The sequence below is a fragment of the Nocardioides sp. R-C-SC26 genome (genome assembly GCF_021246465.1).
GTDB lineage: Bacteria > Actinomycetota > Actinomycetes > Propionibacteriales > Nocardioidaceae > Nocardioides.
Genome location: NZ_JAHRHK010000001.1, coordinates 1 through 57359, shown reverse-complemented (window position 1 = coordinate 57359; position 57359 = coordinate 1). Strand labels below are relative to the sequence as shown.

Genomic DNA, 57359 nt, shown 5'->3' with positions numbered 1-57359 from the left:
GGTGAGCGCTCCCTCGAACGCGCTGCGCACCGGATCGAGCACCAGCGCACCGGTCTCGGCGACACCTCCGCCCAGCACGATCACCGCCGGGTCGAGGACGGCGACGAGCGAGGCGATGCCCTCGCCGAGCCAGGTCGCGAGCTCGGCGACACGGGCCAGCGCGAAGGCATCGCCGTCGGCTGCCGCGGCCGTCACCATCGGACCATCGATCGCGGCGACGTCACCGCCGGCACGGGCCCGCAGGTCGCGCGCCGCGGGATCTTCTGCGAGTTCACGGGTACGCGCGACGAGAGCCGATCCGCTGGCGTACTGCTCGAGACAGCCGTCGTTCCCGCACGGGCACGGGCGACCGTCGGGAACGACGCGGAGGTGGCCGATCTCGGCCGCCGCGCCGAAGCCGCCACGGAACAGCGCCCCGCCGGCGATGATGCCGCCACCGACGCCGGTGCCGATGGTGACCATCAGCATGTCCTCGACGTCAGCTCCCGCTCCGAACGCGAACTCGCCCCACGCCGCGGCGTTCGCGTCGTTCTCGACGACGACGGGCAGATCGAGACGTCGCTCGACCTCGCCCCGCAGATCCTCATCGCGCCAGGCGATGTTGGGCGCGAACATCACCACCGAACGGGCCGCGTCGACGTAGCCCGCCGCGCCGATGCCGACCGCCGTCACGTCGTGCTGGGCGCGAAGCTCGTGAACCAGTCCCGCGATCGCCTCCTCGACGGCCTCGGCGTCGTCGGCAGGGGACTCCACCCGCCGCTCGACCAGGATCTGCCCGGCCGTGTCGACGACGGCGCCCGCGATCTTGGTGCCGCCCACGTCGATCCCGCAGGTCAGGCTCATCAGGGCCGGTCTCCCGGCGGCTCCGTGGTCGGCCAGTCGTCGTCCTCGAGGTCGATCCGCTCCACCCCCGAAGGCCGAGCGCCCTCACCGGGCGGCGGGGGCAGGGTCGCGAGGACGCCGACGACCGCCTGCAGGAAAGACGTCGCCGCGGACGTCAGGTGTGCCCGTACCTCCGGCGTGGTCTGACGCACGAGATGCACGGTGCGGCAGACCGGGCAGTACAGGCACTCCTCCGAGCCGGTGGCCACGTGGTCGTTGATCTCGCGGGCGGACGTCGCGGCATGACCGGCGAGCCCGCCCAGCCCCTGAGCCACGCCTGCGCCGAGGTCGTTGCCCTGTTGCCGCGACCAGTCGGCCAGGGCGCCGAAGAGCTTCGCTGCCTCTTCGCCCACGCTGCCGATCGGCTCGCCCGGCTGGTCCGCGCCGTCGGGCGGCGGATCGAAGTCCGTCACGGCGCTCCTCCTGTCCTCGTGGTCTCGATCGGACTCTGGTCGTCGGGGTCACGGAACCGGACCTTGAGCTCACCCTCCTCGACCCGGGCACCGGCGACGCGGAGCCGAGCGAGCCCGGCCGGCAGCGTCAGCAGACGACGGTAGGAGCCTACGGTGACGACGAGCTCGTCACCGTTGCGCGCCAAACCGACCTCGGTGCGGGACACGAACGGGAGCGCGAGATGCAGGACGGCACCGTCCCCCGTGCGATCCACCCGGAACGGGCCGGCTCCGGACGGCGTCGCGAGCGGGTCGTCGTCGCCGTAGACAGCGCGGGCCAGCGTGGCCAGGGAGTCGACGCCGACCGGCTCCTGGTCCCGATACACCGACCGCCAGATCGGCAGTCCGGCGAACGACTGGTCGACCTGGGCCAGCACGGTGTCCTGTGCGGCCACCCAACCGGCACGCCAGTCGTCGGAACCCCCCGCCGGGAAGATGCGGTTCGCCACCACGCCGTCGACGCGGTATCCGAAGAGGGAGAGGCTGGTGTAGCTGCGGCGGGCCTCGGCCAGCACCACGGTCTCGGGCGTCATCACGATCCGCACGCTGGCCTCGGGTCCGGTGAGCATCGCGTGCACCTCGTCCAGCTCACCGTGCAGACGTTCTATCGCGTCGAAGACGGTGCCACCCGGCATCGGTACCCCCGCAGCGCGGGTGAGCACCGGCCGCAGCGCCTTCATCACGCGCTGCTGGGTCGGGAAGACCCGCTGCATGTACCACCCCAGCGCCTCCGGGAGCGCGAGCAGTCGCAGCGTCTCCGCCGTCGGCGCGCAGTCGACGATGATCACGTCCCACTCCCCGGAGAGGACCTGGAGTCGCAGCTCGAGAAGCGCGAGAACCTCCTCGGCCCCCGGGATGACGGTGAGCTCCTCGGCAGCGACGGGGTCGAGACCGGCCACCTCCAGCACCGAGAGGAGGTAGCGCTGGATGTCGGCCCAGGACTGCTCGAAGCGCAGTTGGGCATCGACCTGCTGGACGAACAGCCCTGAGGCGACCTGCGTCGGCTCGGAGCCGACCGGGGAGCCGAAGGCGTCGCCGAGCGAGTGCGCGGCATCGGTGGAGAGGACCAGCGTGCGATGACCCGCGGCCGCCGAGAGCGCCGCCGTGCCGGCCGCGACGGTGGACTTGCCCACGCCCCCCTTGCCGGTGAACAGAACGATGCGCACGCCGACCTGCCTGCCGGCGATCAGCCCAGCGACTCGACGCGCTGCTTGAGCCCCTTGAGCGCGGTGTCGATGAGGATCTTCTCGCCCTTGCGCTTGATCATCCCGATCATCGGGATAGCGACGTCGAGCGCGAGCCGGTAGGTGACCTCGGTCGAACCGTCGCCGAGGTCGCGCAGCACGTAGGCGCCGTCGAGCGCGCGCAGCAGCTTCCCCTCGACGAGCGTCCAGGTGACCTGGGCGTCGCCGTCCCAGACGTAGGCCAACGTGTACTCATCACGGACCGGCGAGACGTCCAGCTCGAAGTAGACCTCGCGGGCACGCTCGCCGTGCTCGGCACCGAAGGACGACGTGACGCGCGCGACCTTCACGCCCTTGGCCCACACCGGGTAGGAGGCGAAGTCGGCGATCACGGCCATGACGTCGGCGGGCGCGGCCGCAACGACCAACGAGGACGTCGTCTGCTCTGCCACCGTGCGCCTCCAGTCGAGCTCGACACCTCAGGGAACCCGCGTCTCGGCCGAGGCCGTCCGGGCAGGGGGAGGCTACCGGATCGTCTGGATCCCTCCCGACGGCGGTAGCGTGCCCACGCCGGTGCGACCGGGCGATCGCACCGGCGGCCTCCACCCGAGGACGACCCGGCCGGCATCGGGGAGCGACCCGGTGGCGAGTCCGACCTGGACCCAGTGCGCGGGGTGGCGCGCACGGCTGATGAGTGAGGAGAACGCGGTGCGCGAGTACTCCACCCCGTTGACGACGTCGATCAGCTCGATCACCGGGAGCGGCAACCTCACCGACGACGTCGTCCGCAACGCCCGGCAGGCGCCGGACGCGGTCGTGCTCGCGCGACGCGAGGACGGGGCGTGGCTCGACGTCACCGCAGCGCAGTTCCACGAGCAGGTCGTCGCGGTCGCCGGCGGACTGATGGCGGCCGGCATCGAGCCCGGCGACCGCGTCGGGCTCATCTCGAGCACCCGGTACGAGTGGACGCTCCTGGACTACGCCATCTGGTTCGCCGGCGCGGTCACCGTGCCGGTCTACGAGACCTCCTCCGCCGACCAGATCGCGTGGATCCTGCGTGACTCCGGCGCCAAGGCGGCCGTGGTCGAGCACGACCTGCACCGCTCGCGGATCGAGGAGCACCGCGACGACCAGCCCGCCTTGGAGCATCTGTGGTGCATCGACGACGGCGCCGTCGACGACCTCGTCGCACTCGGTTCGAGAGGCGGCAGCGAGAGCGCCGGGCACCCGGTGACGGCGGACCAGGTCGAGGAGCGACGTCGTCGGGCCACGCCGGAGTCGCCGGCCACGATCATCTACACCTCAGGCACCACCGGACGCCCGAAGGGCTGTGTGCTGACGCACGGCAACTTCATGGTCGAGCTCGGCGTCGCGGTCCCCGAGCTCGCCGCGCTCTTCGGCACTCCGCCCGACGGCGTCGGGCGCGTGGCCGGATCGGCCGACGGCGGGGAGGAGCCCGCGACCCTGCTGTTCCTGCCGCTCGCCCACGTGTTCGCCCGGATCATCCAGATCGGGAGCATCAAGGCGCGGGTCCGGCTGGGGCACAGTTCCGACATCCGGACGCTGACCACGACCCTGGAGTCCTTCCAGCCCACCTTCGTGCTGGCGGTCCCCCGCGTGTTCGAGAAGCTCTTCAACACCGCCTCGCAGCGGGCCACGGCCGACGGCCGTGGCCGCCTCTTCGAGCGGGCCGCCGAGACCGCGATCTCCTACTCGAGAGCCAGCGAGCCCGGATCCAAGCGCGGTCGCCCCGGGGTGGCGTTGCGCGCCCAGCACGCGGTGTTCGACCGACTCGTCTACACGCGCCTGCGCGAGGTGCTCGGCGGCCGCTGCACCTACGCCATCTCCGGTGGTGCACCGCTCGGTGAACGACTCGGTCACTTCTATCGCGGCATCGGTGTCACCGTGCTGGAGGGCTACGGGCTGACCGAGACCACCGGGGCCCTCACGGTGAACCTGCCCGAGGCCCAGAAGGTCGGCACCGTCGGGCGCCCCCTCCCCGGCACCGCCGTGCGCATCGCCGACGACGGCGAGCTGCTCGTGCGCGGCGGTCAGGTGTTCAGCAGCTACTGGAACGACCCGGAGGCCACGGCCGAGGCGCTGACCGCCGGGTGGCTGCACACCGGGGACGTCGGCGAGATCGACGACGAGGGCTTCGTGCGCATCACCGGTCGCAAGAAGGAGATCCTGGTGACGGCGGGGGGCAAGAACGTGGCGCCGGCGGCGCTCGAGGATCGCCTGCGTGCGCACCCGCTCGTCAGCCAGGCACTCGTCGTGGGCGACCGCCGACCGTTCATCGCCGCTCTGCTGACCCTCGACGAGGACGCCTTCGACGCGTGGCGCGAGGGCCGCGGGAAGAAGGGCGGCATCGCCGACCTCGTGCGCGACCCCGACCTGCTCGCCGTCCTGCAGGAGGCCGTCGACGAGGCGAACTCGGCGGTCTCACGCGCCGAGGCGATCCGTCGGTTCGAGGTACTCCCCCGGGACTGGACCGAAGAGGACGGCCACCTCACGCCGAGCCTGAAGTTGAAGCGCAACGTGGTGCTGCGCGACTTCCGCGACGAGATCACCGCGCTCTACCTCTGAACCCGCGTCTGCGGTGCGATGCCGCAGAACTCTCCAGTAGGACGCATTTCTACCGATAGCCTCACTGCGCTCGCGTGGGCCCCTAGAGTTGGCCCGGGAGGGCGTAGTGCTCGCGCGTCGCGTGGGCTCGAACGGGAGGATGACAGTGGATCGTCGCAGGATTCTGTTGGTCGTGGCAGTGGTCGTCGCAGCGCTCGGGGCGACTCTGGTGTTCCTCTACGCGCAAGATGCGGAGGACCGCGCCGCCGAGAAGTACCAGTCCGTCAAGGTGCTCGTCGCCACCCAGCAGATCAATCCGGGCGAGTCGGCCTCCGACGCCTTCAACAGCGGCAAGATCCTCTCCCGCGACGTGCCTCAGAACGAGCTCCTCGAGGGATCGACCAACGACGGCGCGGTCTTCGTCGACCAGGTCGCGCTGACCACGCTCTACCCCGGCGAGCAGTTGGTCACCCAGAAGTTCGGCGGCGTGGGCGACATCGAGGCCGCCGCGACGCTGCCGCTTCCGGACGGCATGGTCGGCAAGGCCATCGTGCTGGACGACTCCTCGCGCATCAGCGGGTTCACCCGCCCCGGCACCAGGGTCGGGATGCTCATCACCGGCACCTTCCCGCCGGCTGCGCAGGCCGAGACCCGTCTCCTGCTGGGCAACGTCAGCATCCTCGCGACCGGTACGGTGACGCTCGGCCAGGTGACCAACCCCGACGGCACCACCACCACCGGCACGACCACCGACGGCGCCCCGCTGAGCCAGTACGTCCTCGCCCTGAAGCCGAAGGACGCCGCGCGCATCGACCTGGCGCAGACCCTCGGCAAGATCAGCCTGGTCCTGCTTCCGGCCGACAGCGACCTGAGGATCGGCGACCCCATCACCGCCGAGAACCTGTTCTCCGGCAACTGAACCGAGACTGTTGCTCCGCGCTACCGACATGAGTCAGCGAGTACCTGATGCCCGTCGTCGTTGAACCCGATGCCACCGCGGTGGAGTCGCTGCTGAAGGCGATGCCACCGGGTGCCCACGGGGTGCCCGACACCGGGCGCATGCTCGCGTGGCTCGACCAGCACCACGACGAGTACGTCGTGGTCTTCGGCCCCACCGTGCCGCTCGACGTCGCGGTGGAGGCGTGCGAGGCCCTGCGCACCACCCGCCCCACGGTGAGCGCCGTTCTCGCGGTCGAGTCGGTCGACACCGGTCTCCTCACCCGCGCCATCAAGGCGGGTGCACGCGACGTCGTCCCCGCCGACGACCCCGCGGCGCTGGCGGACGCCGTCCGGCAGGCACACCAGCTCTTCACGGCGTTGCGCGGCCCCAGCGGAGCTCGACACCTGGGGCGCGTGGTGACGGTCTTCTCCCCCAAGGGTGGGGTCGGCAAGACGACCGTGGCGGTCAATCTCGCGTTGGCACTCGCCGAACGTGGAGCGCGCAAGGTGTGCGTCGTCGACCTCGACCTCTCCTTCGGCGACGTCGCCATCACGATGCAGTTGTTCCCGACGCACTCCATCGAGCAGGCGGTGGGGTCCGAGGACACCCTCGACCTGACCCAGCTCGAGGGTTTGCTGACCCGACACCAGGACTCGCTGATGGTGCTCGCGGCGCCGTCACATCCCGACGTGCGCGACCGCATCTCGCCGGCCCTGGTGCAGCGGGTCCTGCGCACGCTGCGCGAGGGCTTCGACTATGTCGTGGTGGACACCGCTCCATCGTTCGAGGACCAGGTGCTCACCTCCCTCGACGAGACCGACGAGTGCGTCCTGGTGGCCACCCTCGACGTCCCGACCCTGAAGAACGTGAAGGTCGCGTTGGAGACCCTCGACATGCTCGACATCGCTCCCGGGCGCCGTCACCTGGTGCTCAATCGCGCCGACGACGCGGTCGGTCTCGGCAGTGACAAGGTCGAGGCGATCCTGGGCATGCCGGTCGCCGTCGAGATCTCGACCTCGATCGACATCGCGGCGTCCACGAATGCCGGTACACCGATCGTCGTCGCCCAGTCCCAGCATCCGTCCAGCCAGGCCATGATGGCGCTGGCATCGCGGATCGCCGGTGAGCCGGTTGCTCCCCCGGTCTCACTCACCCCGCGCGAGCAGTCCGTCGCTCCCGCGGTCGACGACAAGCGCCGCCTGTTCGGACGCAAGAAGGGAGCCTGAGGATGAGCAGTCTGTCCGATCGACTCGAGGCAGCGCGTCGCGCGGAAGCCGCACGGTCCGCAGGTGACGCACCGACGTCCGACGTGCCCGATATCGACAGCACCCGCGACCAGGACGCCGTCCCGCCGGGCCCGGGCAGCGATATCGCCGTGCCCCGCCATGCCGGTGAGGCTCGCACCGAGGGCAGCTCCCCGACCGGCTCGAGCACCGGCGCGACCGCCTCCGGAACCAGCGCGAACACCGCCTCCAGCACGCCCCCTCGCAGCGCCAAGCACGAGCCACGCAGCCGGCTCGGAGCTCAGCAGGACCGCATCGAGGAGCTCAAGAGCAGCGTGCACGTCGAGCTGCTCAAGCAGCTCGGGCCGCACCTCTACGACGTCGAGATGGACCAGAACGAGCTGGACCAGCGGGTCCGCGGCGTCCTGGCCGACGTGCTGAGCGCACAGGACCGTCCGCTGAGCACCAGCGACCGTGCGCGGGTCACCCAGGAGATCAGCGACGACATCCTGGGCTACGGCCCGATCGAGCCGTACCTGCGCGACCCCGACGTCTCCGAGGTCATGGTCAACGGCCACGACTCGATCTGGCTGGAGAAGTCCGGACGCCTGGTGGCTGCCGACGCCGTCTTCAGCGACGAGGCGCACCTCCGCCGCATCATCGACAAGATCGTCTCCCGTCTGGGACGCCGCGTCGACGAGTCGAGCCCGATGGTGGACGCCCGTCTCCCTGATGGCAGCCGTGTCAACGCGGTCATCCCGCCGTTGTCGATCGACGGTTCGGCCCTGACCATCCGCAAGTTCGCCGCCGACCCCCTGACGGTCGCCGACCTGGTTCGCTTCGGCTCCCTGAGCGAGCAGACCGCGGACTTCCTCGAGGCGTGCGTGCGCGGACGCCTGAACGTGATCGTCTCGGGCGGTACCGGCGCCGGGAAGACCACGACGTTGAACGTGCTCTCCTCCTTCATCCCCGACGACGAGCGCATCGTCACGATCGAGGACGCCGCCGAGCTGCAGCTCAAGCAGGACCACGTGGTGCGGTTGGAGTCGCGGCCGGCGAACATCGAGGGCAAGGGCGCGGTCACCATCCGCGACCTGGTGAAGAACAGCCTGCGTATGCGCCCCGACCGGATCGTCGTCGGCGAGGTCCGCGACGCCTCGGCGCTCGACATGCTCCAGGCGATGAACACCGGTCACGACGGCTCCATCTGCACGCTGCACTCCAACGGCCCCCGCGACACTCTCTCCCGGATGGAGACGATGGTGCTGATGGCGGGCATGGATCTGCCGATCCGCGCGATCCGCGAGCAGGTGGCCTCCGCGGTCGACCTGATCGTGCACCAGTCGCGCTTCAAGGACGGCTCGCGCCGGATCACCCACATCACCGAGGTCGAGCGCATGGAGGGCGACGTGATCACCCTCCAGGACGTCTTCGTCTGGGACGGATCCGCCGGGTTCGACGCCGAGGGCCGCTCGCTGGGCCGTCTGAGCCCGACCGGACTCCGGCCGAAGTTCCTGGAGAAGATGGCCGACGCCAACGTCAAGGTCGATCCCCTCATCTTCCACGCCGGGCGGTGACCATGTTCCGCAGAATCCTTGCCACGTGCGGTGTCGCCGCGGCACTCGTCGCGGCGACGACGACCGGCGCGGCGGCCCTCGACGGCCGTATCTCCCACGTCGAGCGTGCCGAGAACGGGGTGATCGTCGCGGTCGACGTACCGACGACGGTGGGTCCCGATCTCGAGAACATCACGGCCACCATCAACGGCGAGTCCTACCCAGCGACGGGGGCCCGTGCCGCAGACGGGGACGCCGTCCTGGAGCGCACCACGGTGATCGCCATCGACACGAGCCAGTCGATGGCCGGCACGCGCTTCCAAGCCGCCAAGGCCGCCGCGACCGAGTTCATCGACGCTGTGCCCGCTGACGTGGCGATCGGCATCGTCGGCTTCGACTCCACGGTGCAGACCCTCCTCGAGCCCACCACCGACCGTGCCGCTGCGAGCGCAGTCGTCGAGGGGCTGAGCCTGAGCCGGCAGACCTTGCTCTACGACGGTGTGATCGCCGCCGTCGACCTGGCCTCGCAGCAGGGTGGCCAGGGTCTCGTACTCGTGCTCTCCGACGGCGCCGACACCAGCAGCACGCCGCTGACCGACGTGACCGACATCGTCGAGAGCACCGGCATCCTGGTCGACGTCGTCGCACTCGAGCAGAACGCCCAGGCGCGCGCGGTGCTCAAGCAGATCGCCGGACCCAACGGAGCGGTGATCAGCGCCGACAGTGGCGATCTCGCCGCCATCTTCGAGGCGGAGGCCGCCCTCCTGGCCCGTCAGATCTCGGTGACCATCGACGCGCCGAGCGACGTCGTGGCCGGGCAGGTGTCGATCGAGGTGACCGTCCCGACCAGCGGCGGAGACGTCTCCGCCGCCACCACGGTCAACAGCGTCCCCGGCACCCGGGGGGCGGGGGGCGGCGGCCCCCTCCCCCCGGGCCCCCCCCCCCCCCCCCCCCCCGGCCCCGCCTCCCGCCGGTTCCACCTCCCCCGGGTGGGCGTCTTCGCGTTGGGTCTGCTGGCGGCCTTCGCGATGCTGCTACCCGGGAAGCCGATGCCGATGTCGGCGGCTGACCGCGTGTCGGTCTACACCCGTCGAACGAGCGGCGAGCCCGTGGAGGAGTCGCGACTCGACGCGCAGGCCACCCTGACCCAGGCCTCCGACGCCGTCCAGCAGATGCTGCAGCGCAACCAGTCGCTCGACCAGCGGATAGCCCGTCGCCTGGAGGCGGCCGGGAGCGACCTGAAGTCGTCGGAGTGGCTGCTGCTCCACGGCGCGATCTTCGTGCTCGCGACGCTGATCGGCCTGCTGCTCGGCGGGGGCAACATCGCCATCGGTCTGGTCTTCATGGTGATCGGCGCGGTCGCACCCTGGGTGTACCTCGGCATGCGCGCCTCGCGGCGGCGCAAGAAGTTCGACTCTCTGCTACCCGAAACCCTGCAGCTGATGTCGGGCTCGCTCTCCGCCGGCCTCTCCCTGATGCAGTCGGTCGACACCATCGTGCGCGAGGGCGCGGACCCGGTGAAGTCGGAGTTCAAGCGCGTGCTGGTCGAGACCCGCCTCGGCGTCTCGCTCGAGGACGCGCTCGAAGGCGTCGCCGAGCGCTTCGATAGCCGCGACTTCCGCTGGGTGGTCATGGCGATCAAGATCCAGCGCCAGGTCGGCGGCAACCTGGCCGAGCTCCTCAACACCGTCGCCGGAACGATGCGGGAGCGGGAGTACATCCGCCGCCAGGTCGGTGCGCTCGCTGCTGAGGGGAAGCTCTCGGCGGTCGTGCTCGGCGGGCTCCCCCCTGTGTTCCTGCTCTATCTGACGTTGGCTCAGCGCGACTACGTCGCTCCTCTCTTCAACGACGTCCGCGGCATCATCATGCTGGGCGGTGCAGCCCTGTGGCTCGGCGTCGGCATCTTCTGGATGAGCAAGCTCGTGAAGGTGGAGGTCTGACATGGTGCTGATGTTCGCGCTCGGCGCGATCCTGCTGGTCTTCGCCGTCGTGATCGTCGCTCAGGCCCTGCGCCCCGACGGCGACCGCGGCGTCGACCGCTCCCTCGCGGTGCTCGAGGCGATGACGTCGGCACCCGAGGAGCTCACCAAGGAGCTCGACCGACCGTTCGGCGAGCGGGTGATGGAGCCTCTCCAGGCCCGCGCACTCGCCATCGGACGTCGGCTGAGCGGCGCCGACTCCGCCGACCGCATCCGCCAGAAGCTCGACTACGCCGGCAATCCCCGCGACTGGTCGGCCGACCGCGTGGTCTCGGTCAAGGTGATCGGCGCCTTCGCGATGTTGGTCATCGGGCTCGCCCTGAGCCTGACGCTCGGGCTGAGCGCAGGCGTGGTGGTGCTCGGCGCCGTCGGCGGTCTCGTGCTGGGCTTCTTCCTGCCCGACCTCTACCTGTACCAGGCCGCCTACAACCGCTCCGAGCGCCTTCAGCGCGAGCTGCCCGACGCCATCGACCTGCTGACGATCAGCGTCGAGAGCGGGCTCGGCTTCGATGCCGCCTGCCAGCAGGTCTCGCGCAACACCGAAGGGCCGCTCGCCGAGGAGTTCTCCCGCATGCTGCGCGAGATGCAGATTGGCTCCAGCCGGTCCGAGGCACTGCGCGGGATGGCCGAGCGCACCACGGTCGAGGACGTGCGCGGCTTCGTCAGCGCCATGGTGCAGGCCGACTCCTTCGGCATCCCCGTCGGTCAGGTATTGCGCGTGCAGTCCAGCGAGATGCGGGTCAAGCGCCGGCAGCGCGCCGAGACCAAGGCCCAGCAGGTGCCCGTGAAGATCACCGTGCCCCTGATCTTCTGCATCCTGCCGTGCCTGTTCATCGCCGTGATGGGGCCGGCCGCCCTCTCGATCATGGACAACATGGGCTGAGACAGCCCGCCACTCCATGCCCACCGATCAGCTCCACCGGATCACCCTCGGGGCGCGGTTCTTCGCCCTCGTCGCACTCGTCGTCCCGGCGGTGATCTACCACCAACAGGTCGCCCTGCTCGGAGTGATCGCGGTCGGCGGACTGTGGGGTACGGCAGCGCTGGCCGAGCAGCGACGCGAACTCGCCACCGCGGTGCCGCTCCTCGAGGCGGGATTGATCGGGATCCTGGCCGGGGTGACGCTGGGCGCGGCACCGATCGTCAGCGCATCCCTCGCTGTCGCTCCGTTCTGCGCCGCCGTACTCCACGGTCTGCGACTCGCCGTCGTCGCCCTCAGCACCCAGTTGGCGCTGGCCGTGCCGACGGTGCTGATCTGGCGCGAGGGCGACATCACCGCCGACGCGACGGTCACGCTCTTCACTTGGAGCACCGTCGGCCTCGGACTCGCCTTCATCGGCAATTTCCTGCACGTGACCCTTCCTGCCCAGGCCGACGAGCTCACGCCGTACCGGCACGCGCAGGACCTGCTCCGCCAGCTCCTCACCATCTCCGACGACCTGCACACCGGTCTCGACGTCACCGTCACCGCGGGCGAGCTGCTGGACAGCGTCACCGACTCGCTCCCGAACCTCGCCGTCGGCGCCTACACGGTGCAGGGCGAGACTCTGCTCCCCCTCGCCACCCGAGCCACACACGTCGACGCGGCGTTCACCACGGTCGAGGACGTCGCGCTGGACGCGTGGCACCATCGCGCCCCCTTGGTCTACGAACGCACCTTCGGCTTCCCCGTCGGCCGTTCCGTCGTCGTCGCAGGGCGCTACTCCACCGAGATCCACTTCACCCAGCCCGAGGTGGAGCGGGTCATCCTGCGCCTGATCACCGATCTCGCCGGCCTCGGCGTGAAGCTCGAGACGGCCCTGCTGTTCGCCGACTTCCGTGCCTCCGCCTCCAGCGACGTGCGCACCCGGCTCGCGCGGGAGATGCACGACGGCATCGCTCAGGACATCGCCTCGCTGGGCTACCTCGTCGACGCGCTCGCGGCCCGACCGGCGGACGAGAAACAGGCCAAGCAGCTGGCGATGGTGCGTCAGCGGATCACCAAGATCGTGGCGGAGGTCCGCCAGTCGGTGCTGACCCTGCGCACGAGCATCGGCGAGTCGCAGAGCCTGGGCGAGGCGATCAGCAATGTGGCCAGACACCTGAGCGAGTCCTCCCAGATCCCGATCCAGGTGACGCTGGACGAGCACTCGTCGCGGCTGCGTCCCGAGGTGGAGTCCGAACTGTTCCGGATCGCCCAGGAGGCGATGAACAACGCGATCAAGCACGCCCAATGCACCACCATCGAGGTGACCTGCCAGGTACACGCCCCGCGCGCGAGGATCGTGGTGACCGACGACGGCCGTGGCATGCAACAGGCCCGGAGCGACTCCCACGGCATGAACATCATGCGCGAGCGAGCCAGGCTCGCCGGCGCCGACCTCACGATCGGTGCCAGCGCGAGCGGTGGACTCCGCGTCGAGGTGCTGGTCCACCCCGATGCCTCCTTCTCCCCCACCCCCGCACCTGCGAGAGTGGCCCCATGACCGACGCGACGGCTGCTCCCAGCGAACGCCAGCTCTCCATCCTGCTCATCGACGACCATGAGTTGATCCGTGAGGGGCTCGGCAGCGTCATCGACCTCGAGGACGACATGACGGTCGTCGGCACCGCCGGTTCGGTTCGCGACGGGTTGGACCGGTTCGGAGCCCTCGCGCCCGACGTCGTCATCACCGACCTGCAGTTGCCCGACGGCACCGGGCTCGACGTCGTGCGCACCATCCGCAAGACGTCGAACACCACCGGCGTCATCGTGCTGACCATGCACAGCGGCGACGACCAGATCTTCGCCGCGATGGAGGCCGGCGCCTCGGGCTTCGTCGGCAAGGACGCTCCGTCCACCGACGTCGTGCGCGCGGCGCGCCACGCCGCCGTCTCGCCGCGGGCGTTCGTGTGCGCCGGACTGGCGCAGGCGATGATGCGTCGCACCTCCGGGGAGTCCACGGCTCTGACGGAGCGGGAGCACGACGTCCTCCTGCTGCTCGCCGACGGACTCGGCGCCCAGCAGATCGGTGCGCAGCTGTACCTGAGCGAGTCGACCGCCAAGTCGCACATCGCCAAGATCTACCAGAAGCTCGGCGCCCAGAACCGCGCCCAGGCGCTGGTCACGGCGATGCGCATCGGGCTGCTCTCCAGCATCCAGCCGAACGAGCGCTGACGCGCACCCAAGCGGCGCCCCGCTGAGGTGCTCGGGTGCCTCACGGTGGTCGAGGAGCCCGCGAGGAACGAGCGGGGGTCACGCGCCCGCCCGCCGCCCACTCCCGACGAATAGTCACAAATGACTACCCGACACCGCACTCCTTCCCGATCCACGACGCCCTCGCCGCTGGCAGAGTTCTGGTCGTGAGGTTCTTCGCCTCACACCAAGGTGAAGAACTCCAGGCCCCCAACCTCTGAACTGTCAGGAGACAGAAATGATCGACTACCTGCGCATCCAGCTCAACGCCCGCTTCGCCAAGATGGAGGAGCGCGGAGCGTCCGCCGTCGAGTACGGCCTGCTCGTCGCCGGCATCGCCGCCGTCATCGTGCTCATCGTCGTTGCCCTCGGCGGCACCATCAAGGACGCGTTCTCCGACACCTGCAACGCGATCGACGGTTCTGCCGGTACCGCCAGCTGCGACTGATCCGCACTCTCCATCTCGGGTGGATAATGCCGTGATGCAGTTTGATGCACACCTTCCGAAGCCCCACGCTCGGATCGAGCGTGGGGCTTCGGCCGTCGAGTACGCACTTCTCGCTGCCGGGATCGCCGCCGTCATCGTCGTGATCCTCGTGGTCCTGGGTGGCGAGGTGTTCGGGTTGTTCGATGAGACCTGCGACGAACTCAGCAAGACCAGGCCCGGCTCCGCTGACTGCACGCCGTGAGCACGCCGGCCAGATCGGGACGATTTCGGCATCACGGCGCAAGCGCGACGAGCGCACCTCGCCACCGGCGGGTGAGTTCCGATTCCGTCGCTCCGATGCGAGCGAGCGCGGGCCCCAGACCGACGCCACGGCTGGCCCGACGGTAGAGCTGGACCAAGGCGACCTCCGAGCGCCATTCAGCGATCACCCGGCACGCCAGCCACGCGGACTCGTAGACCGCCCCGAGGTGCGCGGCGGTGGAGTCGAACTCAGCGGCACTCGGCAGACCTCGCGGCGCTCCGCTCTCACGGACCTGAGCGGCGATCTGCGCGGCCGTCGTCGCGAGCGGCGCACGCTCATCGCGCAGCGCCACGTAGTCGGCGAAGCCCTCGACCAACCACAGGGGGGCGCGACTGGCCGGCGCCCCGGTCGCGACATGTGCCGCCTCGTGCGCCAGGACGACCCGTCGTCCGAGCGCGTCCAGCGAGTCGAACTGCTCGGGATTGACGAAGACATGGAACGGCGCTGAGCGATCGACGGTTCCGTCCGGAGATCCCGTCACCGCCGCGATCTGCTGGTAGTCCCCCAGGGCCGCACCGACCGCGCGCTCCAGGTGGGCTGCTGAGGCCGGAGCCTCCACCACCAGGCCCCCGCGCCACGCCGGCAGCACACGACGGACAGTGCGCAGCGACCGCCCCGCCAACGCCGTGAGTCGATCGGCCGCGTCCTGGGTAGCGGCGAGCACCAGCACGCCGTCAGCGCGCCGGACGTGCATCGCGCCGGAGAGCCACACCGGGACACGTCCCTGCGACCCACCGATGCCGACGATCTGCGCGCGTCCCTCCACGGCACGGAGCCGGAAAGGCACCTCAGCACGCGAGGCTCGACGGTCGACGCCGTCGAAGCGCCAGGTCACGCTCGCGAGGGCCCCCCAGGCGCCGTCACTCTGCACGCCGGTGTCGCCCACGTAGCGGAAGTCGATCTCTCCGATGTCAGCAGCCCGCGCCGTCTCGACGACGCTCCGCAGCAGTGCGGCTGCCTCGGGCGTCGCGAGAGCCGTCGCGGCGGCTTCGTCGCGATCGCGGATGGCCGTCGTGAGATCGGCGAAGAGAGCGGAGGCCGCCCCTGCGTCGACGACGCCGACGACCTGGCCACCGGGAGCGGCTCGATAGGCGTCGTCCCGCTCGACCCACCACAGCGCCAGACCGCCGACGAGCAGAGCCGCGACGAGAACGGCGACCCAACCGCGGGGACGCCGGGACGGTGACTCGATCGGCCCGCTCAGGGTCAGCCCGGGCGCACCGCGCCGACGTACGGCATCGAGTAGAGGTCGGAGACACGGACGCCGGCGCTCGGGTTGGCCGCGTGCGCGATGAGGCCGTTGCCGATGTACATGCCGACGTGACTGATCGGGCTGTAGTAGAACACCAGGTCGCCCGGCTGAAGGTCGCTCGCAGCCACGTGGGTGCCGGTGCCGTACTGCGCGCTCGACGAGTGCGGCAGGCTCACGCCGGCCTGGGCCCAGGCCACCATCGTGAGACCCGAGCAGTCCCAGGCGCTGGGGCCGGCCGCGCCGTAGACGTAGGCGTCGCCGACCTGGGACAGCGCGAACTGCACGGCTGCGGCCGCGCGGCCCGAGACGGGCACATCGGACGGCGCCCGCAGTCCACCGCGGGAGAGGATCTGGTCGCGCTCCTCGGCCTCGAGCTTCTCCAACGCCTCTTGGGCGTCGGCGAGCTTGGCGTCGACAGTCGCCTTGTCCTCGGCGAGCTGCTCGCGTGCCTGGCCGAGCTGGTCGAGCCGGGCCTGGGTGGCCTTCTTCCGGAGGTTGAGCGCCTTCAGCGCCGCCTCGTACTCCTCGAAGATGCCGCGCTGGATGCGCTGGTAGTTCGACATGGTCGACATCTGGGAGAGGAACGCGCTCGGACTGCCGGAGTTGATGACCTGACCGACGACGCTCAGCGTGCCACCGGTGTACTGACGCAGCACCGACTCGCGGACCTCGCGCCGCACCCAGCCGAGCTGCCGGTCCTGGAACTCCTGGTCGGCCTTGAGCGAGGCCAGATCCTTCTTGAGGGTCGAAAGCTCGATCTTGGTCTCGTTGTACCGCTCCGAGGCCTGCTCGGCCTCGCGGTAGAGCCGATCGACCCGCGCCTGGACGTCTTCGATGTCGGGCTCGGCGCCAGCAGGCGATACCGGCACGAGGCCGATCGTCGCGGCGAGGGCGAGCCCGGAGATGGCGGTGGCGATGCGCTTCCGGCCAGAGGTCACGTGGTGGAGTCCTTCAAGATGTCGTACGCCTGCCGGGTGAGCTGACGGATTCGGGCACGACTCGCCCTACCGGTGCTCCACGACCCGTGGCTCGAGCCGCCTCGCACCGGATTCACCCCAGATTGTGATGGTTCCCCGGCTCCGATCCCGCCGTGACGGTCTCGGACTCAGCGCGGCACCCGCGTGGACTTCCCCCGTCCACTGCTACGGATGCCAGCTTGCACGGTAGTGCGCGGCGAGGACGCCGGCCAAACTTCCACGACATTGCGTGGGTCGTGTCGCGCACTCCCGCCTCAGGACGTGACAGATGTCACGTCCGTTTCGCGTCGGCCCTCAGGCGGACTCCGCATGAGGGGTGTCGACCGGGGTCACCAGGCGCAGTGGCGGAACCAGACCGCCTTCAGCGAGGGCGTCGAGGGCTCGACGCTCGTCGTCGGCGATCAGCAGCTCCGGTGGCGGGCCCAGCAGCACCGTCACCACGCAGTCGTGGCACGCGAGCCCCCGGACGAGGCAGGAGTCGCAGTCGATCATCGTCGTCATGGTTCGAGGCTGACAGGGACCTCCGACATTCCGGTCAAGACGACGAGCCCGGGCATCCGTCACGCCCAGCGACGGCGCCGCGCGCCGTCGCTGTCGGAGCGCGGAGCTAGCGTCACCCAGCATGACGCCCGACGCCGCGCGAGCCCGCTGGGAGGACCAGCGCGGGTTCCACGAGCTGGGCCGACCTCTGCGCGACGTCACCTTCTGCGTGGTCGATCTCGAGACCACGGGTGGCTCGCCGCTTCAGGGGGCTCGCATCACCGAGATCGGTGCCGTGAAGATCTGCGGCGGAGAGGTCGTCGGCGAGTTCCAGTCCCTGGTCGACCCGCAGACCGAGATCCCTCCGTTCATCGCCGTCCTGACCGGGATCACGCACGCGATGGTCGCCTCGTCTCCGCCGATCGAGGGGGTACTCCCCTCGTTCCTGGAGTTCGCCTCCGGGTCGGTGCTCGTCGCGCACAACGCCGGCTTCGACGTCGGCTTCCTCCGCCACGAGGCTCAGCGTCTCGGGTACCCGTGGCCCAGGTTCGAGGTCGTCGACACCGTGCAGGTCGCCCGCAAGGTCGTCACGAAGCGCGACGCCCCCAACCACAAGCTGGCGACCCTCGCCGGGCTCTTCGGCTCCACCACCACTCCCAACCACCGTGCACTGGCCGACGCCCGTGCGACCGTCGACGTCCTGCACGGTCTGATCGCCCTGGTCGGCAACCAGGGCGTGCACACCCTGGAGGAGTTGCGCGACTTCTCGGCCAAGGTGACCGACACTCAACGACGCAAGCGCCACCTCGCCGAGCACGTGCCGCAGGCACCGGGGGTCTACCTGTTCTGCGACGGCGAGCGGATCCTGTACGTCGGCACCTCGCGCGACCTGCGTCGGCGGGTCCGGTCCTACTTCACCGGCTCGGAGACCAGGTCGCGGATGGGCGAGATGATCGCGGCCGCGAGCCGTGTCGAGACCATCGTCTGCGCGACCCCCCTCGAAGCCCGGGTGCGCGAGCTGCGCCTGATCGCTCGCCACAAGCCGCCCTACAACCGACGTTCACGGCACCCCGAGAAGGCGTGCTTCCTCAAGCTGACCAACGAACCGTGGCCGCGGCTCTCGGTGGTTCGCGAGGTGCGCGACGACGGCGCCGACTATCTCGGGCCGTTCGGCTCACGGCGGGTCGCCGAGGAGGCCCTCCACGCGGTGCACGAGACCTTCCCGATCCGCCAGTGCCGTGACCGACTTCCGGTCACGCCGCAACGGGCGTGCTGCGTGCTCGCCGAGCTCGGGCGCTGTCTCTCGCCCTGCGACGGGTCGGTGGACACGATCACCTACGCCGCGGTCGTCCGACGCGTACGCGAGTCGCTGGCGACGTCGCCCGACGAGGTCGTCGACACGATCACGGCCCGGATGGCGGCGCTCTCCGACGGAGAACGATTCGAGGAGGCCGCCGTCCAGCGTGATCGTCTCGCGACGTTCGTGCGCGCCGCGGCCCGCGGACGCCGCCACTCCACGCTCGGCGCCTGCCCGGAGGTGGTGGCGGTGCGCCGTGAGGACGACGGCCGGTGGTCGGTGCATGTGGTGCGCCACGGGCGGCTCGCCGCAGCGGGCGTCATCCCGCCCGGAACCGACGCCCGTCTCTACGTCGACCACGTCCTGAGCACGGCCGCCACCGTCCTGGCACCACCCCCCGGCGCGACTGCGGCCACCGCCGAGGAGACCGAGGCCGTCTCGTCGTGGCTGGAGTCGAGCGGTGTCCGCCTCGTCGCGATCGACGGTGAGTGGACCTGCCCCATGAGACGAGACCCTCTCGGTGCCCGCACCGGGGCTCTCGCCCGCCTAGAGTGACGACGTGATCACCGCCATCGTCTTCGTCAACGCCGAGGTGGATCGGATTCCCGAGGTCGCCGAGGAGATCGCGTCGATCGGCGGAGTGTCGGAGGTGTACTCCGTCACCGGGACGATCGACCTGATCGCACTCGTCCGCGTCGGACATCACGACGAGATCGCGTCGGTGGTGGCGGACCGCCTCAACAAGGTCGACGGCGTGACGTCGACGGAGACCCACATCGCGTTCCGCGCCTACTCGCGTCACGACCTGGAGTCGGCGTTCTCCCTCGGACTGGACTGACCGTGTCCGTCCCCGCCCCCGACGATCGTCGGATCGGCACCTCACGTGGACCGCTGCTCCTCGTCCTCGGTCTGCTCTCGCTCCAGTTGGTGTGGCTCGTCGGCGTGCCCGCGTTCGCGGCCATGGACGAGTTCGACCATGTCTACCGGGCGAGCTCGGTGGCGCGCGGCGACTGGGCTGCGAGCACCCGCGAACCTGAAGACGGTCGTGGATTCCTCGTCCGGGTCCCGAAAGACGTCGTCGACGCCGCGACGGCCCGCTGCGAGTCTCTTCGCTACACACTCCCGAACAACTGTCGCCCTGCCTCGGCACCCGACGACGCGGGTCTCGTGGACGTCGCGAGTGCGGCCGCGGACTACTTCCCGCTCTGGTACGTCCTGGTCGGCACTCCCTCGCTCGTCTTCTCCGGCGCGGCGGTGGATCTCGCGGCGCGCTTGGCCAACGTTGTCCTGTGCGACCTTCTGCTGCTGTTCGCGTGCGTGATCATGCGACGCTCCGCCCGAACGGCGTGGCCCACCGTCGGGCTCGTTCTCGCGACGACGCCCGTGATCGTGTACGCGACGTCGGTCGCGGCCCCGAACGGGTGGGGGTTCAGCGGCGCGATCGTGATGTGGACGGCTCTCCTGGCCCTCGCCGCGGGTCGGCCTGCGGCGAGGCCGCTCGCGATCCTCGGGCTCTCGATCGGGGCGGCTGTCACCATGGCTGCTCACACGCTGGGACCTCTGTGGGTGGCGCTGACCGCGGTTGCCGTGACACCGCTACTACGCTCCATCCTCACCTCTCTCCGCGCGCACCGACGTCTCGCCGTCGCGGCAGCCCTTCTCCCCGGAGTCGTGGGACTCACGGTCGTGACGTTCGTCGCGCTGTCGGGGACCAACGACCCGACGCATGACGCGTCGCCCGACGGCTTCGGAAGCGCCCCGACGTCGACGATCTGGCGGGGCCCGTTCCTCTGGACCTTCCAGCAGATGGCGACGGGACTCTTCCGCAACGAGCCGGCGCCCCTCTCCGCCTACGCGGTCGCGCTGGCAACCTTCGGGGTCTTCGTCACCATCGGGCTCAGGCGCGCGACCTGGCGGCTCCTCGCCTGCCTCGGGCTCGTGGTGGCGCTCGGGTACGGCACGGCGCTTGCGTTGACCGTCGCGACCTACGACGAGATCGGGGCAGCCTGGCAGGGTCGCTACAGCCTGCCCCTGACGATGGGAGTCGTCTTCCTGCTTGCTGCCGCTCTCGACCAGCGCGGTGTGATCGCCCGCTCATGGCACCTGGTGTGCGGAGTCGCCGCGCTCGCGTGTGTCCATCTGGTGACCGTCCTGGCCGTTCTCCACCAGGCGCACCGCGACGAACTGTCGATCGCGGGGGTGGCGGCCGCCGCCACCGCGGTCCTGGCGTACGCCGCCCTCACGTCGGTCGCACTCATCGGCGAGATCAGCCGTCATCGAGCACGCGGCGCGGTACCGGCATGAGCGCCGTCGACCTCATCGGCTGGGGCGGCAGCGCGCTTCTGGTGTTCTCGCTGCTCCAGGCGCGGGTGCTGCGCTTCCGCACGATCAATCTGGTCGCGTGCGTGATCCTGGTCGTCTTCAACGCGATCGTGGGGGTCTGGCCGATGGCGGCCATGAACGTCGTCCTCGCCGTGATCAACGTGTGGTTCATCGTCCGCCTGCTGCGCGAACGTCACGACGCGACGGCGTTCGAGGTCATCGAGGTGGGCAATCACGACGCCTACCTGCGCCACGTGCTGGCCACCCACTCCGACGACATCGCGCGGCACCAGCCCGACCTGGAGTGGGATGCCGACGAACCGACCCACCACGCCTTCGTGATCGCCCGGGGAGACGAGACGGTCGGCGTGGTCCTCCTCCGGGCCGAGGGGACGACGGCGAATCTGCTGCTCGACTACGTCACCCCGCGCTTTCGCGACTTCTCACCCGGTGAGTTCGTCTGGCGCCACAGCACGCTGCTCCGCGGACGTGGGCTGAACCGGGTGGTCACTCCGGCAGGCATGGTCGGTGCCTACTACGACCGGATCGGCTTCCGTCGCCAGGGCGAGGTGTACGTCCTCGACGTGGCCGACACCCGCTGATCCGGTCCGGCGAACTCAGGACGCGGCCGAGATCCAGCGATCCAGGGTCCGTTCGGCGGCGCCCGAGTCGATCGACTCGCGCGCTCGCGCGATTCCGCCGGCCAACGCGTCGGCGACCGGCGCGCCGTCGCCGTCGTACACCGCGAGAGCGGCCCCCGCGTTGAGCAGGACGGCGTCGCGGATGGGACCCTCGTCACCGGCCAGAAGACGCCGCACCACACCGGCGTTGTGGACGGCGTCCCCACCGCGCAGATCCTCGGCGGTCGCGCGCGCGATGCCGAAGTAGGACGGATCGATCGAGGTGGCGACGACCTCGCCGCCGGCGACCGCCCAGACCTGGGACGTCGTCGTGGTGGTCAGCTCGTCGAGCCCGTCGTCGCCGCGGAACACCCAGGCGTCCACGCCGCGCCGAGCGAAGACTCCGGCCATCACCGGCGCCATCCGGACATCAGCACAGCCGACGGCCTGCGCGGCCGGGCGAACCGGATTCGCGAGCGGTCCCAGGAAGTTGAACGTCGTGCCGATACCGAGCTCGCGTCGCGGCACCGCCGCATGCCGCATCGCCGGGTGGAACGCCGCGGCGAAGACGAACGTGATACCGACGGTCTCGAGGTTGGCCGCCACCTGCTCCGCGGGCAGGTCCAGGCGGACGCCGAGCTGTTCGAGAACGTCCGCCGTGCCCGCTGCCGACGACGCCGAACGGTTGCCGTGCTTACACACCAGAGCGCCCGCACCAGCCGCGACGATCGCGGCCATCGTGGAGATGTTGACCGACATCGAGCGGTCGCCGCCTGTGCCGACGACGTCGAGGAGCCGCCCCGGGACCGCGAGTGGCTGAGCGACCGCGAGCATGCCGTCGGCGAGACCGCCGAGCTCGTCGACGGTCTCTCCCTTGGCGCGCAGCGCGACGGCGAAGCCGGCGATCTGCGCCGGTGTCGCCTCACCGGCGAGGATCTGCCCCATGGCCCACGAAGCCTGATCGGAGGTCAGGTCGCTGCCCGCGACCAGCGCGCCGAGCACCTCGGCCCAGCTCACAGCAGATCCCCGTCGAGATCTGTTCCGTCGAGCATGGTGAGGGCGATCAGGCCGTGCCGAGGGAAGGGGCGGGCGGCGCAGGTCCTCACGCGTCGGCAGGGACGCGCGCGCGGAGCAGACCGACCACGGCCTCCGCGAGCTGGATCGGGTCCAGCGGGTGCGGCACCGCGGCGTCAGCACGCGACCACGTCGCGAGCCAGGCGTCCTGCGGGCGACCGGTGAGCACCAGCAACGGCGGGCACTCGAAGATCTCGTCCTTGAGCTGCTTGGCGATGCCCATGCCGCCGGCGGGCACGGCCTCCCCGTCGAGGATGGCGAGGGCGATCTGCCCGGAATCCATGTTCTGGATGACCACGGGCTCGGTCGCGACCTCGACGTACTGGACCTCGGGCAGGTCCGGGTGCGGGCGACGGCCGAGCGCCAGGATGACCTGCTGCCGGACGTGCACGTCGTCGGAGTAGACGAGCACCTTGATCTGGGAAGCGCTGCTCACGGCGTCATCGTAACCACCGACGGAGGTCCTCGTGCGGCCTCGGGTGGATCGGGGGCGCCCTCGCGGCGGTGCCGGGGCAGGCGGGACTCAGCGGTCCCGCCGATAGGGGCGGCGTCCGGCTGACATCTGCCTGTCGGCAGAGCCCCCTACTCCGGTGCCGGCGGCACGTCGCCAGGCGATGCGGATGCTTCGCGCGCCGCCGTCGCGCGCTCGCGGGCCTCCAGCAGATCCAGGCGCCGATCCTCCCGCTTGGCTTCGCGCATGGAGGACCGCACCCATTGCACGAAGAGCACGCCGAAGAAACTGAGCCCGATCAGGTCGCCGCTGCCCCACAGGATGCCGCCGGCGAGGTGCTGATCGTCCAGAGGATCGGGCAACCACGACCCCATCGGCCCCTGGCGCAACGACGGGTACCAGTCGCCCCCGATCAGCGAGGTCTGTCCCATGATCGTGACGCCCAGGAAGGCGTGGAAGGGCAGCGTCATCATCGTCATGAGGACGCGGAACGGATAGCCCACCCGGCCCGGCAGCGGGTCGACACCGACCAGGGGCCAGAAGAAGAGCGCCCCGACCGCGACCAGGTGCACGTGCATCATCTCGTGGACGTAGACCGACTCCAGCGAGGCGCGGTACCAGCCGGAGTAGTAGAGCGCCCACGGCGAGACCACGTAGAGGCCGAAGGCGAGCGGCGGGAACGACAGCACCTTCGCCACTCGCGAGTGCAGGACGGCGAGCAGGACGCGGCGCGGCTGCGCCGACAGTGTCCGGAGCGCGAGGGTGATCGGCGCACCGAGAGCGAGCGCCAGCGGCACGATCATCGAGAGCACCATGTGCTGCACCATGTGGACGCTGAGGAGTGCCGAGTCGTAGGCAGCCAGTCCGGAGGACGTCGCGAGGTAGAACGCTCCCATGCCGACGACGACGAAGCTCAGGGTGCGGCCGAGGGGCCAGCGGTCGCCGCGTCGATGCAGAACGGCGACGCCGACGAGGTAGAAGCCCGCTCCCCACACGGTGAGGATGAGCGGGAGCGGCGCCAGGGACCACTCGGTGAAGAACGTCGACGGAGTGAGCCGCGGCAGTGCGACGTCGGTCGCGGACTGCGCCAGCGAACTCGCCGATTGAAGACGTTCCCACACGGGCAGAATCGTAGGTTGACGCGGGTGTCGAGGCTGGAGGCGACCCGCTCGAACCCGTCACCCGGGGGTCGTGGTGCCACCGCCGCGCGGGCAGGCCATAATGCTCCCGTGGCGACCACAGCGACGATCCCAGCCTCCCGTCTGCACGGGCACCACGACCGCCCGAGCATGGTTGCGGTCGGCACGATCATCTGGCTCTCGAGCGAGTTGATGTTCTTCGCGGCACTGTTCGCGGCCTACTTCACGATCCGGTCCGTGAGTCCGGAACTGTGGGCCGAGAACACCGAGCTGCTGAACATCCCCTTCGCCTCGGCCAACACCACGATCCTGGTGCTCTCCTCCTTGACCTGCCAGCTCGGCGTGTTCGCCGCCGAGCGCGGCCAGGTGGGCCGTTCCGGCTCGCTCCTGAACGTCAAGGGGTGGGGCCTGCGTGAGTGGTTCATCCTCACCTACATCATGGGCGCCATCTTCATCGGCGGCCAGGCCTTGGAGTACGCCGAGCTGATCCACGAGGGCGTCACGATCCCCGCCTCGGCCTACGGCACGATGTTCTACCTGACGACCGGGTTCCACGGGATCCATGTCACGGGCGGCCTGATCGCCTTCCTGTTCGTGCTCGGACGGACCTATATGGCGAAGAAGTTCACGCACGAACAGGCAGTGAGCGCGATCGTCGTGTCCTACTACTGGCACTTCGTCGACGTCGTGTGGATCGGTCTGTTCGCGACCATCTACCTGATCAAGTAGTCACCCGCCCGAATCCCGAACCCAGCAAGGGACTGATTGTGCGTTTCCTGAACCGCTCCGCCGGTCGCATCTCCCGCCACCGCCGGGCGCCGCTCGCGGGTGTCCTGGTCTTGATGTTCGGCCTGCTCATGACGGGCGGGCTCTACTCCGCGTTCTCGCCGAACGCACAGGCCGAGACCGCCGTGACGTCAGCCGAGGACATCCAGAAGGGCAAGGAGCTCTTCCTCGTCGGGTGTGCCTTCTGCCACGGTAAGAACGGTGAGGGCGTGCTCACCCAGCGCGGCACCCAGTACGGCCCCGCGCTCACCGACGTCGGCGCCGCCTCGGTGCACTTCCAGGTCGACACCGGCCGGATGCCCATGGCCCAGCCCGGCCAGCAGGCGATCCGCAAGCCGTCGGTCTACTCCGACGAGGAGATCCTCCAGCTGGCCGCCTTCGTCGACTCGCTCGGCACCGGTCCGGCCATCCCCTCGGAGCAGGCCTACACGCTGCCCGACGACATGACCGACGACGAGCGTCAGGAGGCCATCACCCGTGGTGGCCAGATCTTCTTGACCAACTGCACCGCCTGCCACAACTTCGACGGCTCCGGCGGTGCGATGCCGCGCGGCGGCTTCGCACCCACCATCCGCGGTGTCGACCCGATCCACATCTACGAAGCACTGCTGACCGGTCCGCAGTCGATGCCCTCCTTCTCCGACGGGAACCTGACGCCGGACGAGAAGCGCGACGTCATCGCGTACCTGCAGAACACCGAGTCCAAGCCGAACTACGGCGGTTTCGGACTCGGGGCGGGCGGGCCCGGGGGCCGGGGGGGGCTGTGCTGGGGGGTCGGCATCGGCGCGCTCGTCGGCTTCGCGATCTGGATCGCCGCACACACGACTCGAACCAACAGGACCAAGCCCGCTGCCGCGGGTACTGACCAGACGGGAGCCTCCGCGTGAGCGACCACCCCACGGGTGACCACCTCCCGGCGACGGTCGAAGAGCCGATCGCCAACCCGGGTCTGCCCGCGCACACCTGGCGTCCCACCGACGTCGACCCGAAGGCCGAGCGACGCGCCGAGCGTCAGGTCGCCTCACTCTTCGGTGCATCTGCGGTGTTCACCGTGCTCTTCGCTGTCTCCTACTTCACCTTCGAGGTGGGCGAGAACTGGGACACCTTCATGGGTCTCGGGGCGTCGAACGTCTTCCTGGGCCTGACGCTGGGACTCGCCCTGCTGTGCATCGGCGCCGGCATCATCCAGTGGGCCCGCAAGCTCATGGCCGACGAAGAGCTCGTGGAGTACCGCCACCCGGCACGTTCCTCCGACGAGGACCGTGAGGGCACCCTGCAGGCGCTCTCCGCCGGCCTGGAGGAGTCCGGCATCGGGCGACGTCCCCTGATCCGCAACTCCCTGCTCGGCGCCGTCGGCCTGCTCGGCGTGCCGGCCATCGTGCTGCTGCGCGACCTCGGCCCCCTGCCGCAGGACACCGCCAACGCGGCGACCGGCGGCGGACTGCGACACACACTCTGGGGCGTGCGTCCCAACGTACGGGTCGTCCGCGACGTCGTCGGTACGCCGATCCGTCCCTCCGACCTCATCATCGGCGACCTGGTCAACGCCGTCCCCGACGGCCTGTTCGACCTGCACGGTCGCGAGCTCCAGGTGGCGAAGTCCAAGGGCCCGGTCATCGTGGTCAAGATGGAGCCCCGGGAGATCAAGTCGGGCGGCAACTGGGCCGTCGAGGGCATCCTGGCCTTCTCCAAGATCTGCACCCACGTCGGTTGCCCGATCTCCCTCTACGAGCGCACCACGCACCACGTGCTGTGCCCGTGCCACCAGTCGACCTTCGACCTCGCCGACTCGGCCAAGGTCGTCTTCGGCCCGGCCCACCGCCCCCTCCCCCAGCTTCCGCTCGGGGTGGACGAAGAGGGCTTCCTCGTCGCGACGAGCGACTTCACCGAGCCTGTCGGCCCGAGCTTCTGGGAGCGTGAGCGATGAGCATCGACACCAGCAAGGTGGCCGACAGCAACCGCGGCACCGCCGCCACGACGGCCAAGCCGGCGAAGGTCGGCGCCGTGGCCAACTGGGCCGACGAGCGCCTCGGCCTCGGCACGGCGATGAAGAAGAACCTGCGCAAGGTCTTCCCCGACCACTGGTCCTTCATGCTCGGCGAGATCGCGCTGTGGAGCTTCGTCGTCCTGCTGCTCACCGGCGTCTTCCTGACGCTCTGGTTCGTGCCGAGCATGGGCGAGATCGAGTACCACGGCTCCTACGACCCGCTGCGCGGTGTCGGGATGTCCGAGGCGATGGCCTCGACGCTGCACCTCTCGTTCGACGTCCGCGGCGGCCTGCTGATGCGCCAGATGCACCACTGGGCGGCGATGATCTTCATCGCGTCGATGATGGTGCACATGATGCGCGTCTACTTCACGGGCGCCTTCCGCAAGCCGCGCGAGCTCAACTGGGTCATCGGCTGCCTGCTGCTGTTCCTGGGCACCGTCGAGGGCTTCACCGGCTACTCCCTGCCTGACGACCTGCTCTCGGGGACGGGCGTCCGCGCGGCGGACGGCTTCATGAAGGCCAGCCCCGTCGTCGGCAGCTATATGTCGTTCTTCCTGTTCGGCGGCGAGTTCCCCGGCGAGTCGATCATCCCGCGGCTCTACACGATCCACGTGCTGCTGATTCCCGGCCTGATCCTCGCGCTGATCGCGGCCCACATGCTGCTGCTCGTCTACCACAAGCACACGCAGTGGCCCGGTCCCGGACGCACGGAGGAGAACGTCGTCGGCTACCCGATGCTCCCGGTCTACATGGCCAAGGCCGGCGGCTTCTTCTTCATCGTCTTCGGTGTCATCGCCGTCATGGGCGGGTTGCTCACACTGAACCCGGTGTGGAAGTTCGGTCCCTACGACCCGACCAAGGTCACCGCGGGTTCCCAGCCCGACTGGTACATGGGCTGGCCCGACGGCCTGCTCCGCATCATCCCGGGCTGGGAGTCGGTGATCTTCGGCTACACGATCTCCTGGAACATCCTGCTCCCGGTGCTCGTGATGCCGATCGTCATGCTGATCGTGCTGATCCTGCTTCCGTTCATCGAGGCCTGGATCACCGGCGACAAGCGCGAGCACCACCTGCTCCAGCGCCCGCGCAACGCTCCGACCCGCACCGCGGTGATGGTCGCCCTGATGACGTTCTACGGCCTCTCCTGGATCGCCGGTGGCAACGACATCATCGCCATCAAGTTGCACCTGAGCATCAACCAGATCACCTACTTCCTCCGGGGAGCGGTGTTCATCGGTCCGATCATCGCCTTCATCATCACGCGGCGTTGGTGCATCTCGTTGCAGCGTCACGACCGGGAGAAGCTCCTCCACGGCTACGAGACCGGCATCATCATGCGTTCGCCAGAAGGTGCCTACTCCGAGCGGCACCTGCCGATCAGCGACACGGCGGCCTACACCCTCACCGCCCGGGAGCGCGAGACCGTCTACTCCCCCGAGAGCGACACCGACGCCAACGGCGTCGCCGCTCCCGGAACCCGGCTCAACCGCCTACGCAGCCGGCTCTCGACGTTGATGTACGCCGACAACGTCCAGAAGCCGACAGCAGCGGAGATCGAGGAGGCGCACCACCACGCCGAGCACGACGCTCCGGCACTGCCTGCGGGCAAGTCCGGCCACGGCACCAACGGTGAGGACTTCAAGGGCATCCACCACTGATCTCACCGCCTCGCGTTGACCCGTCTTCAGATGAAGACGGGTCAACCATCAGACGATGGTGCGGGCGTGCCGCGCCCGATGGTCGCGCCAGGCAGCCCTCAGCACGAACTCGGCGTCCTGCTGGCGTCCGTGCACGTTGACGCGACGCAACACCGGCAGGGTCCACCCGAGTACGTCCCGTATCCAGGCGAGACGGGTCTCGTCGTGGTGAGCCGTCGACTCATGATGGAACTCGGCACCGAAGTACTCGGCGCCGAACCTCTCACCCGGCAGCCCGACGTCGATGTAGTAGCTCCCGACCGGCGACTCGACCTCGACCTGGCACTCGGGCCGCGGCAGACCGGCGTCGTGCCATCTCAAGCGCATCACGCTCTCGCTCGGTGATCCCGAGCGACCGTCGACCACGGGAGCGAGCGCCCGCGCCTGGACGATCCCCCGATACCGCTTGAACCGACCGAGCTCTGCCTCGATGCGCCGTGCGCTCAAACCGGCGCACCCCGCGAGCATGTCCGTCACACCGAGCGCCTGGTCGCGATGCCCCTGGCGCAGCAGGTCGCAGGCGGTTCGCAACGGCGTGGTCACCTGAACACCACCGACGTGAACGACGTCCTCGGCCGCGAGGCGCCTCTCCCCACTCCTCGTCAGTCCGTTGCGCAGACGTCGTCCCGGCGGAGCGAACACGCAGACCAGCGGCGCCGCGTCCTGCTCGCCAGGCACGGCGGTCATCGGGGCCCCGTGGAGCCAGGCTGCGGTCCGATCCGTCACGACACAGTCGGCCGGCACGACGGTCCGAACGGCCGCCCACCGGGTCTCGAGCGAATCAGGCAACCCACGGACGGCGTACACGCCACGCAGCAGGGCTCGAAGTCGGCGCGCCTCGACCCACTCATGGACGCGGTGCGCGGGAACACCGACGTGCAGCGCCATCGCGGACGTGAAGGGACGATCGGTCGGAAGGCGCTCGAACAGCTCGTCGAGCGCGGTCTGGGTCCATGCACGTGCCATCCGGTGAGGATCGGCCAGAAGCCACCGCCGTCGCCGCGTCTCTCCACAGCACGGCGTTGACCCGTCTCTACCTGGAGACGGGTCAACGTCAACGGGACGGTTGAGCCGTCTTTACCTGGAGACGGGTCAACGCGAGACCAGCGCGGAGCCGCGGGCGTAGCGGGCGAAGGACATGTTCCAGTCGCCGTAGCCGTTGTCGAACTCCATCGGGCGATCCGTGCCGGTGTACTCGACGACGTCGCCGCGGCGACTCATCGCGTACAGCCAGCCGGCGTCGGCCGTGCTCATGCCGGTGCAGCCGTGGGAGACGTTGGCGCTTCCCTGGGAGCCGACCGACCACGGGGCGGCGTGGATGAACTCCCCGGAGTTCGTCAGCCGCATGGCCCACTGGACGTTGTCGATGTCGTAGGACTCCGAGCTGCCCGCAGGGATCCCGACCGTCTCGGAGTTCATCCGGCGCGACTCGAACTTCTCCATGATGACCTTCACGCCGGAGCGGGTCGTGAAGCCGGGCTTGCCGGTGGTGATCGGGAAGGTGCGCAGGAGCTTCCCGTTCTCGAACACCTTCATCTGGTGGGTCTCGGCGTTCACACGGTAGATGTGGGCCTTCCCGACGTCGAAGGAGATGTCGCGGTTCTCCTGGCCGTAGATGCCGTTCCCCGCGTCCAGCCCGTTGACGTCGATCGCGACGTCGACCTCGGTGCCGGGCTTCCAGTACGTCGCGGGGCGGTAGTGCGCCTCCGTGGCGCTCAGCCAGTGCCACGCGCCCTTCTGGGACGGCGTCGAGGTCACCGTCATCTGCTCCTCGAACGCGGCCTGGTCGCGCACGGGGAGGTCGAAGGTGACCACCACGGGCATGCCGATGCCGACCGTCTCCCCGTCGAGGGGAGCCACGGACGGGTACGTCTGCTCGTCGAGGGTCAGCGCCTGGGTCCAGAAGGTCGTCGTCGAGCGGGACGTGCCGGCGTCGCCCTCGGCGACGGTGCGCACCGTGTACTTCGTGCCGGGCTCGAGCCGGTCCCCGGCCGTCCACGACGACTCGTCGTCGGAGATCGCGCCTGCGAGATCGCCCTCCGGAGAGCTGACCTGCACGCTGCGCAGCGCTCCGCCGCTCGCGGCGACCTCCAGCACCGTGGACACGGGTACGTTGCGGCGCCTCTCGATGTTCAACGCCACCACGGTCTCGTCCGCCGCCGCGGAGTCGCTGTCATCGGGGGTGGCGATCACCCCGTCGCTCGATGTCGTACGGCCAGGGCCGTCACCCCCGTCCGAACCCGGGCCAGAGGAGCACGCACCCAACAGCGTCATCGAAACAGCGACGGCGAGCACGGCGGTCGTGCGGCGCACAGGCGAGCAGACGGACTTCACGGACACCCCCGGGATCGAAGCGCGTCGACGAGCCGCCGCTGAGGGGCGGAACGAGAGCTGCGCTGGTTGCTCCAGGGTAACCGGAGCAACCAGCGCAGCAAGGAATCGCGGACGCGGGGGCGTCAGTGAGCGTGCTCACCTCGGTAGTACTCGAACACCAGACCGCTCGTGGCGATGGCGCCGAGCACCGTGCCGATGATGAACATCCACCAAGCGCCCGCCGCGACGCCGAAGACCATCACGCCGAGCGTGAGCGCGCACCACAGCGGCCACCACGAGTACGGCGGGAAGAAGCCGAGCTCGCCGGCGCCGTCGACGATCTCGCCGTCGTTGCGGTCCTCGGGACGGTCGTCCATCCGCTTGGCCTGGAAACCCAGGTAGATGGTGACCATCAAGGTCAGCAGCCCGGTCATGACCAGGGCGGAGGTGCCCGTCCAGTCGCCGGTCGTGCCGTGGTCGTCGCTGTCGGTGACGAACCAGTACGCGGGGGTGACCAGCACGAGGAAGATCGTGCACACCCCGAACATCCAGGTCTCGGCCTTCATCAGGAGTCACCGTCCTTCTCAGTGTCGGTGGCCAGACGCTCCTTGATGAGCGTGTCGCGACCCTCCATGTCCGGAGCGTCGGCGAACCGCCCGTCGCGTGCCGCCGGGTTGTCGTCGAGCTCGATCGCGGCGATCTCGGGGTGGTGCAGGTCGAACGCCGGCGACTCCGAGCGGATACGCGGAAGGCGGTGGAAGTTGTGACGCGGCGGCGGGCAGGACGTGGCCCACTCCAGCGAGCGTCCCCAGCCCCACGGGTCGTCGACGGTCACAACGGGGTTCTTCCGCGAGACGTAGACGTTGTAGAAGAACGGGATCATCGACAGGCTCAGCAGGAACGCACCGACGGTCGAGATCTGGTTGAGCAGATCCCAGCCATCCGAGGCCAGGTAGTCGGCGTACCGACGCGGCATGCCCTCCACGCCGAGCCAGTGCTGGACCAGGAACGTGGTGTGGAAGCCGATGAACAGCAGCCAGAAGTGGACCTTGCCGAGCCGCTCGTCGAGCATCCGCCCGGTCATCTTCGGCCACCAGAAGTAGAACCCGGCGAACATGGCGAACACGACGGTTCCGAACACCACGTAGTGGAAGTGCGCCACCACGAAGTAGGAGTCGGAGACGGCGAAGTCGAGCGGGGGGCTGGCCAGGATGATGCCGGTCAGACCACCGAAGAGGAACGTGGTCAAGAAGCCGATCGACCACAGCATCGGTGTGTCGAACGATATGGACCCGCCCCACATGGTCCCGATCCAGTTGAAGAACTTCACGCCTGTCGGGACCGCGATCAGGAAGGTCATGCCCGAGAAGAACGGCAGGTTCACCGCGCCGGTGACGAACATGTGGTGGGCCCACACCGCCACCGAGAGGATCGCGATGCCGAGGGTCGCCCCGACCAGGCCGATGTAGCCGAAGATCGGCTTGCGGCTGAAGACCGGGAGGATCTCGGTCACGATGCCGAAGAACGGCAGGGCGATGATGTAGACCTCGGGGTGACCGAAGAACCAGAACAGGTGCTGCCACAGGATCGCGCCGCCGTGGGCGCTGTCGAAGACGTGGGCGCCGAGCTGGCGGTCGGCCTCGAGGGAGAGCAGCGCGCCGGCGAGGATCGGGAACGCCACGAGCACCAGGAGGCTGGTGATCAGCGTGTTCCACACGAACAGCGGCATCCGGAACATCGTCATGCCGGGCGCGCGCATGCAGATGATGGTGGTGATGAAGTTGACCGCACCCAGGATCGAGCCCAGTCCGGCCATCCACAGACCCATGATCCACAGGTCGCCACCGACGCCCGGGGAGTTCACCGCGTCGGAGAGCGGGACGTAGGCGAACCAGCCGAAGGAGGCCGCGCCGCCCGGGGTCAGGAAGCCCGAGGCGGCGATCAGACCACCGAACAGGAACAGCCAGTAACTGAACATGTTCAGACGCGGGAACGCGACGTCGGGAGCACCGATCTGCAACGGCATGATCACGTTGGCGAAGCCGAAGAACAACGGCGTCGCGAACAGCAGCAGCATGATCGTGCCGTGCATGGTGAAGAGCTGGTTGTAGAGCTCGTCGTTGACCACCTGGCTGCCCGGGAAGGCCAGCTCGGAGCGGATGACCAGAGCCATCAGACCGCCGACGAGGAACCAGGCGAACGAGGTGATCAGGTACAGCTTGCCGATCAGCTTGTGATCGGTCGTCGTCATCAACCGGACGACCTGCTCTCCGAGCGGCTTGCGACCCGGAACAGCGGTATCTGTGGCGGTGCTCGCGGCGTTCACTCGCAGACCTCCTCGACGTCGACGTCATCGGGATCCAGGCCGACCTGCGCCTCGGCGTAGGTCGGGCCGCAGATCGGCTTCTCGGAGGTGAACCCGGCGGCAGCCTGCCGCTCGAGGTAGGCCTCGTACTCCTCCTGCGTCACGACCGTGACGTTGAAGAGCATCCGCGAGTGGTAGGCGCCGCAGAGCTCGTAGCACTTGCCGGCGTAGGTACCCAGTTCCTTCGGCGTGACCTGGAAGTGGTTCGGCTGACCCGGCATCACGTCCATCTTGATGAGGAAGCCGGGCACACCGAAGTCGTGGATGACATCGGGGCTGCGCAGCTCGAACCGCGTGGTCTGGTCGACCGGGATCACCAAGGTGGGGATGTCGTTGCCTGCGCCGATGGCGAAGACGTTCTCACCATCGACGGCCTCGGGGTAGTTGAACGTCCACTGCCACTTCTGGCCCACGACGTAGACGGTGTTGTCCACCGCGACGTTCTCGTCGTTCAGCACCAGGTTCTGCACCCGGATCGTGTGGTCGAAGAAGACGATCACCATGATGATGGGGAAGACCGTGTAGAAGATCTCGAGCGGCAGGTTGTACCGCGTCTGGACCGGGATCTCGTCCTCGTGGCGACGGCGGAAGCGCCAGATCGCGTAGAAGATCAGGCCCCACACGATCACACCGGTGACGAGAGCGGCGATCCACGCGCCCTGCCACAGGTCGAGGGTGTGCTCGCCCTCGACGGTCACGGGCTTCGGCATACCGAGGCGCTCGAGCTCCGAGTCGGAGCCGCACGCACCTAGGACGATCAGGCTGGAGCCCAACGCGCTGGCCAGCATCAGGCGGCGCAGTCGCCGCGCCGCTCCAGCCGGGCGCTCGGGGAGTCGCAGACTCAAGGTTTGAGCCTTCCTCTCAGGCGGTCACATGTAGGCCGAACAGTAGCGGAGACGCGCCCCCGCATCGCGTCGGGGTGGGCCGCTGCTACCTCAGAGGATGCCCTCGCCGTACGGACGCCCCGGTGAAGTGATTCCGCGGGACGGGGCTGTGGAGGCGGCGTCGTCCCGGTGCACGCTCGGGCGCCGTCCGACATCGGCCCGATCGCGGATCACCGCATGGGTCAGTCAGTAGATTCCCACCGTGACCGCACGCGCGCACTACCTCGACGTCGCGTCGTCCGAGCCCCTCCACCCGGCCGCGCGAGAGATGTTCCTCGCCGCACTCGACCGCGGCTTCGCCGATCCCCGTCGGCTGCACGACGTCGCCCGTGACGCGCGGCTGATGCTCGACAACGCCCGGGCCGTGGTCGCCGAGTGCCTCGACGTGCGCGCCGACGAGATCTCCTTCGTCGCGTCCGGCACCGAGGCGGTGCACCGCGGACTGCTCGGGCTCGCCTCGGCCGCATCCAGCCCCCGACGTCGCATCGCCCTGACCTCGGTGGAGCATGCCGCCGTCCGCCATGCGGCGGACTGGTGGGGCGAGTCGGTCCTGCTCGGCGTCGACGCCCAGGGACGCATCGACGCCGAGGACGCGCTCGCGCGTGCTGTGGAGGAGGAGTGCACCGTGGTCGCCGTGCAGACGGCGAACCACGAGGTCGCGACCCTGCAACCGGTCGACGAACTGGACCTCCCCGACGACCTGCCGCTGTTCGTCGACGCGTGCGCCTCGATGGGACGCCTACCGCTCCCCCGGCGCTGGTCGGCCCTCGCCGGGTCCGCGCACAAATGGGGCGGGCCGGCCGGCGTCGGGGTCCTGGTGGTGCGTCACGGAGCGGCCTGGCAGTCGCCGTTCCCCACCGACGACCGCGTCGACCACCGCACGACCGGGTTCGAGAACGTGCCCGCCGCCCTCGCCGCAGCGGCGGCGTTGCAGGCCGTGTGCGCCGAACGCGAGGAGACCAATCGGCGCCAGCACGCCCAGATCGAGCGCATCCGCTCGGCCGCAGCCGCGCTCCCCGACAGCGAGGTGGTCGGCGACCCCGAGCTACGGCTGCCGCACCTGGCCACGTTCTCCTGCCTCTACGTCAACGGCGAGGCCATCGTGAGCGCCTTGAACCGCCGCGGTTTCGGTGTCGCCAGCGGGTCGGCGTGCACCACGTCGACGCTCGAGCCCTCGCACGTCCTCGCCGCCATGGGGGCCCTCACTCACGGGAACGTGCGGGTCTCGGTCGGTCGATCCACGACCGACGCGGACGTCGACCGGTTCTGCGCCGCCCTGCCCGAGGCGCTCGCCGAGGTGCGCTCGTGATCGAGCTCGACTGCCGGTCGATGGTCTGTCCCGCGCCGATCATCGCGTTGGCGCGCCACATCGGCGACGTCCCCGTCGGCGACGTGGTCGCCGTGGTGGCCGACGACGCTGCCGCGCGCTACGACGTGCCGGCGTGGTGTCGGATGAAGCAGCACGAGTACGTCGGCGAGGACGCGGCCGACGACGGCGTGCCGCGCTACCTCGTGCGACGTCTCGCCTGAGCGATGGGAGCGGCGTATCAGCGCAGGTGCTCGGCGACCTCGGCGGCCGCCTCCGCGCCGTAGGAGGCCTCGACCCGCGCGACGAACTGCGCGGCGGTGAAGGTGTACTCCTGGGTGCCCACGGTCTCGACCACGTAGGCGGCGAGCACGCAGCCGACCTGCGCGGCGCGCTCCAACGACTGTCCCCAGGCCAGCGAGGCCAGGAATCCGGCCCGGAAGGCGTCGCCGACGCCGGTGGGCTCGACCGCGGTGACGTCGCGGGCGGCCGCCACCTCGATCGGGTCCTCCCCCGCGCGCAGCACGCGCACGCCGTCCTTGCCGAGCGTGGTGACCTGGATGCCGACACGGTCCAGGACCTCCTCGGCCGACCACCCCGTCTTCTGCTCGATCATGTGGGACTCGTACTCGTTGGAGAAGAGGATCGAGGCGCCGTCGATCAGGTCGCGGATCAGGTCGCCGTCGCCGAAGGCGAGCTGCTGAGAGCAGTCGGCGATGAAGCGATAGCCGCGCTGGCGGCACTCCTGCGTGTGGCGACGCATCGCGTCGGGGTCGTCGGCACCGACCAGGACGTAGTCGGGCTCGCCGACGCGGGCCACGATCGGGCCCAGCTCGATCAGCCGCGCCTCGCTCATGGCGCCGGGGTAGAAGGACGCGAACTGCGCCATCGTCGCATCGGTGGTGCAGACGAAGCGCGCGGTGTGCTTGGAGTCGGAGATGTGCACCGACGCGCAGTCGACGCCGTGGCGCTCCAGCCAGGAGCGGTAGTCGCCGAAGTCCTCACCGGCCGCACCCACGAGCACCGGACGCAGCCCGAGACGCCCGAGCCCGAAGCACATGTTCGGGGCGACCCCGCCCCGACGGATCTCCAGGTCCTGCACCAGGAAGGACACCGAGAGCTTGTCGAGCTGGTCGACGACGAGGGAGTCGGCGAACCGCCCGTCGAAGGTCATCAGGTGGTCGGTGGCGATGGACCCGGCGATCAGCAGAGGCATGGCGCGCACCCTACTGACGGCGTCCGCGCTCGCCGATTCCCGGTCGACTCTCGGCACCCTCGGGTTACCCACCGGTAGTTCACCTGAGGACGCTGGGTCTACGCGTCAGTAGCCCTTAGCGTCGAGAGCATGACGCCGCACACCTCCGCCTACGACGACCTGGCGACGCCCGAGGAGATGCGCGCCGACTGCCGCTCGCTCGACGGCGCACTGCAGCGCGCGATCGAGCGGATCAGCACGGCCCCGCCGAGCCTGCACTTCGACGACCAGCCCGCGGAGCGCGGCAAGCCGACCATCCAGGTCAGTGCCGCGACAGCGCACCTCGTCGCGGCGATCTACGGCGACTGACCGGGTCCACCGAACCACCGGCTCACGCAGCCGGGCGATGACGAAGGGCCCCGCCATCGGCGGGGCCCTTCGTCATCGCTCTGGTGAGCTCGTCGGCTCAGGTGAACCGTCGGCCCATCGGGTTTCGACGCGCTTCGCGACGTCGTGCCTCGGCCTCGATCAGTGGAAGGAGTCACCGCACGCGCACGAACCCGTGGCGTTCGGGTTGTCGATGGTGAAGCCCTGCTTCTCGATGCTGTCGACGAAGTCGATCTCGGCACCGTTGAGGTACGGCACGCTCATCCGGTCGACGACGACGGCCACGCCGTCGAAGTCGGTGACGACGTCACCGTCGAGGGTGCGCTCGTCGAAGAACAGCTGGTAACGCAGACCGCTGCAGCCACCGGGCTGCACGGAGATGCGCAACTGGAGGTCGTCGCGACCCTCCTGCTCCAACAGGCTCTTGACCTTGGCTGCCGCCACCGGCGACAGGTTGATCTGGTCGGTGCGACGCTCGGTCGTGGTCTCGACCTGCTCAGTCATGGAGTGACTCCCAAAGTCAGCGGGGAAACGGAACGTATGAGTCTCAATCGTCGCACACGCGTGGGTATTCCGATGCCCGGCGAGTTCCGGATGAGCAGCACTGCCCGCCGACGTGTCGCGACACCGGAACGCCCCTACCTGGACCAGGTGCGTGCGGCGCGCTCGGCCAGTTCCGACAGGACGACGCCAGGTTCCGCGAACGCACGCTCGTGACCGGCGAGGTCGACCATCGCATAGGCCGATTCCACGCCGAGTGCACGCATCTCCCGGGATCCCACCAGCACCTGGCCGGCCAGAGCGATGCACGGGCGAACCGCCTGCGCCGCGACCTCGGCGACGCCGTAGGGCACCTTTCCGGAGCGGCTCGAGAAGTCGAAAGCGCCTTCGCCCGTGATGACCAGATCCGACGCCCGCGCACGCTCGACCAGCCCCACCGCCTCGGTCACCAGGCCGATGCCGGGCTCACGGCGCGCCCCGAGCGCCAGCAGCGCGAAGCCGAGCCCGCCGGCAGCACCGGCACCCTTCTCCAACGAGAGCCGTCGATCGACCACCGTGGCGTACTGCTCAAGGAGTGCGTCGACCTCGGCGATGCGCTCCTCGAGCAAGCCCTTCTGCGGGCCATAGGTCTTGGCGGCACCGAACAGCCCCGTGAGCGGATTGTCGACATCGCTCGCGATGACCACCTCGATGCCATCAAGGATCGCAGCAGCCGGTGCCAGGTCGACACGGGTAAGGCCTCGGAGGCCCTGCGCACCCGCCGTCAGGTCGCGATCGCCCTCGGCGCCGAGCCCTGCGAGCAGCCCCGCTCCACCGTCGGTGGTGCCGCTGCCTCCGAGGCCGACCACTACTCGTCGTGCGCCCGACTCGACGGCGTGGCGCAGCATCGAACCGACGCCCAACGTCGTCGCGGCGTCGGTCGGGGTGGAGCCGAGCAGGTGCAGGCCGCACGCCTGGGAGCTCTCGACGTAGGCGGTCTCCCCTACGAGCAGGAAGGACGCAGGCACACTCACCCCGTCCGGGCCGGCGACCGTCGCCACCTGGATCTCGCCGCCGAGGGCCGCGTGCAGCACGTCGACGAAGCCGGGTCCGCCGTCCGACATCGGAGCGAGATCGACGGTGTCGCCAGGGGCATGTCGGCGCCATCCGGCCGCGATCGCCTCAGCGGCCTCCACGGCGGTGAGCGTTCCGGCGAACTTGTCGGGGGCGACCAGGACTCGCATACGCCTATGGTGGCCGACCGGCACGATGGAGGCGTGAGCGAGGTCCGGATCCGCCCGATGACCACGGACGACGTGCCGGCGGCCGAGGAGATCACCGCTGATGCGTTCCTCGACGTCGACCACCGTTAGACGAAGGAACCCGCCTTCCGATCGCCCGAACGAGGCACCGAGACCCTCCAGCTCGCGGGCGAGGACGAGGCGCCGCCGCGCGGCTGCTCCTCGCGTGTCTCGCGCTGGCCGGGGAGGAGCCGTTCACGATCGGCCACGTCACCTCGGCCAACTGGTGGGCTGTCGATGTCGCGATGCGAGCCGGTCTGTCACTCGATGTCCAGAGAACACTCGCCGTAGGGGGAATGCCGGCGCCATCGCTCTACGTTCACCATGGTGCACTGCTGTGAGAACGGCGCGGGGCGCACCTCTGGCCCCGATAGCCGATCGAGACAGGTCCTGCGCACGCACCGGTCCTGCGACCCCGACGACGCGGAGAATACGATCCAGTCATGACGACCGTCGACCTTCCCCTCCTCCCCCTCGGGCGCGGCGTCGACCGCGCGTCGGAGCGTGGTGTCGACTGCCCCGGAGACCTGCCGGCGGCCTCCGACCCCGATCTCGTCGCCCGTGCGCGGGCCGCCAAGGACGCCCTCGGCGAGCGCGTGTTCGTGCTCGGGCACCACTACCAGCGCGACGAGGTCATCCAGTTCGCCGACGTCACCGGCGACTCCTTCAAGCTCGCCCGCGACGCCGCGGCACGGCCGGACGCCGAGTTCGTCGTGTTCTGCGGCGTGCACTTCATGGCCGAGTCGGCCGACATCCTCACCGGCCCTGATCAGCAGGTGATCCTGCCCGACCTCGCGGCGGGTTGCTCGATGGCCGACATGGCTCGCCTCTTCCAGGTCGAGAAGGCCTGGGCCGCACTCGCCGAAGCCGGGCTGCAGGACGTCGTGGTGCCCGTGACGTACATGAACTCCTCCGCCGACATCAAGGCGTTCTGCGGCCGCAACGGCGGCGCCGTGTGCACCTCCTCCAATGCCGAGGTCGCTCTGGAGTGGGCCTTCGAGCAGAAGGGACCCGACACCAAGGTGCTCTTCCTGCCCGACCAACACCTGGGGCGCAACACGGCGGTCCTGCAGCTGGGGTACTCCCTCGAGGACTGCGTGGTGTGGAACCCGCTGCTGCCCGGCGGAGGACTGACAGTCGAGGAGCTCCAGAACGCCCGGATGATCCTGTGGAAGGGCCACTGCTCGGTGCACGGGCGGTTCTCCCCTGACGTCGTCGACGAGCTCCGTGCCGCGACTCCCGAGATCAACATCCTGGTGCACCCCGAGTGCCAGCACGAGGTCGTGTTGAAGGCCGACTACGTGGGGTCCACGGAATTCATCATCAACACGATCGAGGCGGCAGAGCCCGGCAGCTCATGGGCGATCGGTACCGAGCTGAACCTGGTTCAGCGGCTGGCGACGGCGCACCCGGACAAGAGGATCGTCTTCCTCGACCGCGATGTCTGCTACTGCTCGACGATGAACCGCATCGACCTCCCGCACCTGGTCTGGGCGCTGGAGAGCCTGGTCGACGGCATCGTGGTGAACCGGATCGAGGTCGACCCCGACACCGAGCGCGAGGCGCTTGTGGCGCTCCAGCGGATGCTCGACCTACCGGGGAAGACCGCTCGCGACTGACGAGTCGGGCCCAGGTCAGGCGGGCAGGTCGAACCAGACCGTCGCCCCGCCGCCCGGCGTCTCGGTGACGCCGATGGCGCCGCCGTGCGCCTCGACGACACGGCGGACGGTGTCGAGTCCGATCCCGAGCCCGCGGGAGTCGTCGTGGAGGCGCACCCGCGGCTGGAAGACGCGGGCACGCGCCTCCACCGGGATGCCCGGGCCGTTGTCGGCGACGGTGATCCGCCAGGCCCCCTCGACCTTCTCGGCATCGATCCGCAGCGCCAGACGTCGGTCGCCGGCACCGTACTTGGCCGCGTTGTCGAGAAGGTTCTGCAGCACCGACCGCAGCTGCTGGGGGTCGCCCGTCACCTCGGGTAGGTAGCCGCGCGAGATCTCGGCGTCGCCGACCGAGCCGGCAACGTCGACCAGGACGTCGTCCACGATCGCGTCGAGATCGACCTGGGTCCGCGTCACGCGCCCACCGAGACTCGCGTAGGCCAGCGCGTCGTCGATGAGGTCGGCCATCCGGCGCGAGCCTCGGATGGCGCGCTCGACCAGGCTGGCGATCGCCGCTCCGTCGGGAACGTCGGCCAGCTGCTCCTGAAGCAGCTCCAACGACATCGAGATGCTGGTCAGCGGCGACTTCAGGTCGTGGCTGACTCTGCCTGCGAAGGTCGCCAGCCGCTCGTTGGAGGAGGCCAGCTCGTCGGAGGTCAGTGCCAGCTCCAAGACGTCGACGATGCGTTCGGCCAGCGTCGAGAGAGCCAGGACCTGGTCGTCGTCGAGCTCGCGCGGCTCGTCGGCGAACACGCACAGCGTGCCGATCACGACGTCGGTGGGCGTGACGAGACGATGCGAGGCATAGAACCGCACCTCGCCGATCTCGCCGGTGACGATCGGGTGGTCGTGGAAGCGCGAATCCAACGTGAGGTCGGGGATCACGACCGGTGAGTCCTCGTCGAGGACGTAGGAGCAGATCGAGTCCTCGCGTCGGCAGATCTCCGGCTCCATCCCGAACGCCGCGATGTGGTGCTGGTCGTGCTCGGTGTGCACTGTGATGACGGCCTTCGGCGTGTCGCACACCCGAGCGGCGAGTTCCACGATGGCGCTGAGCTCGGGCCGGGGCGGGCCTTCGAGCACGCCGTACCGGTCGATCCCCGCTCTGCGGCGGCGCGGTTCGGTGGTCGGGGTCATCGGTGCGCATCCTCCTCGTGCCTCTCGGCCGTGCCGATTGTGGCAGGCCGGCTCGACGTCCGGATCGGGTCGGTAGGCTGCGGTTCCGTCATCCGTCTGCACTACTCCCGATCGCCGAAAGCAGCGCCGCGTGTTCCGTCGCAACAAGTCCGAGTCCACCAGCAACGCCTCTGACATGCCGGCGAAGGAGGGCGGGAAAGGTCGCCCGACCCCCACACGCAAGGAGGCCGAGGCGGCAGCGAAGGCGCGCGCCAAGACTCCGCGCACCCGCAAGGAGCTCGCCGCCCGCCAGCGCGAACTGCGGTCGGAGCACAGCCGCAAGGTGCGCGACGCGATGAAGACCGGCGATGAGCGCTACCTGCTCCCCCGCGACAAGGGCCCGGCGCGGCGCTTCATCCGCGACTTCGTCGACAGCCGGTTCTCCTTCGCCGAGGTCGTCATTCCGCTGATGATCGTCTCGTTGTTCTTGCCGACCCTGGTGATCCCGCTCTTCGTGGTGCTGATCATCGATTTGGTCCTCATGCGCAGGCGCATGCGACGCCAGCTCGCGGAGCGCTTCCCCGATGAGCCGCTGAAGGGCACCACGTACTACGCGGTCACCCGGTCGATGCAGATGAAGTTCATGCGGCTGCCCAAGGCACGGGTCAAGATCGGCGAGGCCCTGCCCGACACCTACCGCTGAGCGCCCGCCCAGCGGTAGGTCCCGCGACCCTGCGATCAGTCGAACATCTCCGAGCGTCGCGGCGACTGGGTCTTGCCCGGGTCGTCGGTGACGACGCCGTCGAGCACCTCGTCGATGGCGGCGAGCAGATCCGCATCGAGCCGGACGCCGGCGGCCTTGACGTTGTCGCTGACCTGCTCGGGCCGCGAGGCGCCGATGATCGCCGAGGAGACGTTCGGGTTCTGCAGGGTCCAGGCGACCGCCAGCTGAGCCTGGGTCAGGCCCGCCTGCTTCGCGATCGGAGCGAGTCGCTGCACCCGCTCGAGAACGTCGTCCTTGAGCCACCGGGAGATCATGTCGGCCCCACCCTTGGCATCGGTGGCTCGCGAGCCCTCCGGGGGCGCCTGTCCGGGCAGGTACTTCCCGGTGAGGACGCCCTGGGCGATCGGCGACCAGACGATCTGACCGAGGCCGAGCTCCTCGCACGCGGGCACGACCTCAGACTCGATGACGCGCCAGAGCATGCTGTACTGCGGCTGGTTCGAGATCAACGGAACACGCAACTCCCGCGCCAGGGCCGCCGCCGCGCGGATCTCCTCCGCACGCCACTCCGAGACGCCGATGTAGAGCGCCTTGCCCGACCGCACGACGTCGGCGAAGGCGAGCATCGTCTCCTCCAGCGGCGTCTCGTGGTCGTAGCGGTGGGCCTGGTAGAGATCGACGTAGTCGGTGCCCAGACGCTTCAAGGAACCGTCGATCGACTCCATGATGTGCTTGCGGGAGAGGCCGTGGTCGTTGTGGTGGCCCGGGCCCGTGGGCCAAAAGACCTTGGTGAAGATCTCCAGCCCCTCGCGACGTTCTCCGGCCAGAGCCCGACCGAGCACGCTCTCGGCAGCCGTGTTCGCGTAGACGTCCGCGGTGTCGAACGTGGTGATGCCCTCGTCGAGTGCGCGGCGCACGCAGGCTGTGGCGGCGTCCTCCTCGACCTGGGAGCCGTGGGTGAGCCAGTTGCCGTATGAGATGGCCGAGACCCGGAGGCCGCTCGCGCCGAGGTTACGAAACTCCATGCCTACGACAGTAGTGTCCGGCCCATGAGCGCGAGGTCAGCAGCGTCCGGCGGCCCCACGGCCGACGTCTCGGTGCGGGTGGCATGGGCCGACGACGCCCCCGCGATCGCCGCCGTCCAGGTGCAGGCGTGGCGTCGTCAGTTCGCCGACGTGCTGCCCGCGTCGGCCCTACCCGACGACGTCGACGCGCTCGCCGCCACGTGGCAGACCTCGCTCACGCGCCCGGCAGATGCCCGCAACCGGGTGCTGGTCGCACTGGAGCGCAACCGGGTCGTCGGCTTCGCCGTCACGGTGCCGGCATCCGACCCCGACTGCGACCCGATCGCGGACGGCGAGCTGGCCGACCTGATGGTGCTCCCCGACGAGCAGGGCGCCGGACACGGCTCGCGTCTGCTGCAAGCGGTCGCCGACACCCTCGCGGCCGATCGCTTCACCCGGGCCGTGACCTGGGTACTCAGCGGCGACGACGCACGCCGTGCCTTCCTGACGGCGGCCGGATGGGGACCTGACGCCGCCCACCGCGAACTCGACCTCGACGGCACCGGGAGTACCCAGGTCAAGCAGGTGCGCCTGCACACCGCGCTCATCGATGCCTGAGGCTCGCGCCGCCGGCGACCCCTCGCCACTCGACAGCGTCGAGGCGCGGCGCGGCGTCGTGCGCGACAGCCTCGCCGTCGGCCTGGCCACCGGCGCCTACGGTGTCTCGTTCGGCGCCGTGGGCGTGGCGAGCGGACTGAACGTCGCCCAGACGTGCGCTCTGTCGCTGCTGATGTTCACCGGCGCCTCACAGTTCGCGATGGTCGGCGTGATCGCCTCGGGTGGAGCTCCGATCGCCGGTGCGTTCACCGCGTTGTTGCTCGGCACCCGCAACACCCTCTACGGACTGCGACTCGCTCCCCTGCTCGGCTGGCGGGGCCCTCGGAGGTGGGCCGCCGCCCACCTGGTGATCGATGAGTCCACGGCGATGACGGTCACCCGGCCCGACCGTGCGCTCGCCCGTACCGGCTTCCTCACGACCGGAATCTCGATCTTCGCTCTCTGGAATCTCGCGACACTGGTCGGCGCACTCGGCGGCGAGGCGCTCGGCGACCCTCGCGACTACGGCCTGGACGCCGCTGTCGGCGCGGCATTCCTCGCCCTGCTGTGGCCCCGGCTGGACCAGCCGCTCGCGCGTGTCGTCGCCGTGCTCGCGGCCGCTGTCGCCCTCGGCGTCGTTCCCTTCACGACCGCGGGCGTGCCGGTGCTGGTGGCCGGCGGGGTGGCACTGCTCGCGGGCGTGCTGGTCACGCCCCGCTCCTCCACCGAACAAGCCCGCAGGGACCCCGGATGACCACCCCACGACCTTCTTCGCCTCCCCCGCTCCGCTCCTCCACCGAACAAGCCCGCAGGGACCCCGGATGACCACCCCACGACCTTCTTCGCCTCCCCCGCTCCGCTCCTCCACCGAACAAGCCCGCAGGGACCCCGGATGAGCGTGTGGGCAGCGGTGCTGGCGGCGGGCCTGGGGTGCTACCTGCTGAAGCTGGCCGGGCTCTCGGTGCCGACGTCGGTACTGGACCGGCCCGTCGTCGCCCGCGTCGCCGACCTCATCCCCGTCGCCCTTCTCGCGGCACTCATCGCCGTTCAGGTCGTGGCGACCAGCCACGGCACGCTCACACTCGATGCCCGTGCCGCGGCGCTCGCGTTCGCCGTGCTCCTGCTCTGGCGTCGTGCGCCGTTCCTCGTGGTCGTCTTCGGCGCAGCGGGATTCGCGGCACTGCTGCGACTCCTGGGTTGAGCCGCACCCCTTGCGCGACGGTGCGACGAGACCCACACTGCGACAATGACGTACAGATCATTACTTCGATGGGTGCCCATCGTTGCGACTGCGGTCGCGACCTCCACGCTCGTCTCCTCCCCGAGCGCGACGGCCCACGCCGACGTGTCTGCGGCAACAGCCTCCGAGCGTCCGCCCGTGCTCGTGGTCAACGGAACGTTCGGCTCCCGTTCAGGCCTCGACGACCTCGCGTCATGGCTGCGAGCCCGGGGCCTCGACGTCAGCACTATGGCGCTCGACGGACTGCTCCTACCGGGAACGGCACCGATCGCGACATCGGCCGCCACGATCGCCACGCACGTAGAGGAGATCCAGGAGCGCACCGGCGCCGACCAGGTGATGTTGCTCGGCTATTCCCAGGGGGCCCTGGCGATGCGCCACTACATCAAGTACGGCGGCGGACTCGACGTCGTGCGCGTGGCCGTCTCGCTCGGCGGCCCCCACTACGGCGACAACACGGCGTACGTCTGCGCGATGTTCGCGGCCTGCCGGGACATGCTCTTCGGCTCCGCATTCCTGCGCCACCTCAATGACGGCGACGACACGCCAGGAGACCTCGACTGGGTGCACCTCTACAGCACCGATGAGACCTGGGGCGCCATCCCACTCGACGGCGCCCTGAACCTCGCGGTGCAGGAGCGATGCCCGGGTCGGGAGGTCAGCCACCTCGACGAACTGGACGACGCCGCGATGCGCGACCTGGTGCTGAGCGCATTCCGCGAGCAGCCTCTCCAGACGACCTGCCCCGACTACAACTAGCGCCGTCCGGGGCGAGCTCGCCGGCTGCTCGGAAGGCGCACCATGCTCAGCCGAGGTCGACGAGCTTCTCGAGACCGATGGTGAGCCCCGGGCGGCCGCCGATCGAACGGACCGCGGCGAGCACGCCGGGTGAGAACGAGGAGCGGTGGAGCGAGTCGTGGCGGATCGTGAGGGTCTCCCCCACTCCGCCGAGCACGACCTCCTGGTGGGCCACGAGACCGCGAATCCGCAGCGCGTGCACCGGAACACCGTCGACGTCGGCACCGCGAGCGCCGTCGATCAGCGTGGACGTCGCGTCCGGCGCGGGCGGAGTGCCCGCCGTCCGCCGCGCGGCGGCGATCAGTTCGGCTGTGCGACGCGCGGTACCGCTGGGGGCGTCGGCCTTGTCGGGGTGATGAAGCTCGATCACCTCGACGGAATCGAAGTGGGGCGCTGCGAGCTCGGCGAAGCGCATCATCAGGATCGCACCGATGGAGAAGTTGGGGGCGATCAGCACGCCGGTGGACGGCGCCGCCTCCAACCACTCCTCGAGCCGGCCCAGACGATCCTCGTCGAAGCCGGTGGTGCCGACGACGGAGTGGATGCCGTGACGGATGCAGAACTCCAGGTTGTCCATCACGACGTCGGGATGGGTGAAATCGACGACCACCTGCGCCTCACCGGTGACCAGTCGCTGCCGGTCGTCCCCGGCGTCGATCTCGGCGACCAACTCCAGATCGCTGGCGGCCTCGACGGCCGCGCAGATCTCGGCTCCGACCTTCCCCCGCGAACCCATCACACCGACACGCATCACGGCGTCCACGGTAGTGGTCGCCCCCGTGGGTGTGGCACGGACCTCGTCCATGAGCCGCGTCGGTGAGTGCTTGGGCTCAGAGGTTCTGGCAGGGTTTGCCCCATGGTCGCCTCGCAGATCCCCGCACGCATCCGGTGGGCGGTGGATTTCATGGATCCGCAGCCCGCGGATCACGTGCTCGAGATCGGGTGCGGTGCGGGCGCGGCGGCCGAGCTCATCTGCTCACGCCTGGTCACCGGCAAGCTCTTCGCCATCGACCGTTCCGAGTCCGGCGTGGATCGCACCAAGCGCCGCAACGAGGCGGCCATCAAGGCCGGCCGGCTGACCGTGCGCCAGATCGACCTCGCCACGTTGCGGGTGCCGGTCAAGCGGCTGCACAAGGTCTTCGCATCCAACGTCAACCTCTTCTGGGTGCGGGACTGCGCCGAGGAGATCGCCCTTCTCCACGAGCGCATCGTGCCTGGAGGAGCCATCTACCTCTTCTTCGACGCCACCCGCCCCGACCAGGTGCCCGACGTGGTGAAGAAGACGTCCGCAGCACTGACCGACGGTGGATTCCGGGTCTCGGTGGTGGACAGCAAGCAACCCCCCGTCGTCGGGATCATCGGTCGCAGGTGAGCTCGCGAACCGGCGACCATCGGTGGTCGAGCAGCGACCGCGCCTGAGGGACGAAGGGGCGGCGGAGCGTGACGAGACCGTCGCAGGTGAAGCCCACAGGGATCGCGAGGAACGAGCGATCCCGCGTTTACGGTCCGACGACGGCCAGGAGCTCAGGGCGCCGCAGCACGTCGCCCGCGACGTCGGCGACCTGCTCGAGCGTGACGGCATCGATGCGCGCGAGCACCTCGTCGATCGCGAGCAACGGCTCCTGCATCAGCTCGGACTTGCCGAGACGACTCATCCGCGACGCGGAGTCCTCGAGCCCGAGCACCAGGCCACCGCGGAGTTGACCCTGACCACGAGCCAGCTCGTCGGCGTCGATGCCCGCCTCCGCGACGTGGGCGAGTTCTGCGCGCACCACCGTGAGGACGTCGTCGAGCCGGTTCGGCAGACAACCGACCGCGACACCGAGCAGTCCGGAGTCGGCGTAGTGCGAGGCGAAGGAGTAGACGGAGTAGGCCAGGCCACGCCGCTCGCGAACCTCCTGGAACAGCCGGGACGACGTGCCGCCGCCGAGTGCCGTGTTGAGGACGCCGAGTGCGAATCGTCGATGATCGCCGCGAGCGATCGCCTCGTGTGCGAGCACGACGTTGACCTGCTCGAACGGTCGGCGTACGGCCGCCTGGCCGCCCCGGATCGGCTGCCGGGTCAGGCGACGGCGAGTGGGCTCGGGGCTCTCGACGTCGAGGAAGCCGCGGCGGGAGAATGCCGCGCGCACACGTCGGACGACATCGGCGTGGGAGAGACTGCCGGCGGCTGCGACGACCATCCGATGAGGTCGGTAGTGCCGGCGGTAGAAGCGGAGCACCTGATCACGGCGCATCGCGGCGATCGACTCCTCGGTGCCCGCGATCGGGCGTCCCAACGGCGACTTCTCGCCCCACGCGAGACCGGCGAGCAGGTTGTGCACGACGTCGTCGGGATCGTCGTCGTGCATGGCGATCTCATCGAGGATCACCTCGCGCTCGGCGTCGACGTCGGCGGTGGTGATGAGCGAGGAGGTCAGCATGTCGCCGAGGACGTCGATGGCGAGCGGCAGGTCGTCGTCCAGCACGCGCGCGTGGAAGCACGTGTACTCCTTCGCGGTGAAGGCGTTGACCTCACCGCCGACCTCGTCGAGCGAGATCGAGAGATCCAGGGCCGAGCGCTCGGCGGTGCCCTTGAACAGCAGATGCTCCAGGAAGTGCGAGCACCCGTGCAGCGAGTCGGACTCGTCGCGCGATCCGACGCCGACGAACACCCCCACGGAGGCCGACCGGACTCCCGCCATCTCCTCGGTGATGATCCGCAGGCCACCGGGCAGCACCGTGCGCCGAACGCGCGACGTCACGCGCCCCTCGCCGTCGGTGTCGGTCGCCAACGTGCGGGTCGTTCCCACCTTCTGCATGGTTCCCCCCAGAACGGCGTCGACCCGTCTTGAAGTAAAGACGGGCCGACGCACGTTGTCGGGTTGACCCGTCTCTACTTCAAGACGGGTCAACCCGGATGGTCAGTCGTCGGAGTCGGCCTCAGCCTCGGCCGGCGTGTCGGCGTCCTCGACGACGGGGACGAGCGAGAGCTTGCCGCGGTCGTCGATCTCGCCGATCTCGACCTGGACCTTCTGGCCCACGGCCAGGACGTCCTCGACGTTCTCCACGCGCTTGCCGCCGGCGAGGGCACGCAGCTTGCTGATGTGCAGCAGGCCGTCCTTGCCGGGCATCAGCGAGACGAAGGCGCCGAAGTTGGTGGTCTTCACGACCGTGCCCAGGTAGCGCTCGCCGACCTCGGGCATCGTCGGGTTCGCGATCGCGTTGACCGCGGCCCGAGCGGCGTCGGCCGCCTCGCCGTTGGTGGCGCCGATGTAGACCGTGCCGTCGTCCTCGATCGAGATCGTGGCGCCGGTGTCGTCCTGGATCTGGTTGATGATCTTGCCCTTCGGCCCGATCACCTCGCCGATCTTGTCCACGGGCACCTTGACGGTGATGATCCGCGGCGCGTGGATCGACATCTCCTCCGGAGCGTCGATCGCCTCGGTCATGACGTCGAGGATCGCCAGACGGGCATCCCGGGCCTGGGTCAGCGCGGCCGCGAGCACCTCGGCGGGGATGCCGTCGAGCTTGGTGTCGAGCTGCAGCGCCGTGACGAACTCTCGGGTGCCGGCGACCTTGAAGTCCATGTCGCCGAAGGCGTCCTCGGCGCCGAGGATGTCGGTCAGCGCGACGTACTGGGTCTCGCCGTCGACCTCACCGGAGATGAGACCCATCGCGATACCGGCCACCGGCGCCTTGAGCGGAACGCCGGCCTGCAGCAGCGACAGGGTCGAGGCGCAGACCGAGCCCATCGACGTCGAGCCGTTGGAGCCCATCGCCTCGGAGAGCTGACGGATCGCGTAGGGGAACTCCTCGCGGCTCGGGAGCACGGGCAGCAGCGCCCGGCGCGCCAGGGCACCGTGACCGACCTCGCGACGCTTCGGCGAGCCGACGCGACCGGTCTCACCGGTCGAGAACGGCGGGAAGACGTACTTGTGCATGTAACGGCGCGACTTCTCCGGGGAGAGGGTGTCGAGCTGCTGCTCCAACTTGAGCATGTTCAGCGTGGTGACGCCCAGGATCTGGGTCTCGCCGCGCTCGAACAGCGCCGAGCCGTGCACGCGCGGAATGACGCCGACCTCGGCGAACAGCGGACGGATGTCGGCGAGACCGCGACCGTCGATGCGCACCTTGTCGCGCAGCACCTGGGTCCGGATGGCCTGCTTGGTGACGGCCTTGTAGGCCGCGCCGATCTCCTTCTCGCGGCCGGCGAACTGCTCGCCGATCTTCTCGAGGAGGGTCTCCTTGATCCGGTCGCCCTCGGCGTCGCGCTCCTGCTTGCTCAGAACCCGCTCGCGGTCGCCACCCACGCTGTAGAGCGCGGCGACGTCGGCGCCCACAGCCGCCTCGACGGCCGCGAAGACGTCGTCCTCGAAGTCGAGGAAGATCGGGAAGGCCTGCTCGGGCTTGGCGGCCTGCTTGGCGAGCTCGGCCTGAGCCTCGACCAGCTGCTTGATGAACGGCTTGGCGGCGTCGAGACCGCCGGCCACGATCTCCTCCGACGGAGCGGTGGCGCCGGACTTGACCAGCTCGTAGGTCTCCTCGGTGGCCTCGGCCTCGACCATCATGATCGCGACGTCGCCGGTGTCGGTGACACGGCCGGCGACGACCATGTCGAAGACGGCCTTCTCCAGCTGGCTGTGGCTCGGGAAGGCGACCCACTGGCCCTCGATGAGAGCCACGCGGACGCCACCGACCGGGCCCGAGAAGGGCAGACCCGAGAGCTGGGTCGACATCGACGCGGCGTTGATCGCCAGGACGTCGTAAGGCTGGTCGGGGTCGAGCGCCATCACGGTGATGACGACCTGGACCTCGTTGCGCAGACCCTTCTTGAAGGTCGGGCGCAGGGGACGGTCGATCAGACGGCAGGTGAGGATGGCGTCCTCGCCGGGGCGACCCTCGCTCCGGAAGAACGAGCCGGGGATCTGGCCCACGGCGTACATCCGCTCCTCGACGTCGATCGTGAGGGGGAAGAAGTCGAAGTGATCCTTGGGCTGCTTCCCGGCCGTGGTGGCCGAGAGGAGCATCGTCTCGTCGTCGAGGTAGGCGGTGACGGCACCGGCAGCCTGGCGAGCCAGGAGGCCGGTCTCGAACTTGACGGTGCGGGAGCCGAACTTGCCGTTGTCGATAACGGTCTCGACGGCAGTGATGACGGGTTCAGACACGAAGGTGATCTTTCGTTCGCGAAGGGAACCGCGACTGATCCGCAGGGCTTGCCCGCGCCTGACTCCGCGCGCCGGCGGGGCCGGCAGGAGTGGCAGACGGGGCGTGGCCGGTCTTCGATCGAGACCCGCAGAGCATCGGCGCGAGGCGCCGTCGATCTGAAGATCACTACCGAGGACCGGGCCGGACGGGGTCGCGGACCGCTTCTGATGTCTCGGATTTTCAGTTGTGGTGCTTCTCGACCCTAGCGGGCGACGAAGCAGAAGAGGGACTCACCGATCGGTGAGTCCCTCCGGGCGAGGTCAGCGGCGCAGGCCGAGACGCTCGACGATCGAACGGTAGCGCCCGATCTCGGTCTTCTTCAGGTAGTTGAGCAGGCGACGGCGCTGGCCGACCAGCAGGAGCAGACCACGACGGCTGTGGTGGTCGTGCTTGTGCTGCTTGAGGTGCTCGGTGAGGTGGCTGATGCGGTGGCTGAGCAGCGCGATCTGCACCTCCGGAGAGCCGGTGTCGCCCTCGGTGATGGCGTACTCGGCCATGATCTTCTTCTTGGTGGCGGCGTCGGTACCGATGGACACTGGCTTCCTCTTTCGTGAGCTCGTTGCGCGGCGCACCGGAGCCTGTTCTTCCGGGCACTCTCGATCCGCGGCCGTTGCACGGCGATGACCTGCGGTTCTGCGGCTGCTACCCACGCTGGTGTCAGCGACTGGGCAACCGGAGAAGATTAACAGCGCGGCGGAGTCTCGACCCAATCACCGACTCCGGCGACCTGACGGCGTCAGGACCTCGCTGCCGGGTTCCGTGCGACGATGCGGCATGGCAACGGCGCTGGCGGCATGCAATCTCTGCGAGGCCATCTGCGGCCTCGAGCTCACGCTCACCGACGACGGCACTGGCGTGGCCTCGGCTCGCGGCAATGCCGCGGACCCGCTCTCGCGCGGCTACATCTGCCCCAAGGGCGTCTCGCTCGGAGACGTGTACGCCGACCCCGACCGACTGCGACGCCCCGTGCGCCGGGTCGGCTCCGGTCCGGAGGCACGCTGGGAGGAGCTGAGCTGGGACGACGCGTTCGACCTGGTCGCCGACCGTCTCTCCGCCACGATCACCGAGCACGGACGCAACGGCGTCGGCGTCTACCTCGGCAATCCGTCGGCACACTCGCTGGGCAGTGCCACGCACGGCTCGCTGCTGGCGCGGGCGCTGCGCACCCGCCAGCGCTTCAGCGCCTCCTCGGTCGACCAGATCCCCCACCAGCTCGTCGCGCACCTGCTCTACGGACACCAGTTGCTGCTCCCGGTGCCCGATCTGGACCGCACCACCTTCTTCCTGGTGGTCGGCGCCAACCCGATGGCCTCCAACGGCTCCCTGATGACCGCGCCGGACTTCCCTCAGCGGGTGCGCGACCTACAGGCCCGCTCGGGCCGGATGGTGGTGCTGGACCCGCGCCGCACCGAGACCGCACGGGTGGCCGACGAGCACCACTTCGTGCGCCCTGGCACCGATGCCGCCGTGCTGCTGGCGATGGTGCACGTCGTGCTGGCCGAGGGGCTGGAGCGCCCGGCGCCCTACCTGCGCGGCGTGGACGACGTGCGCGCGGCAGTCGCGGCCTTCACCCCCGAGGAGGCCGAGCGGGTCAGTGGCGTCCCGGCGGACGTCGTCCGGTCGCTGGCGCGCGAGCTGGCGGCTGCCGACGCAGGCGTCGTCTACGGCCGCATGGGCGTCTCGACCCAGCAGTTCGGGACGGCGTGCCAGTGGGCGATCCAGTTGCTCAACGCCCTCACCGGGCACCTCGACCGCGAGGGTGGGGCGATGTTCCCGACGCCCGCAGCGGACGTCGTCGGGGCGCGCGTCATCCCGCCGGGTCACTACGACGCCTGGCGCAGCCGGGTGCGCGATGCTCCGGAGTTCGCCGGCGAACTGCCCGTCTCGGTGCTCGCCGAGGAGATCACCACGCCCGGCGAGGGCCAGATCCGAGCATTCGTGACCAATGCCGGCAACCCGGTGCTGTCCACGCCCGACGGTCGCGGTCTCGCGACGGCGCTCGAGACCCTCGACTTCATGGTCTCGGTCGACCTCTACATCAACGAGACGACGCGGCACGCAGACGTCATCCTGCCGCCGACCTCAGCCCTGGAACGAGACCAGTACGACCTCGTCTTCCATTCGCTCGCCGTGCGCAACACCGCTCGCTACACGCCTGCGGTCTTCGAGAAGGACGAGGACCAGCGCCACGACTGGGAGATCTTCGGCGAGCTGGCCACGCGGATCGTGGCACGGCTGGGTGCCGAGCTGCCACCCGACGCGGCGGGCCTGGTCGGGCTCCCGCCGGCACAGGTGGTGGCGATGCTGCTCGCCGCAGGAGGTCAGGTCACCCTCGACGACCTGCTCGAGCACCCCGAGGGCGTCGACCTCGGGCCCCTGCGCCCGGCGCTGCCCGCACGACTCCAGACCGAGGACAAGACCATCGATCTCGCGCCGGCCCTGCTGCTGGGCGAGGCCGAGCGCGTGCGCGCCTGGTTGGCCGAGGCACAGGTGCCCGACGGCGACGAACTGATGCTCATCGGCCGGCGTCACAAGCAGGACTGCAACTCCTGGCTGCACAACACCACGCGCCTGACCAAGGGACGCGCCCGACACCACCTGCTGATGCATCCCGACGACCTCAGCGCCCGCGCCCTCCGCGACGGAGAGCGCGTGGTCGTGCGCTCGCGCGTGGGCCTCGTGGAGGTGGAGGTGAGCAGCACTGAGGAGATGATGCCCGGCGTGGTCTCACTCCCCCACGGCTACGGGCATCAGCTCGACGGAGTCCGGCTGCGGCACGCCGTCCAGGTCCCAGGGGTCTCGATCAACGACCTGACCGACCCCGCGGCCCTCGACGTCTCGGGCAACGCCGCGCTCTCCGGGGTCGCGGTCACGGTGTCGGCGACCCGCTGACCGACCCGCACCCATCGATTCAGGTCGAGCGGTCCAGCGCTCGCACCGCGTCGCGCGCCGAGGCCGGGTCGACCGCGCCGAGGGCGGCCTCCGCGGCGGCCTCGCAGTACGCCCGGTCGACGCCCGCCAGGTGCGCGCCGACGGGACGCACCGCGGCTGGAGCCATCGACAGCGAGGTGACCCCCAGCCCGACCAGGACGCTGGCCAGCAGCGGATCGGCGGCGGCCTCCCCGCAGACTCCCACCGGCTTGCCGGCACGGCGTCCGGCATCGGCGGTGATGGCGATCAGCTGGAGCACGGCAGGCTGCCATGGGTCGGTCAGGTGCGCGAGATCGGTGGCCATCCGGTCCGCGGCCATCGTGTACTGAGTGAGGTCGTTGGTGCCGATGGAGAGGAAATCGACGACCTCGAGCATCCGGTGCGCGAGCAGCGCCGCCGAGGGCACCTCGATCATCACTCCGGCGCGCAGGCCGCGACGGTGCACCGAGGCTGCGAAGTCGGCCGCCTCGGCCACGGTCGCCACCATCGGCGCCATCACCGACGTCGTCACCCCGGTGCGCTGGGCGGCTTCGGCGATCGCGTCGAGCTGACGCTCGAGCAGGCCGGGATTGCTGAAGGAGAGCCGCAGCCCCCGGACGCCCAGCGCGGGATTCTCCTCTCCCGGGAGGGTGGCGAAGGCGACCGGCTTGTCCGAACCCGCGTCGAGCGTGCGGACGACGACGGGCCGGTCACCGTCGAAGGCACCCAGCACCCCGGCGTAGATCGCGGCCTGCTCGTCCACGCTCGGCTCCTCGGTGCGATTGAGGAAGCAGAGCTCGGTGCGGAACAGGCCGACTCCCTCGACCGGGGTGACCGCGGCGCCCGCGGCCGACTCGCCGTCCGCGACGTTGGCGAGCAGCTTCACCGGCTGACCGTCGGCGGTACGGCCTGGCCCCTCCCACGACGCGGCGGCCGCCCGTGCTTCCCGATCGGCCTGTGCCGCGGCACGCGCAGCGTCGGGATCGGGCCTGGTCTCGACCGTGCCCGCGATGCCGTCGACCAGCAGCGGCGTGCCGGACTCGATCGTCATCAGATCGGCCACGCCGACCACGCAGGGAATGCCGAGCTGACGCGCGATGATCGCCGTGTGGCTCGTCGGCCCACCCCGTTCGGTGACCAGGGCGAGGACGATGTCGGGGTCGAGACCGGCGGTGTCCGCCGGGGCGAGGTCCTCGGCGAGCAGCACCGAGGGGACGTCGGGCGTGGGCACGCCAGGCTCCGGCTCCCCCACCAGGCGCGCGAGTAGACGACGTTCGATGTCGCGCAGGTCGGTCGCGCGCTCGGCCATGAGACCGCCCATCCCGACGAAGACACCCACGAACTGCTCGACGGCCGCTCGTACCGACGTCAGGAGGTCACTGCCTCCTCGCAGGTTCTTGCGCACCGCGGTGCGCAGGCCGCGGTCCGCCGCGAGCCCGGCACTGGCGGCAAGGACGCCGGCCGTCGCGCCGTTGCTGCGGTCGGCCTTGGCGGCGGATCCGGCAGCGACAGAGGCGGCGGCGTCGTCGTAGGCGGCAAGCGCCTCCGCTTCGCCGTCCGGGCCGTCGAACCCCCCGTCACCGAACGCGAGCAGGGCCGTCGGGGACACCTCGCCGCGAGCGACCACGGCAGGTGCGTACGCGATGCCGGGCACGACCGGCGTGCCGTGCAACGGGGCGGACGGCGTCGGGGCGGCAGCGGCGCCCTGCTCGGAGGCCGCGACGGGAGTGCTGTTCGAGGTGACCACGCTCACAAGTAAACCTGCGCCTCACTTGACAGTCAACAGATACGGGCGTAAAACAACATAAACACAGATCGACGTGAGGGAGGTCACCATGTACGCCGAAGAGCGCCAGCACGCCATGGCGCGGCTCGTCGCGGAGAAACGGCGACTGTCCGTCGTCGCCCTCGCGGAAGAGTTCCGCGTCACCACCGAGACGGTGCGGCGCGACCTCTCCCAGCTCGAGCGACTCGGGCTCATCCGACGCGTCCACGGCGGGGCGGTGCCCGCCGACACGTTGACCGGTATCGAGGTCGGCATCGGAGAGCGCGAGCTGACCAACACCGACCTCAAGGACCGGATCGCCCGATGCGCCCTGAGTCTCCTTCCACCCGACGGGTCGACCCTGCTGCTCGACGCCGGCAGCTCGACCGCGCGGATGGCTGCGCTATTCCCCCAGGATCGGCCGCTGACGGTCTTCACCCACGCGGTGCCGGTGGCTGCTCGACTCGCCGTCCTGCCGCGCCTGCACCTGCACCTGCTGCCCGGCCGCGTGCGGACGGCGACGCAGGCAGCCGTCGGTCCCGACACCGTGGCGGCGCTCTCTCGGCTCCGCGTCGACGTCGCCTTCCTCGGCACGAACGCGATCAGTCACACCCACGGCTTCTCGACTCCCGACGCGGACGAAGCCGCCACCAAGCAAGCCCTGATCGCAGCCGCACGTCGCGTCGTCGTGCTTGCCGACTCGACCAAGATCGGTCACGAGACCGCCGTCCGATTCGCCGAGACCGGCGAGGTCGACGTGCTCGTCACCGACGACGGTGCGCAGAAGGCCGACCGCCAGCGCCTCGAGCGAGCGGGCATCGAGGTCGTGATCGCATGATCGTCACACTGACCGCCAACCCGAGCATCGACCGCACGATCGCGATCGGCGGCGTACTCCAGCGCGGCGCCGTCCAGCGGGCCGAGTCCACCCTGTCCCAGGCGGGCGGCAAAGGCGTCAACATCTCCCGCGCCTGCCTTGCTGCCGACGTGTCGACCTTCGCCGTCCTGCCCGCCGTCGACGGCGACCCGTTCTGCCGCGAGCTCGACACCGCCGGCATCCCCGCCCGTCTGGTTCGCGGGGATGGGCCGGTTCGGGTGGACCTGGCCATCACCGAGCCCGACGGCACCACGACCAAGCTCAACAATCCGGGTCCCACCGTGTCAGCCGGAACGCTGGACGCGCTGCGCGACGCGCTGGTCGCTCTCGCGGACCGCTCCGCGTGGATCGTGCTGGCCGGCTCCCTGCCGCCCGGCGCCCCCGCACACTGGTACGCCGACCTCGTGGCCCCGCTGAGTGCGCGTACCCAGGTCGCGGTGGACACCAGCGACGAGCCGCTCCGCGCGCTCGCCCGTGCGTTCG

General features: G+C 69.7%; 55 protein-coding genes, 1 pseudogene and 1 riboswitch (1 of these 57 running past the window's edge). Of the genes and pseudogenes, 31 read left to right on the top strand and 25 right to left on the bottom strand.

Going from position 1 to position 57359, the window contains the following annotated elements; translation table 11 throughout:
• The 4 genes in view from KSO97_RS00280 to KSO97_RS00265 are tightly spaced (at most 20 nt apart) and all read right to left on the bottom strand, a layout consistent with a single transcriptional unit that may run on beyond the window.
• Positions 1-843 carry the 5' portion of an ROK family glucokinase gene (locus KSO97_RS00280; RefSeq protein WP_232675778.1) on the bottom strand. 93 nt of this gene lie to the left of the window's left edge, so only the first 843 of its 936 coding nucleotides appear in the window; it begins with the start codon at positions 841-843; its stop codon lies off the left edge, out of view.
• Positions 843-1295, bottom strand: a complete 453-nt coding sequence (locus KSO97_RS00275; protein ID WP_232675777.1) for a hypothetical protein — start codon at positions 1293-1295, stop codon at positions 843-845. The genes KSO97_RS00280 and KSO97_RS00275 overlap by 1 nt, the downstream gene beginning before the upstream one ends.
• Complete coding sequence (locus tag KSO97_RS00270) at positions 1292-2500, bottom strand: ArsA family ATPase (RefSeq protein ID WP_232675776.1); 1209 nt, start codon at positions 2498-2500, stop codon at positions 1292-1294. The genes KSO97_RS00275 and KSO97_RS00270 overlap by 4 nt, the downstream gene beginning before the upstream one ends.
• 20 nt (positions 2501-2520) lie before the next feature.
• The gene (locus tag KSO97_RS00265; RefSeq protein ID WP_232675775.1) at positions 2521-2970 is read right to left on the bottom strand and encodes an SRPBCC family protein; all 450 of its coding nucleotides are present in this window, start codon (positions 2968-2970) and stop codon (positions 2521-2523) included.
• Positions 2971-3160: 190 nt separating this feature from the next.
• On the opposite strand from KSO97_RS00265, the gene KSO97_RS00260 reads away from it, so the two are divergent.
• From KSO97_RS00260 to KSO97_RS00215, 10 genes are all read left to right on the top strand, one after another.
• A complete protein-coding gene (locus KSO97_RS00260; RefSeq protein ID WP_308188239.1) occupies positions 3161-5104 on the top strand; it encodes an AMP-binding protein in 1944 nt (647 codons plus the stop codon).
• A 172-nt stretch (positions 5105-5276) separates the two neighbouring features.
• Positions 5277-6002 (top strand): Flp pilus assembly protein CpaB, encoded by a 726-nt coding sequence (gene cpaB, locus KSO97_RS00255; RefSeq protein ID WP_232675774.1) that lies wholly within the window; start codon positions 5277-5279, stop codon positions 6000-6002.
• Positions 6003-6049: 47 nt separating this feature from the next.
• Positions 6050-7249, top strand: a complete 1200-nt coding sequence (locus tag KSO97_RS00250) for a P-loop NTPase (protein WP_232675773.1) — start codon at positions 6050-6052, stop codon at positions 7247-7249.
• A 2-nt stretch (positions 7250-7251) separates the two neighbouring features.
• Positions 7252-8823, top strand: coding sequence for a CpaF family protein (locus KSO97_RS00245; RefSeq protein ID WP_232675772.1), 1572 nt, complete (start codon positions 7252-7254; stop codon positions 8821-8823).
• A gap of 2 nt (positions 8824-8825) precedes the next feature.
• Positions 8826-10742, top strand: a complete 1917-nt coding sequence (locus KSO97_RS00240; protein WP_232675771.1) for a type II secretion system F family protein — start codon at positions 8826-8828, stop codon at positions 10740-10742.
• 1 nt (position 10743) lies between these two features.
• Positions 10744-11664, top strand: a complete 921-nt coding sequence (locus KSO97_RS00235) for a type II secretion system F family protein (RefSeq protein ID WP_232675770.1) — start codon at positions 10744-10746, stop codon at positions 11662-11664.
• 16 nt (positions 11665-11680) lie between these two features.
• The gene (locus KSO97_RS00230) at positions 11681-13246 is read left to right on the top strand and encodes a sensor histidine kinase (protein WP_232675769.1); all 1566 of its coding nucleotides are present in this window, start codon (positions 11681-11683) and stop codon (positions 13244-13246) included.
• Positions 13243-13917, top strand: a complete 675-nt coding sequence (locus tag KSO97_RS00225) for a response regulator transcription factor (protein WP_232675768.1) — start codon at positions 13243-13245, stop codon at positions 13915-13917. The genes KSO97_RS00230 and KSO97_RS00225 overlap by 4 nt, the downstream gene beginning before the upstream one ends.
• Before the next feature lie 256 nt (positions 13918-14173).
• Positions 14174-14383 carry a Flp family type IVb pilin gene (locus KSO97_RS00220; protein ID WP_232675767.1) on the top strand — a complete coding sequence of 70 codons (210 nt, stop codon included), beginning with the start codon at positions 14174-14176 and terminating at the stop codon, positions 14381-14383.
• A 34-nt stretch (positions 14384-14417) separates the two neighbouring features.
• Entirely contained in the window at positions 14418-14624 is a 207-nt protein-coding gene (locus KSO97_RS00215; protein ID WP_232675766.1) for a Flp family type IVb pilin, read from the top strand.
• A 31-nt stretch (positions 14625-14655) separates the two neighbouring features.
• Here the strand turns inward: KSO97_RS00215 and KSO97_RS00210 are convergent, their stop codons facing one another.
• The 3 genes from KSO97_RS00210 to KSO97_RS00200 form a co-directional block, all read right to left on the bottom strand.
• Positions 14656-15570 (bottom strand): basic secretory family protein, encoded by a 915-nt coding sequence (locus KSO97_RS00210; protein ID WP_232675765.1) that lies wholly within the window; start codon positions 15568-15570, stop codon positions 14656-14658.
• A 320-nt stretch (positions 15571-15890) separates the two neighbouring features.
• The gene (locus tag KSO97_RS18095) at positions 15891-16874 is read right to left on the bottom strand and encodes a C40 family peptidase (protein ID WP_232675764.1); all 984 of its coding nucleotides are present in this window, start codon (positions 16872-16874) and stop codon (positions 15891-15893) included.
• Positions 16875-16885: 11 nt separating this feature from the next.
• Positions 16886-17057, bottom strand: a riboswitch (cyclic di-AMP (ydaO/yuaA leader).
• Between the two features lie 150 nt (positions 17058-17207).
• Positions 17208-17414, bottom strand: coding sequence for a hypothetical protein (locus KSO97_RS00200; RefSeq protein WP_232675763.1), 207 nt, complete (start codon positions 17412-17414; stop codon positions 17208-17210).
• A gap of 121 nt (positions 17415-17535) precedes the next feature.
• On the opposite strand from KSO97_RS00200, the gene KSO97_RS00195 reads away from it, so the two are divergent.
• From KSO97_RS00195 to KSO97_RS00180, 4 genes are read left to right on the top strand one after another with little or no spacing between them, the layout of a single operon-like run.
• The gene (locus KSO97_RS00195) at positions 17536-19245 is read left to right on the top strand and encodes a DEDD exonuclease domain-containing protein (RefSeq protein WP_232675762.1); all 1710 of its coding nucleotides are present in this window, start codon (positions 17536-17538) and stop codon (positions 19243-19245) included.
• Between the two features lie 4 nt (positions 19246-19249).
• Positions 19250-19528, top strand: a complete 279-nt coding sequence (locus KSO97_RS00190) for an Lrp/AsnC family transcriptional regulator (RefSeq protein WP_232675761.1) — start codon at positions 19250-19252, stop codon at positions 19526-19528.
• Positions 19529-19530: 2 nt separating this feature from the next.
• Positions 19531-20994, top strand: a complete 1464-nt coding sequence (locus tag KSO97_RS00185; RefSeq protein WP_232675760.1) for a DUF2142 domain-containing protein — start codon at positions 19531-19533, stop codon at positions 20992-20994.
• The gene (locus KSO97_RS00180) at positions 20991-21614 is read left to right on the top strand and encodes a YgjV family protein (protein ID WP_232675759.1); all 624 of its coding nucleotides are present in this window, start codon (positions 20991-20993) and stop codon (positions 21612-21614) included. The genes KSO97_RS00185 and KSO97_RS00180 overlap by 4 nt, the downstream gene beginning before the upstream one ends.
• A 15-nt stretch (positions 21615-21629) precedes the next feature.
• On the opposite strand, the gene trpD is transcribed toward KSO97_RS00180, so the two are convergent.
• The 3 genes from trpD to KSO97_RS00165 form a co-directional block, all read right to left on the bottom strand.
• Positions 21630-22649: an anthranilate phosphoribosyltransferase gene (gene trpD, locus KSO97_RS00175; RefSeq protein ID WP_232675758.1), complete on the bottom strand. Its 1020-nt coding sequence runs from the start codon at positions 22647-22649 to the stop codon at positions 21630-21632.
• A gap of 85 nt (positions 22650-22734) precedes the next feature.
• Positions 22735-23142: a hypothetical protein gene (locus KSO97_RS00170; protein WP_232675757.1), complete on the bottom strand. Its 408-nt coding sequence runs from the start codon at positions 23140-23142 to the stop codon at positions 22735-22737.
• Between the two features lie 146 nt (positions 23143-23288).
• Positions 23289-24278: a cytochrome c oxidase assembly protein gene (locus tag KSO97_RS00165; RefSeq protein WP_232675756.1), complete on the bottom strand. Its 990-nt coding sequence runs from the start codon at positions 24276-24278 to the stop codon at positions 23289-23291.
• 126 nt (positions 24279-24404) lie between these two features.
• Here KSO97_RS00165 and KSO97_RS00160 point away from each other — a divergent pair, with 126 nt between their 5' ends.
• The 4 genes from KSO97_RS00160 to KSO97_RS00145 are packed head-to-tail and all read left to right on the top strand — an operon-like array spanning position 24405 to position 28730.
• On the top strand, positions 24405-25025 hold the full coding sequence (locus KSO97_RS00160) for a heme-copper oxidase subunit III (protein ID WP_374198427.1): 621 nt from the start codon (positions 24405-24407) through the stop codon (positions 25023-25025).
• Between the two features lie 38 nt (positions 25026-25063).
• Complete coding sequence (locus KSO97_RS00155) at positions 25064-25969, top strand: c-type cytochrome (protein ID WP_232675755.1); 906 nt, start codon at positions 25064-25066, stop codon at positions 25967-25969.
• Complete coding sequence (locus KSO97_RS00150; protein ID WP_232675754.1) at positions 25966-27009, top strand: ubiquinol-cytochrome c reductase iron-sulfur subunit; 1044 nt, start codon at positions 25966-25968, stop codon at positions 27007-27009. The genes KSO97_RS00155 and KSO97_RS00150 overlap by 4 nt, the downstream gene beginning before the upstream one ends.
• Positions 27006-28730, top strand: coding sequence for a ubiquinol-cytochrome c reductase cytochrome b subunit (locus tag KSO97_RS00145; RefSeq protein WP_232675753.1), 1725 nt, complete (start codon positions 27006-27008; stop codon positions 28728-28730). The genes KSO97_RS00150 and KSO97_RS00145 overlap by 4 nt, the downstream gene beginning before the upstream one ends.
• Before the next feature lie 48 nt (positions 28731-28778).
• Here the strand turns inward: KSO97_RS00145 and KSO97_RS00140 are convergent, their stop codons facing one another.
• The 5 genes from KSO97_RS00140 to coxB all read right to left on the bottom strand — a co-directional run bounded on the left by KSO97_RS00140 (position 28779) and on the right by coxB (position 34292).
• Positions 28779-29735, bottom strand: a complete 957-nt coding sequence (locus KSO97_RS00140; protein ID WP_232675752.1) for a hypothetical protein — start codon at positions 29733-29735, stop codon at positions 28779-28781.
• Between the two features lie 126 nt (positions 29736-29861).
• Positions 29862-30962, bottom strand: a complete 1101-nt coding sequence (locus KSO97_RS00135) for an Ig-like domain-containing protein (RefSeq protein ID WP_232675751.1) — start codon at positions 30960-30962, stop codon at positions 29862-29864.
• Positions 30963-31225: 263 nt separating this feature from the next.
• Positions 31226-31648 (bottom strand): cytochrome c oxidase subunit 4, encoded by a 423-nt coding sequence (locus KSO97_RS00130; protein WP_232675750.1) that lies wholly within the window; start codon positions 31646-31648, stop codon positions 31226-31228.
• Entirely contained in the window at positions 31648-33333 is a 1686-nt protein-coding gene (ctaD, locus tag KSO97_RS00125) for a cytochrome c oxidase subunit I (RefSeq protein WP_232676095.1), read from the bottom strand. Before ctaD ends, KSO97_RS00130 begins: the two co-directional genes overlap by 1 nt.
• A 71-nt stretch (positions 33334-33404) precedes the next feature.
• The gene (coxB, locus tag KSO97_RS00120) at positions 33405-34292 is read right to left on the bottom strand and encodes a cytochrome c oxidase subunit II (protein WP_232675749.1); all 888 of its coding nucleotides are present in this window, start codon (positions 34290-34292) and stop codon (positions 33405-33407) included.
• A gap of 241 nt (positions 34293-34533) precedes the next feature.
• Here coxB and KSO97_RS00115 point away from each other — a divergent pair, with 241 nt between their 5' ends.
• Positions 34534-35640, top strand: coding sequence for an aminotransferase class V-fold PLP-dependent enzyme (locus tag KSO97_RS00115; protein ID WP_232675748.1), 1107 nt, complete (start codon positions 34534-34536; stop codon positions 35638-35640).
• The gene (locus tag KSO97_RS00110) at positions 35637-35861 is read left to right on the top strand and encodes a sulfurtransferase TusA family protein (protein ID WP_232675747.1); all 225 of its coding nucleotides are present in this window, start codon (positions 35637-35639) and stop codon (positions 35859-35861) included. The genes KSO97_RS00115 and KSO97_RS00110 overlap by 4 nt, the downstream gene beginning before the upstream one ends.
• Before the next feature lie 17 nt (positions 35862-35878).
• On the opposite strand, the gene KSO97_RS00105 is transcribed toward KSO97_RS00110, so the two are convergent.
• Positions 35879-36853 (bottom strand): carbohydrate kinase family protein, encoded by a 975-nt coding sequence (locus tag KSO97_RS00105; RefSeq protein ID WP_232675746.1) that lies wholly within the window; start codon positions 36851-36853, stop codon positions 35879-35881.
• A 129-nt stretch (positions 36854-36982) separates the two neighbouring features.
• Here KSO97_RS00105 and KSO97_RS00100 point away from each other — a divergent pair, with 129 nt between their 5' ends.
• On the top strand, positions 36983-37201 hold the full coding sequence (locus KSO97_RS00100) for a hypothetical protein (protein ID WP_232675745.1): 219 nt from the start codon (positions 36983-36985) through the stop codon (positions 37199-37201).
• A gap of 159 nt (positions 37202-37360) precedes the next feature.
• On the opposite strand, the gene erpA is transcribed toward KSO97_RS00100, so the two are convergent.
• Together erpA and KSO97_RS00090 are read right to left on the bottom strand one after the other, a co-directional pair.
• The gene (gene erpA / locus KSO97_RS00095; RefSeq protein ID WP_232675744.1) at positions 37361-37723 is read right to left on the bottom strand and encodes an iron-sulfur cluster insertion protein ErpA; all 363 of its coding nucleotides are present in this window, start codon (positions 37721-37723) and stop codon (positions 37361-37363) included.
• A gap of 134 nt (positions 37724-37857) precedes the next feature.
• Positions 37858-38943, bottom strand: coding sequence for a glycerate kinase (locus KSO97_RS00090; RefSeq protein ID WP_232675743.1), 1086 nt, complete (start codon positions 38941-38943; stop codon positions 37858-37860).
• Positions 38944-39443: 500 nt separating this feature from the next.
• Here KSO97_RS00090 and nadA point away from each other — a divergent pair, with 500 nt between their 5' ends.
• Positions 39444-40619, top strand: coding sequence for a quinolinate synthase NadA (gene nadA / locus KSO97_RS00085; RefSeq protein WP_232675742.1), 1176 nt, complete (start codon positions 39444-39446; stop codon positions 40617-40619).
• A 15-nt stretch (positions 40620-40634) separates the two neighbouring features.
• On the opposite strand, the gene KSO97_RS00080 is transcribed toward nadA, so the two are convergent.
• Positions 40635-41795, bottom strand: a complete 1161-nt coding sequence (locus tag KSO97_RS00080; RefSeq protein WP_232675741.1) for an ATP-binding protein — start codon at positions 41793-41795, stop codon at positions 40635-40637.
• 130 nt (positions 41796-41925) lie between these two features.
• Here KSO97_RS00080 and KSO97_RS00075 point away from each other — a divergent pair, with 130 nt between their 5' ends.
• Positions 41926-42477, top strand: coding sequence for a DUF3043 domain-containing protein (locus KSO97_RS00075; RefSeq protein WP_232675740.1), 552 nt, complete (start codon positions 41926-41928; stop codon positions 42475-42477).
• A gap of 35 nt (positions 42478-42512) precedes the next feature.
• On the opposite strand, the gene KSO97_RS00070 is transcribed toward KSO97_RS00075, so the two are convergent.
• A complete protein-coding gene (locus KSO97_RS00070; protein ID WP_232675739.1) occupies positions 42513-43523 on the bottom strand; it encodes an aldo/keto reductase family protein in 1011 nt (336 codons plus the stop codon).
• 24 nt (positions 43524-43547) lie between these two features.
• On the opposite strand from KSO97_RS00070, the gene KSO97_RS00065 reads away from it, so the two are divergent.
• From KSO97_RS00065 to KSO97_RS00050, 4 genes are all read left to right on the top strand, one after another.
• Positions 43548-44120, top strand: a complete 573-nt coding sequence (locus KSO97_RS00065; protein WP_232675738.1) for a GNAT family N-acetyltransferase — start codon at positions 43548-43550, stop codon at positions 44118-44120.
• Complete coding sequence (locus KSO97_RS00060; protein ID WP_232675737.1) at positions 44113-44853, top strand: AzlC family ABC transporter permease; 741 nt, start codon at positions 44113-44115, stop codon at positions 44851-44853. The genes KSO97_RS00065 and KSO97_RS00060 overlap by 8 nt, the downstream gene beginning before the upstream one ends.
• 138 nt (positions 44854-44991) lie before the next feature.
• Positions 44992-45300, top strand: a complete 309-nt coding sequence (locus KSO97_RS00055; protein WP_232675736.1) for an AzlD domain-containing protein — start codon at positions 44992-44994, stop codon at positions 45298-45300.
• A gap of 177 nt (positions 45301-45477) precedes the next feature.
• The gene (locus KSO97_RS00050; protein ID WP_232675735.1) at positions 45478-46098 is read left to right on the top strand and encodes a triacylglycerol lipase; all 621 of its coding nucleotides are present in this window, start codon (positions 45478-45480) and stop codon (positions 46096-46098) included.
• 46 nt (positions 46099-46144) lie between these two features.
• Here the strand turns inward: KSO97_RS00050 and dapB are convergent, their stop codons facing one another.
• On the bottom strand, positions 46145-46891 hold the full coding sequence (dapB, locus tag KSO97_RS00045; protein WP_232675734.1) for a 4-hydroxy-tetrahydrodipicolinate reductase: 747 nt from the start codon (positions 46889-46891) through the stop codon (positions 46145-46147).
• 102 nt (positions 46892-46993) lie between these two features.
• Between dapB and KSO97_RS00040 the strand changes: the two genes are divergently transcribed.
• Positions 46994-47509, top strand: a complete 516-nt coding sequence (locus KSO97_RS00040) for a trans-aconitate 2-methyltransferase (RefSeq protein ID WP_232675733.1) — start codon at positions 46994-46996, stop codon at positions 47507-47509.
• Positions 47510-47636: 127 nt separating this feature from the next.
• Here KSO97_RS00040 and KSO97_RS00035 read toward each other — a convergent pair whose 3' ends face one another.
• From KSO97_RS00035 to rpsO, 3 genes are all read right to left on the bottom strand, one after another.
• Complete coding sequence (locus tag KSO97_RS00035; RefSeq protein WP_232675732.1) at positions 47637-48938, bottom strand: pitrilysin family protein; 1302 nt, start codon at positions 48936-48938, stop codon at positions 47637-47639.
• A gap of 102 nt (positions 48939-49040) precedes the next feature.
• On the bottom strand, positions 49041-51284 hold the full coding sequence (locus KSO97_RS00030; RefSeq protein WP_232675731.1) for a polyribonucleotide nucleotidyltransferase: 2244 nt from the start codon (positions 51282-51284) through the stop codon (positions 49041-49043).
• A 300-nt stretch (positions 51285-51584) separates the two neighbouring features.
• Complete coding sequence (rpsO, locus tag KSO97_RS00025) at positions 51585-51860, bottom strand: 30S ribosomal protein S15 (protein WP_308188238.1); 276 nt, start codon at positions 51858-51860, stop codon at positions 51585-51587.
• Between the two features lie 238 nt (positions 51861-52098).
• Between rpsO and KSO97_RS00020 the strand changes: the two genes are divergently transcribed.
• Complete coding sequence (locus tag KSO97_RS00020; RefSeq protein ID WP_232675730.1) at positions 52099-54216, top strand: molybdopterin-dependent oxidoreductase; 2118 nt, start codon at positions 52099-52101, stop codon at positions 54214-54216.
• Positions 54217-54235: 19 nt separating this feature from the next.
• Here the strand turns inward: KSO97_RS00020 and KSO97_RS00015 are convergent, their stop codons facing one another.
• Positions 54236-55981: a putative PEP-binding protein gene (locus tag KSO97_RS00015; RefSeq protein ID WP_232675729.1), complete on the bottom strand. Its 1746-nt coding sequence runs from the start codon at positions 55979-55981 to the stop codon at positions 54236-54238.
• Between the two features lie 73 nt (positions 55982-56054).
• Here KSO97_RS00015 and KSO97_RS00010 point away from each other — a divergent pair, with 73 nt between their 5' ends.
• Together KSO97_RS00010 and KSO97_RS00005 are read left to right on the top strand one after the other, a co-directional pair.
• Positions 56055-56837, top strand: coding sequence for a DeoR/GlpR family DNA-binding transcription regulator (locus tag KSO97_RS00010; protein ID WP_232675728.1), 783 nt, complete (start codon positions 56055-56057; stop codon positions 56835-56837).
• A pseudogene (locus KSO97_RS00005) lies at positions 56834-57359 on the top strand (1-phosphofructokinase); the annotation flags it as partial. The gene KSO97_RS00010 and the pseudogene KSO97_RS00005, both read left to right, overlap by 4 nt.

Excerpts from the sequence above, each read along its gene's own strand:
- KSO97_RS00250 (WP_232675773.1), top strand. The coding sequence starts at position 6,050 with ATGCCCGTCGTCGTTGAACCCGATGCCACCGCGGTGGAGTCGCTGCTG.
- KSO97_RS00245 (WP_232675772.1), top strand. The coding sequence starts at position 7,252 with ATGAGCAGTCTGTCCGATCGACTCGAGGCAGCGCGTCGCGCGGAAGCC.
- KSO97_RS00240 (WP_232675771.1), top strand. The coding sequence starts at position 8,826 with ATGTTCCGCAGAATCCTTGCCACGTGCGGTGTCGCCGCGGCACTCGTC.
- KSO97_RS00235 (WP_232675770.1), top strand. The coding sequence starts at position 10,744 with ATGGTGCTGATGTTCGCGCTCGGCGCGATCCTGCTGGTCTTCGCCGTC.
- KSO97_RS00230 (WP_232675769.1), top strand. The coding sequence starts at position 11,681 with ATGCCCACCGATCAGCTCCACCGGATCACCCTCGGGGCGCGGTTCTTC.
- KSO97_RS00225 (WP_232675768.1), top strand. The coding sequence starts at position 13,243 with ATGACCGACGCGACGGCTGCTCCCAGCGAACGCCAGCTCTCCATCCTG.
- KSO97_RS00220 (WP_232675767.1), top strand. The coding sequence starts at position 14,174 with ATGATCGACTACCTGCGCATCCAGCTCAACGCCCGCTTCGCCAAGATG.
- KSO97_RS00215 (WP_232675766.1), top strand. The coding sequence starts at position 14,418 with ATGCAGTTTGATGCACACCTTCCGAAGCCCCACGCTCGGATCGAGCGT.
- KSO97_RS00200 (WP_232675763.1), bottom strand. The coding sequence starts at position 17,414 with ATGACGACGATGATCGACTGCGACTCCTGCCTCGTCCGGGGGCTCGCG.
- KSO97_RS00195 (WP_232675762.1), top strand. The coding sequence starts at position 17,536 with ATGACGCCCGACGCCGCGCGAGCCCGCTGGGAGGACCAGCGCGGGTTC.
- KSO97_RS00180 (WP_232675759.1), top strand. The coding sequence starts at position 20,991 with ATGAGCGCCGTCGACCTCATCGGCTGGGGCGGCAGCGCGCTTCTGGTG.
- KSO97_RS00145 (WP_232675753.1), top strand. The coding sequence starts at position 27,006 with ATGAGCATCGACACCAGCAAGGTGGCCGACAGCAACCGCGGCACCGCC.
- KSO97_RS00140 (WP_232675752.1), bottom strand. The coding sequence starts at position 29,735 with ATGGCACGTGCATGGACCCAGACCGCGCTCGACGAGCTGTTCGAGCGC.
- KSO97_RS00130 (WP_232675750.1), bottom strand. The coding sequence starts at position 31,648 with ATGAAGGCCGAGACCTGGATGTTCGGGGTGTGCACGATCTTCCTCGTG.
- ctaD (WP_232676095.1), bottom strand. The coding sequence starts at position 33,333 with ATGACGACGACCGATCACAAGCTGATCGGCAAGCTGTACCTGATCACC.
- KSO97_RS00105 (WP_232675746.1), bottom strand. The coding sequence starts at position 36,853 with ATGCCTCTGCTGATCGCCGGGTCCATCGCCACCGACCACCTGATGACC.
- KSO97_RS00100 (WP_232675745.1), top strand. The coding sequence starts at position 36,983 with ATGACGCCGCACACCTCCGCCTACGACGACCTGGCGACGCCCGAGGAG.
- erpA (WP_232675744.1), bottom strand. The coding sequence starts at position 37,723 with ATGACTGAGCAGGTCGAGACCACGACCGAGCGTCGCACCGACCAGATC.
- KSO97_RS00090 (WP_232675743.1), bottom strand. The coding sequence starts at position 38,943 with ATGCGAGTCCTGGTCGCCCCCGACAAGTTCGCCGGAACGCTCACCGCC.
- nadA (WP_232675742.1), top strand. The coding sequence starts at position 39,444 with ATGACGACCGTCGACCTTCCCCTCCTCCCCCTCGGGCGCGGCGTCGAC.
- KSO97_RS00080 (WP_232675741.1), bottom strand. The coding sequence starts at position 41,795 with ATGACCCCGACCACCGAACCGCGCCGCCGCAGAGCGGGGATCGACCGG.
- KSO97_RS00070 (WP_232675739.1), bottom strand. The coding sequence starts at position 43,523 with ATGGAGTTTCGTAACCTCGGCGCGAGCGGCCTCCGGGTCTCGGCCATC.
- KSO97_RS00065 (WP_232675738.1), top strand. The coding sequence starts at position 43,548 with ATGAGCGCGAGGTCAGCAGCGTCCGGCGGCCCCACGGCCGACGTCTCG.
- KSO97_RS00060 (WP_232675737.1), top strand. The coding sequence starts at position 44,113 with ATGCCTGAGGCTCGCGCCGCCGGCGACCCCTCGCCACTCGACAGCGTC.
- KSO97_RS00055 (WP_232675736.1), top strand. The coding sequence starts at position 44,992 with ATGAGCGTGTGGGCAGCGGTGCTGGCGGCGGGCCTGGGGTGCTACCTG.
- KSO97_RS00040 (WP_232675733.1), top strand. The coding sequence starts at position 46,994 with ATGGTCGCCTCGCAGATCCCCGCACGCATCCGGTGGGCGGTGGATTTC.
- KSO97_RS00035 (WP_232675732.1), bottom strand. The coding sequence starts at position 48,938 with ATGCAGAAGGTGGGAACGACCCGCACGTTGGCGACCGACACCGACGGC.
- KSO97_RS00020 (WP_232675730.1), top strand. The coding sequence starts at position 52,099 with ATGGCAACGGCGCTGGCGGCATGCAATCTCTGCGAGGCCATCTGCGGC.